Below are 56,027 nucleotides of genomic sequence, written 5' to 3'. Positions count from 1 at the left end.
CGCGCACGCGCGTCGGCCGCTCCGCCCTCAAGCGCCGGTCGGAGCGGCCGCGCCCGCGTTCCGGCCGTCCCCGTATCGGAGCCCCATGTTCCCGCCGCGCCCCGCGCCGCTCGTACCGACCGCCTTCGCGGTCGCGCTGACGCTCCTGCTGACCGGGTGTTCCCCGTCGGGCACCGACGGCCCCGGACCGGAACCCGCGATCGGGGCGGTCCCCGCATTGCTCGAAACCCGCTCCCTGGCCTTCCCGTTGGCCCCGTACGTACCGGACGCGCGTCAGCTCGGCATCCTCGACGAGGCACAGGACGTACTCGTCGACCAGTGCATGCGGCGCTACGGCTTCCGCTACCAGCTCCGGCGGAAGGCCCCCTCGGCGGACAAGCCCGGCGACAACCGGCGCTACGGACTCTCCGACGCTGCCGAGGCGGCCCGGCTCGGGTACGAGAACCCCCGGATGGCCGGCGCCTCGAAGCCGCCGCGGCAGTCCCTCGGCCCCAACGAGCAACTGGTCCTGCACGGACTGGAGGTGGACCCGTCCAAGCCCGTTCCGATGAACCAGGAGGAGGCGGAGAACTCCGACGCGGCGACCACGGTCGTCGGCGGGCAGAAGGTCCCGGCGGGCGGCTGCCTGCGCGAGAGCACCCTGAAGCTGTACGCACCGACCGCGGACACCGTGGACGGCATGGTCCCGCACTCCTTCGGCTTCGACGGGTTCACCCGCTCCCGCAAGGACAGCCGGGTCGTCAAGGTGATCGCGGCGTGGAGCGCGTGCATGGCCGAGCACGGATACACGGCCGACAACCCGATGGACCCGCCGCGCGGCATCGGCGACGCCGACCTGAGCGGACCGCAGGCGATCGCCACCGCCAAGCAGGACGTGGACTGCAAGGAGCGGACCAACCTGGTCGGCACCTGGTACGCGGTCGAGACCGCCTACCAGAAGCAGCTCATCGAGCGGAACGCCGAGACGCTCGACCGGGCGAAGAAGCAGCTCGACGAACGGATGCGGCTCGCCGCCTCGCTGATAGCGGCCGGCGCCTGAGGACGGCCGCGCCGCGGGCCCGACGGACGGCGGCGCAGGCGGTCGTCCGGCACCGGTGTCCCGGCGGACGACCGGCAGCCGCCGGAGCCGGGGCGGCGGTCGCCGGACCCCGGTCCGGCGGCTTCGACTAGGGTCGGCGGGACAGCGCACCCCGCACCATCGACGAACGACCACGAGGAGCAGCCGTGAGCCGGCCGGCATCCACCGCCCTTCAGCAGGAGATCGCCCGGGAACTCCAGGTCTCGCAGACCTTCGACGCCGAGCAGGAGATCGAGCGCCGGACGGCCTTCCTGGCCGAGCGGCTGACCTCCACCGGTCTGCGCTCCCTGGTGCTCGGAATCAGCGGCGGTGTGGACTCCACCACCGCCGGACGGCTCTGCCAGCTCGCCGTGGAGCGGGCCCGCGCGGCCGGCCACGACGCGACGTTCTACGCCATGCGGCTGCCCTATGGGGTCCAGGCCGACGAGAAGGACGCCCAGCTCGCCCTCGGGTTCATCGGGGCCGACCGGGTGCTGACGGTGGACGTCAAGCCCGCGAGCGACGCCGCCCTGGAGGCCTCCCTGGCCGGCGGCACCGCCTTCCGGGACGCCGGGCACCAGGACTTCGTCCAGGGCAACATCAAGGCCCGCCAGCGGATGATCGCCCAGTACGCGGTGGCCGGCGCGCACGACGGCCTGGTCGTCGGCACCGATCACGCCGCCGAGGCCGTCTCCGGCTTCTTCACGAAGTTCGGCGACGGCGCGGCCGACCTGGTCCCGCTCACCGGACTGACCAAGCGCCGGGTGCGCGCCGTCGCCGACGCGCTGGGCGCACCCGCGGAGCTGGTGTGGAAGGTCCCCACGGCGGACCTGGAGACCCTCGCCCCGGGCAAGGCCGACGAGGACGCCCTCGGCGTCACGTACGACGACATCGACGACTTCCTGGAGGGCAAGCCGATCGCCGAGCAGGCCTTCGACACGATCGTCCGCCGCTACCGCCTCACCGAGCACAAGCGTCAGCTGCCGATCGCCCCGTGACGGCCGCGGCGCGGTGACGGGAGCGGGGCGGGCCCTGCCCGGCCCCGTTCCCGGTAGGTGCGGGCAACGCCGGTGCGGCCCGCGTCGTTGCCCGCGGGTCCGCGTCCGGGCTCGGGCGCTTCACGGGCTCGGTCTCCCGCGTCGGGCTCCGCTGCCACCGGGTCCGCCGTCCCGCGCCGGATCCCGAGCCCGCGCGCCGGACCCGGCCGGGGCGAGGCGCGGGGAGGCGGTGGAAAACGGGTGCGCGCGGCGCCCGCCGACCGCGTAGCCTCTGCCCCTGTTGATCCAGGGGAGGGTACATCCATGCAGGTCGGAACCAGACGCGGCTTCCTGGCCGCCGCCGCGGCCATCACCGTCGCGTCGGCCGTCAGCGCGTGCGGCGAACCGCGGGCCGACGAAGGCCCGCTCGCCGTGGCGCCGGGCGGCGGGCGGCCGCCATCGGCTCCGGAGTCACTGGCCGCCGACGGCACCACCATCGTGCTGGGCGACCCGGGCGCCTCCCTCGTCGTGCGGCTGTACGAGGACCCGAGCTGCCCGGCCTGTGCGGAGTTCGAGACGGAGGGCTCCGGGCCCTACCTCAAGCGCGCGGTCCGCAACGGCGGGCTGCAGCTCCGGATCACTCTGGGTTCCTTCCTCGGACCCGGGTCGAAGCTCGCCGTGAACGCGCTGCGTGCCGCCCTGGACCAGGGCAGGTTCGACGCGTACCACCACCGGCTCTACCGCTACCACGACAAGGTGCGCGGGCCCGGCGGCATCACGCAGGAGGGACTGCTCACCCTGGCCGGGATGGTCGACGGCCTGCGCGGTCCGGCCTTCGAAACGGCGGTACGGGACACGGCGCACCGGCGGTTCGTCGAGGCCTCCGCCGCCGCGCTCGAAGCCTCCCCCGTGCGGGGCACCCCGGCCATGGAGATCAACGGGGTGCTGATCCCGACCGGGTCCGACCTCTACTCCGATCCCGACCGCCTGGCCCGGCGGCTGAAGCGGGAGGCCGGGACCGCGGCCTGATCGGGCGGGTCCGCCGCGCTGCCCGCCCCGCCTCGTGCGCCCGGCGCGGTCAGGCCTCGGGCCCGGGGTCCGCCGGCGCGGCCTGCGCACGCTTGGTGACCACCGCGGCGGCCGCCAGCGCGCTGCCGGTGAAGGCCAGCGCGAGCATCCAGGACCGGTCGAAGACGTGGCCGGTGGCGTGGTCGAGGGAGTACCGGCCCGCGCCGGCGAGGCCGATGGCGGCCGCGGTGAACCCGAGGAAGGCGGGGTACTCGAACCCGCCGCCCTGGGCGAAGAACCCGGCGGGGGCGTGCACGGCCACCGCTCCCGCCATGGCTCCCGCCGCCGCGGCGCCGGCGGCCGGGGTGGCCAGGCCGAGCACCAGCAGCGCCCCGCCGCCGGCCTCCCCGAGACCCGCGGCGACGGCGCTGTGCCGCCCGGGGGTGAAGCCCATGTGCTCCATCGCGGCCGCGGTCTTCTCCAGGCCGCCGCCGCCGAACCACCCGAACAGCTTCTGGGTACCGTGCGCCACCAGGACGGCCCCGGTCCCGGCCCGCAGCGCCAGCAGCGCGAGGTCACGTCGGTTGATGCAGCTCATCGGAGTCTCCCTGGGTTGGCCGGACACGAAGCGACTCCCCCATCCGTATCCACTGCGGGCGCCCCGGACCCCGAACCCGCCCCGGATCCGCCGAACGGAGCCCCCGGGCGTGACCGTGCCGGGGGGCGGCGCGGCGGCACGGCGCGCCCCGGGGCGGTCCCACGCGCAGGCGCGCCGCCGGGCGCCGATATCCGCGAGTGCCGTCCGAGCGGGCGCCGCGTCAGCGGGCGTCGAGCACGCGCGTGAGCACCGGGACGCCGCTCGCGTTGGGCGCCGCGCCGAGATAGATCCTGAGCTTGCCGCGTCCCACGCGTCCTCGCGGTGCCCACGATCAGGGGCGTCACCCGGCGCAGACGGTGTGCGCCGCCAGGCTCGGCTAACGACGTGGCCGTGCCCTTCCCCTCGCTCACCGCACCGCCCCGCACCAGACCGGTCCCGTCCGGACCCCGGGCCGTGCGACTCCGGGGCCCGCTGGCTCCGTGCGTCCGGAACCGGGGGTGAACCGCCTGAGCCGCCGCCCGGCGCTACCGTCCGGAGATCACGGTGTTGCCGGTGACCGTGCCGTCCGTACCGGACACGGTGACGGCGTGCCGGACGCCGTCGGGACCGAGGACCACCGCCGCCCATGCGCTGCCGCCGCCCTCCTGGCCGACCACCCGCAGGCTCTCCACCTTGCCTCCGTCCACCGCTCCCGCCGCCTTCCCGGCCGCATCCGCGATCCCCAGCGACGGCAGCGGCGCCGGTGCCCCCTTCGGCCGCTCCGGTCGCGGGCCGCCGTCGCCGGACCCGTCGCGCGGCGCCGGTACCCCCGGCTGCGTCCGCTCGCCCCGCTCGACCGCGCGGCGCTCGCCCGCGCCCGGGCCGCCGCGCCGGTCGCCGCCCTCGTAGGAGACCCGGAACTCGCGCGCGCCGACGGGACGCCAGTCGGAGTGCCGGTCGGCCACGCCCACCGCCGCGACCGCGACGCCGGCGACGAGCACCGCGGCCGCCCCGAGCGCCGCCCAGCGGGCGCCCCTGCGCCGGGGCACCAGGCGGGCCGGCCCCTTCCGGCCCGGGAAGCCGGTTCCGGGAGCATGCTCGGGGGCGGGCACCGGCGCGGGTACGGGCGCCGGCTCGGGCGTCGGCTCGGGGCCGCGTTCGGGCTGCTGCGACGGCGGGACGGACTCAGACATACCTGTGACTCCTCAGGACACCCGGGCACCGCGCCCGGTTCGTGCAGAGCGTGCGGAGCGCACCCTGAAGCTCACCTGAAGCCGCCTGAAGACCCCTTCAGCAAGCGCGCGGCCGGGCCTGAGACCCTGTTCGGCATGCGCGTACTGGTGGTGGAGGACGAACGGCGGCTGGCCGTGGCACTGCAGCGGGGCCTCCAGTCGGAGGGCTTCACCGTCGACGTGGCGTTCGACGGACCGCAGGGGCTGTGGATGGCGACCGAGCACGTCTACGATCTGATCGTCCTCGACATCATGCTGCCCGGCCTCAACGGCTACCGGGTCTGTGCCCGCCTGCGCGCGGCGGGCAACGAGGCGGGGATCCTGATGCTCACGGCGAAGGACGGCGAATACGACGAGGCGGAGGCCCTGGACACGGGCGCCGACGACTTCCTCTCCAAGCCGTTCTCGTACCTCGTCCTGGTCGCCCGCCTCCGTGCCCTCGGCCGCCGCACGGGACGACGGAGCCCGCAGGTCCTGGAGTTCGGCGACCTCACGCTCGACCCGGCCCGGCACGTCTGCTCCCGCGCCGGTACGGAGATCAGGCTGACCGCGCGGGAGTTCGCCGTCCTGGAGTACCTCGCCAGGCGGCCCGGCGAGGTGGTGCCCAAGCGGGAGATCCTGGAGCAGGTGTGGGACAGCGCCTTCGACGGCGACCCCAACGTCGTGGAGGTCCACGTCAGCGCGGTACGCCGCAAGATAGACGCCCCGTTCGGCCGGTGCGCCCTGGAGACCGTGCGCGGAGCCGGATACCGGCTGGCGGCCGACGGTGGCTGACCCCGCGGCCGGCCCCGCTCCCCGCACCCCGCGCCCGGGGCTCCGTCTCCTCGGCCTTCGCGTCCCGGGGCTCCGCGCGCGGCGCTGCGTACCGCGGTGGCTGCCGCGGCAGCGCTGGTGGCCGGCCACCGTCCGGGCCCGGGCCACCATCGGTGCCACCGCCGTGGTCGCCGCGGCGCTGGCCCTGGCCTCGTCCGCCCTGGTCGGGCTGCTCGAACGGGACCTGCTGCGCAACGCGGAGAACGACGCACGGCGCCAGGCCGAGTCGGTGGCCGGGCTCGCGGCCGTCGGCAACCTGGGGAGGGTCCGTGCCCTCGCGCCCGGCGCCGACTTCTTCCAGGTGGTGTCCGCCGACGGCCGCGTCCTGATGTCCAGCCCCAACATGCTCGGGGCTCCCCCGCTCGCCACCGCCGGAACGGCCCGCCCGGGCACCCGGCTGCGCACCAGGAACGTCTTCCCGCTCGCGGACGGGCACCGACAGCGCGTGGCCCAGGTCGTCGTCGACACGCCCGACGGCATCGTCATGGTCTACGCGGGGGCCTCGCTGCGCGACGTCGACGCCGCCGACGACACGACCACTGCCGCGCTGGCGCTCGGTCTGCCGCTGCTCCTCGCCACCGTGGCCCTCGTCACCTGGCGGGTCACCGGCCGGGCGCTGCGTCCGGTCGAGGAGATCCGCGCGGAGGTCGCCGCGATCTCGGACCGGGACCTGAGCCGGCGGGTTCCGGTGCCGGACACCCGCGACGAAGTGGCCCGCCTGGCCGAGACGATGAACGCCACGCTGGACCGGCTGGAGGCGTCCGGGGTCCGGCAACGGCGGTTCATCGCCGACGCGTCCCACGAGCTGCGCAGCCCCGTCACCGTGCTGCGGACCCAGCTGGAGGTGGCCCTCGCCGTCCGGGACCCGGAGCTGTGGCCCGAGCTGATCGGCGGCGCGCTGCAGGACGTCGAGCGGCTCCAGCACCTCGCGGCCGATCTCCTGCTCCTGGCCCGGATCGACGCCGCCCAGCCCGTACCGGCCGTTCCCCTGGATCTGACCGCCCTGGTCCGGGACACCGTGGCGGCCCGTGCCGGCGACCGGGTCGGGGTCCGTACGGACCTCGCTCCCGGGGTCCGGGTGGCCGGCCACGAACCGTGGCTGACCCGGATCGTCACCAACCTGCTGGACAACGCGCAGCGGTTCGCCGAGGGCCGGGTGGACGTCGTCCTGCGCACGGCCGGCGGGCCGGGGGGACCGGCCGCCGTCCTGGAGGTCGTCGACGACGGGCCGGGCATTCCCGCCGTCGAACGGGAGCGGATCTTCGAGCGGTTCACCCGCCTCGACGACGCGCGGAGCCGTGACGAGGGCGGGGCCGGCCTGGGGCTAGCGATCGTGCGTGACCTGGCGGCCCACCACGGCGGCTCCGTGACCGCCGAACCGGCGCCCCGGGGCGCCCGGCTCGTCGTCCGCCTCCCGGCGCACGACCACCCCCCGGTACGCGGCCGGACCGCGCCGGCCGACGTCCGCGATGACCCGACCCCCTGACCCGACCCCCTGACCCGGCGCCCTGATCCGGCAGCGCGACCCGGCAGCGGCCCGCGGGACGGCGTCCCGGGACGGCCGGGCCGGCCCGTCGCTCCGGACCGGCCCGGCTCCTCGTCGAGCGCGGCCACCCGGTATGCACAAGCGGGGCGCTGACGCACCACCACGAGCCCGTCCGCGCGGCGGGCTTGCGGCCGGAATTACCCGGAATCCATGTTCGAAAAAGCTTCTCACGTTCGAATGAAACACACCGGACCACTGGTTTCTCCGCCTTTGCCGAAGCGTACGGGGCGACCTCGAATCATCTGCGTGTCGACAATGGCCCGTATTCGTTCCTCCGGTCCGATGAACTCCAACGAAAGTCCGGAAAACGCGAGTTGGACGCCGTTATGCTCGCCCACCGGTCATAGGAATCCCCTCTTTCGATGGTTCGAGGAACTTGATGGCGCAAGAAAACTTCCGACGCAAAGCCGCCCGCTCGGAGAGCGGGATAAGCCGGCTGCTGCCCACGATCGCGGCCGTGGCCGTCGTCTCCCTCGCCGGAGCCCTCATCACCTCCTCGGGCCCCTCGCGGACCGCCTGGGTCGCCATCGGGACCGCCTGCACCGTCGTGGCCCTCTGCGAGGCAGTGCGTCGCGGCCGGGCGATGGAGGCGCAGCGCGACCAGGTCGCCGCCCTCCACCACGCGCTGTCCCGGCAGGAGGCCGAGACGGTGCACCTGTCCGACGTCGTCCTGCGGGAGGCCATCGAGCGGCTGCGCAAGGGCGAGTTCCCCGAAGAGGTGCTGAACTCCCTCGGCGGGCGGGGCGGGTACGGCAACCGCTGGGGCAACGACCCGGCCCTCACGCCGCAGTTCAGAGCGGCTCTGCAAAGCGTGCTCGCCCGGGTCGTCGACGCGGTCGACGCCGAGGAGAACCTGCGCGACTCGGCGCAGCGGGCCTTCGTGAACATCGCCCGCCGGGTGCAGGCGATCGTCCACCAGCAGGCCCAGGAGATGCGGGAGATGGAGGACCGGCACGGCCGCAATCCGGACGTGTTCGGCGACCTGCTGCGCCTGGACCACGGCACCGCCCTCGTCGGGCGGCTCGCCGACTCCATCTCGGTACTGGGCGGGGCGCGCCCGGGCCGCCAGTGGAGCAGGGCGGTGACCCTGTACAGCGTCCTGCGCGGGGCGATGTCGAGGATCATCGACTACCAGCGGGTGGAGCTCCACTCGGTCTCCGAAGTCGCCGTCGTGGGGCCGGTGGTGGAGCCGCTGATCCACGCGCTCGCCGAGCTGCTGGACAACGCCACCCGCTACTCCCCGCCGCACACCCGCGTCCACCTGACGGCCGTCGAGGTCCAGTCCGGCATCGCCGTGGAGATCGAGGACGGCGGGGTGAACATGAGCGAGGAGGCCCGCAAGCGGGCCGAGCAGATGCTCGCCCAGGCCCAGACCGGCATCGACCTCAACGACCTGGGCGAGACGCCCCGGCTCGGCCTCGCGGTGGTCGGCCGGCTGGCGCAGGCGTACGGCTTCCAGGTCGCTCTGCGCTCCTCCGCGTACGGCGGGGTCCGGGCGGTGCTCATCGTGCCGCAGGACCTGATCACCAGCGCCTCGGCCGCGACCGGTCTGGCCCACGGCATCGGCGCCTCCTCCGGTCCGAGGGCCGCCGCCCCCGCCCCGCGGGAGCACCCCGCCGACCATTCCGCGGTACGCGCGCCGGCCGCCGGGCCGGTGGGGCCGGCCAGGTACCGGCCCGCCGTCGAGGAAGACACCGTGCAGGTGGGCGAGCGCACCGCGGGCGGTCTGCCGCAGCGGCGCCGCAAGGACCGTGCCAGCACTCCGGACGCCCCGTACGCCGCGGCACCGCGGACCGCGCCTGACGCGGCCCCCGGCATGTGGCTGGAGGCCTTCCACAGCGGTTTGTCCGGCCTGCCCGGCCAGGGCGGCGAGGACCCGTCGGGCACAGCGACCAAAGGGACGTAAGCAGTGATGACACAGCGAAGCAGCATGGACTGGATGCTCAAGGACCTGGCCGCCGGAGTGCCGCAGACGCGGCACGTGATCGTGCTGTCCGCCGACGGCCTGTGCGTGGCGCAGTTCGGGGCCGAGACGGACACGGCCGACCGGCTGGCGGCGGCCTGCGCGGGCCTGCAGAGCCTGGCCGGGGCCGTGGCCGCGGAACTGCCCCATTCCAAGGGCCGGATGCGCCTGGTCGTCATCGAGATGGACGGCGGGTTCTTCTACCTCATGGCCGCGGGCGACGGGTCCTACCTGGCCGTCCTGGCCGACGAGGGCGTGGACGCCGGCCTGATGGGGGCGCAGATGCGGGCCCTCGTGAGCCGGATTGGAGAGCACCTCAGCAGCCCGCCCCGACATGACGGGCAGCTCGCGTGAGGCAGCCGCCGCCCGGCTGGGAGGAAGCCAGCCCGGAACGGCTCTACGTCATCACCGGCGGCCGCAGCGGGCCGACCAGCGCGACCCGCATCGACCTCGTCACCCTGGTCGTGGCGAAGGCCGCGGCCAGGCCCGGGATGCAGCCGGAGCACGCCGCGATCCTGCGGATGTGCCACGCGCCGCTGTCGGTGGCCGAGATCTCCGCGTACGCCGGTCTTCCCGTGAGCGCGGTCACCGTGCTGGTCAGCGACCTGCTGACCGAGAAGCGGGTGTTCGTGCGTCCGCCGGTGCCCGCCGCCCAACTTCCCGACCTTGCTCTGATCGAGGCAGTGATCGATGGACTACAGAAGCTCTGACGCGCCCGCCGGGCCCCGGAGCGAGGACATACTCCCGCAGTCGGCGGCCGCCGCCGTCAAGGTCGTCGTCGTGGGCGGCTTCGGCGTCGGCAAGACGACCATGGTCGGTGCGGTCAGCGAGATCAAGCCGCTGACGACCGAGGAGACCATGACGAAGGCGGGCGTCGGCGTCGACGACACGAGCGGTGTGGCACGCAAGACCACGACGACGGTGGCCATGGACTTCGGCCGCATCAGCATCAACGACGAGCTGGTGCTCTACCTCTTCGGCACGCCCGGCCAGGAGCGGTTCTGGTTCCTGTGGCGCGGCCTCTTCGAGGGCGCCCTCGGCGCGGTCGTGCTCCTCGACACCCGCAGGCTCGAAATCAGCTTCGACGTCATCGGCCGCCTGGAGGAGCGGGGCGTGCCCTTCGTCGTGGCCGTCAACTCCTTCCCCGACGCGCCCGAGCACCCGGTCGAAGAGCTGCGCCAGGCCCTCGACCTCCCCGCCGCGGTCCCGATCCTCGCCTGCGACGCCAGGCGGCGCGACTCGTCCCGCGACGTCCTGCTGACCCTCATGCGCTACCTGCACTCCCAGGCAGCAACCCCGGAGGCAATGTGAGCACCAACCCGATCCCGCCGCCCCAGTGCCCGGCCCACGCCCCGGCGGCCGCGGGCGGCCTGCACCGGCTGCACGGGCCGGAGGCGGAAGCCGACCCGATGGGCCTGTACGAGAAGCTGCGGGCCGAGCACGGCCCTGTGGCCCCGGTCCTGGTCAGCGGGGACCTCCCGGCCTGGCTGGTCCTCGGCCACCGCGAGAACCTGGACGTGGCCCGCACCCCGTCGCGGTTCGCCCGCGACCCGCGGGTGTGGCGCGACCTGAAGGAGGGCCGGGTCCCCGCCGACACCCCGCTGGGTCCCATGGTCACCTGGGTGCCGGTGTGCAACTTCACCGACGGTCCGGTCCACGAGAGGCTCCGCGGGGCCGTCGTGGAATCGCTGCAGCGGTTCGACAAGCGCGGCATCCGCCGCTACGTGACCCGCTTCGCCAACCAGCTCGTCGACCGGATCGCCGCCGACGGGCAGGCCGACCTGGTCTCCGCCTTCTCCGACCAGCTCCCGATGCTGGTGATGACGCAGCTCGTCGGAGCGCCCGACGAGCACGGGCCCCGCCTCGTCAACGCGGCGCGCGACATGCTGCAGGGAACCGAGACGGCCCTGGAGAGCGACCGGTACGTGACGGCCACCCTGGAACAGCTGGTGGGCGAACGGAAGACCAAGCCCGCCCGCGACCTCGCCTCGTGGCTGTTGGAGCACCCCGCGAACCTGAGCGACACCGAGGTGCTCATGCACCTGAGGGTGGTGCTGATCGCGGCGTACGAAACCACCGCCAACCTGATCGCCAACACCCTGCGGACCGTGCTGACCGACCGGCGGTTCCGCGCCAGCCTCTCCGGCGGCCACCTGACCCTGCCCGACGCGCTCGAACAGGTCCTGTGGGACGAGCCGCCGATCAACACCATCATCGGGCGCTGGGCCACCGGGGACACCCTCCTCGGCGGACAGCAGGTCAAGGCGGGGGACATGGTCCTGCTGGGACTGGCCGCGGGCAACACCGACCCGCAGATCCGCCCCGACCCCGACGCGTCCGTCCACGGCAACCGCTCGCACCTCGCCTTCAGCAGCGGGCCGCACGAGTGCCCCGGGCAGGACATCGGCCGCGCCATCGCGGACACCGGCATCGAGGTGCTGCTCGACCGCCTGCCCGATCTCCAGCTCGCCGTCGCCGCGGACGACCTTCGCTGGCGGGGCACCCTGATGTCCCGTCACCTGCTGTCGCTGCCGGTACGGTTCGCGCCCCGCCCCGTCCAGGACACGGCCGACTCCCCGTACCCGTATCCGGAGCAGCCCTCCGGCCATCCCGCGCACGTCCCGGTCCCGCCGCGGCCCGTGACCGGGCCGGCCCACGTGCCGGCCCAGCACCGGCGCAGGTCCAGCTGGTGGCGGCGCCTCATCGGCTTGGGCTGACCGGCGCCCCCGGCCGGCGCCGTCCCGGAGACCGAGGGCCCCTGCCATGACCGGCCGGGGCCCTCGGCGTTCCTCAGGCGTTCCTTAGGCGTTCTCCTGGTCCCACCACCGGGCGAGCGCCGGCAGGGGCGGCGGACCCGTACCGGCGTGGCTGGGCAGGTCGGCGTACCGGATCGTGAATCGCGCCCCCGGGAGGGGGAGTTCGTGCCGGTTGCGCGGGCTGGCATACCGGGGTGCCCGGCTCTGCCAGGCGATGCAGCCCGCCACGTAGTGGCCCAGCGCCTCCAGGTGACGGGCGAGCGGCTCGTCGGCCCCGTCCGCGAGCCGGGCCCGCAACCTGAGGAACAGGCCCAGCACCCGGTCGCGCAGGGCCACGGCGAGCGGAACCGCCTCGGCCGGCGAGCAGCGTTCCCCGTGGGCGATGACGTTGACCAGATTCACCTCCCACGGCTCCAGGTGGTCGTCCTTGTCGTACGAGAACAGGTCGTTGTCGGCGCTGACGACGAAGCCGGCCGCGTCGGTCAGTGCCTGCAGGGCCGGCGCGTAGAGCGTGTCCGCAGGCAGCCGGACCCGGCCCGCGACGTCGGACCAGGTCAGGGAGAAGCGGGTGCCGTTCGCGAGCCCTCCCATGGCGGCGAAGTCGTTCAGCGCGGGCATCGTCCCGCGCTCGGCCTGCGCCGCCTGCCACGCGGCGCCGAGCAGCCAGTCCCGCGTGCCCTCGACGAACCTGCGGAGTTCGAACGGGCTCAGCATGGCGTGGGTGCGCCGCACCAGGTCCGCCAGCGCGCGGGTCACGGGCCCGTCCGGCAGGACCCCCGCGCCGGGGTTCTCCAGGGTCCGCAGGAGCCGCACGCCGTGGTCGGCGACGGCGGCCGTCCGCACCTCGTCGGCCCCCGAGTCCTGCCAGTCGTCGACGGCGTTGGCCCAGTAGTTCCACTCGGTGAAGAGCAGGACCGCCTCGGTGTCGCCCCGGGGAACGATGCGGCAGGAGAAGTCGGCGCTGTGCGTGGCCAGCCCCCAGGCGCGCTCGACCGGGTCGGGGTAGAGGCCGAACGCGTCGAGCCAAGCGACCGCACGGGCCTCCACCTCCTTGGCCTCGGGGTGGACCAGGTCCCTTTCCAAGGGGCAGTAGAACGGCGGTAGTTCGGCGCCGATGCGGGACGGGCGTACCGGTTCCCCGCTCTCCACGGCTCAGCCCCCGATCCGGAAGCGCAGCAGCCGCGTCTCCATCGCGTGGTCGCGCCAGATCCGGAAGAGCTTGCTGTGCACGATCGTCGACTCCCCCAGCCGCTCGGCCGTCCAGGTCGACGGAGGGGCGCCGGCGCGCAGGCGGTCGAGTTCGGCGGTGTTCCACGCCATGGACTGCACCCAGAACTCCGCCACCCGGTCGGTGACGTCCTCGTCCTGCTCCAGTTCGAAGCCGGCCGCCCGGGCGGCGGCCAGGTACTCCGCGCGCGTCCCCAGGCGCGTCCGGTAGTAGCCGTCGATGAACGCACGCGTCTCGGGACGCACCACGAAGTGCTCCTGGATCCCGAACCATCCGCCGGGCCGGAGCGCCCGGGCGACGACCTCGAAGAGCCGGGCGCGGTCGGTGTAGCCGCTGCTCTCGTTCGCGTAGGCGGCGTCGTACGCGTGCGTCTCGTCCAGGTCGTGCACGTCTCTCAGCACGGGCGTGACGCGGTCGCCGACCCCCGCCTGGGCCGCGAAGCGCGAGATGATCGGCACGTGCTCGGCCGCGATGGTGAGCCCGGTGACGGACGCGCCGTGTTCCTGGGCCCAGTAGAGGGAGGAGCCGCCGAGGCCGCAGCCGACGTCCAGGACCCGGCGGGGAGGCTTCTCGTACGCGCCCCAGGAGCGGGCGGCGTGCTCGACTATCGCCTCCTGTGAGTCGACCATGCGCTGCTTGAGTTCGCCCTGGGCCACGGTGGTGTAGGGATGGGCCCCGGCCGCGAACAGTCCCACGTGGAAGTGCACGCGCGGACCCGGGCCGTACTTGTGGAGGATGTCCTTGGTCTTGCGGCTGTAGTAGAGCCGCACCTTGTCGTCGTCGCTCACGGACTGACCGCCGCCTAAGGACGATACGAATGGTGAAACGCTCATGTGGTGTCCGCCCCTTCGTGGCGTAGGGCTGCCAGGGCGTGCTGCGCCGCCGCTTTCCCCGCGCGCCGTCCCGGCACTCTGTTGAAGCACGGATCATCGTGGCACTTCTCCTGCTTCGCGTCAGCCCACCCGGACAGCACAAGTCTCTGGAGTCCGCGAAGAAACCGTTCTCTTGATGCTCCGGCGTGCGCCGGCGCGGACCGCAGGCGCACGCGCGTCCCGATGTCCGGGTCGCTGCCGGTCAGCCGCCCGGGGTCCGGCGCGCCAGTGGGGTGCCGCAGCGGCTGCAGAAGCGCGCGTCGGCCTCGATCGCGTGGTGGTGGCACTGCCCGCAGACGAGGTGCAGGGCGCACGGCACGGCGTCGTCGGGGCGGGGAGGGCGGCCGATGCCCATCCCGGCCCGGCGCCGGTGGGCGGTGAGGAAGACCAGCCCGTCCGGACCGGCCGCCAGCCCGCGCTCTGCGCCGCGCGGCAGGACGGCGACGGACCCGGGGCGCAGCTCGCGCCCGGTACCGGCCAGGGTGAGGCGGCCGGCGCCCGCGACGGCGACGAGCAGGACGTCGAGGTGGGCCTCCGTGTGGGGGGCGACTTCGGCGCCGGGGGGCAGCCGGACCACGTTGGCGTCGAGCTGGCGGTCGCCGTCCCGCAGCCGCCACAGCGCGCCGCCCTGCTCGGCGGCGGCGTGCGCGACGAGCTCCCCGAGGTCGACCCCTCCGGTGTCCGGTGTGGTGGGCATCCGTATCCCTTCAGTCCCCCGCGAGCGTCCCGGCGCCTGCATGATCTCCCATCGGGCGGGTGTCCGGGGCGACTGTCGCGGATCAGCACGGCGCCGGACGGCGCGTGCCGCCCTTTCGCGGCACGGTGCCGGCCGGGTGGTGACGAAACGGTCACGTGCCGCCACGTCCCCGGGCGCGGAATCGTTGTTCCGGCATGCAGGAGACGATGTTCGCGGCGCGGGCGACCACCGGGGGCCCGCGACCGCTTGGGGCGGCATGGACCGAGTCCGACTCTCCGATCTACGACCGGCTGGAGCGGGAATGGGTGCTGGCGGGCCGGACGGTGCCCCGCCCGCCGGCCCCGGCCGGATGGGAACGGGTCGAGCGGCGGGACCGCTCCGGACGGTCCTGACCGGTCCGCCGGCACCCGGCGGATCCGCCTCACCCGGGTCCGCCTCATCCGGTCCTCCCCTCCCCCTCCTCCTCTCCTGGGCGCCATCGCCCCGGGCCCCGTTGCCCGTGCTCAGCCGCTGCTCGACGGGGAGGAGCGGACCGCACCGGCCACACGGGTGGCCGCCGCGTAGGCGTGGCCGGCGCTGACGAGGGCGCTGAGCGCCGCGATCGCCCACACGAACCATCCCGCGTCCGCGACGGCGGCGCGGTAGGCGGTGGCGGCCAGCAGCAGGGACGAGGCGACGAGGCAGGCGACGGAGACGGCCGGGGGCACCGCGCCGAGGACCTCGGTCTTCGAGGCACGGTCGAACGACGTGCAGGCCCACGCGAGGACGACGACGGTGGTGACGTACGCCGCCGCCTCGGCCCCCGCCGGTGACGCGGGCGCACGGGCCGCGGTGGCCACCACGGCCGCGGTCTGGAGCTGGGTGACGCCCACGACCGCGTACACGATCCGGCCGGCGACCGGCGGGTTCGGCAGGCTCGTGCCGAACCACGAGGCGAGCGTCCAGAACGCGCCGGTGAAGACCACGACGTTCAGCAGGCCGGACCAGGTCACCGCGGACAGCGACGTCAGTTCGCCCGCCGCGGCGGCCAGCGCGCCCACAGCGGCCGCGGCGTACCCCCAGCGGACCGGGCCGGAGCCGCGGTCCGGGAAGCGCACGCCGTGGACGGTGAACAGCAGACCGCCGGCGCCCGCGCCGAGGGCGGGGAGCCAGCCGGGCAGGCCGGCGTCACCGGGAGCCGTCCGGAGGGCGGCGCCGAGCAGGCAGGACACCGCGAACAGCACGGCTCCCAGGGTCTGTGCGCCGCGTACGACGAACACCGGATAGTGCACCGGGAGCGGATCCGCGATCCTCCGGGCGGCCCAGGGGTCGTCCGTCCCGCCCCGGTCGAAGGCCGCGGACGCGGCCTTCCGCAGGGCCGCGACCCGCTCCTGCGCCGGCGGGAGCGCGTCCGTTCCGGGCGCCGCCCAGACCCTCACCAGGTAGGCCGACGTGGCGAAGACGACCAGGGCGGCCGTCAGGGCCGCCGCGGGGACGCCCGACAGGCCGACCGGCACGGTCGACGCCGCCTCCACGCGGTCCTGGAGCGGCCAGAGGGCTGCGGCGACGCCCAGCATCGGCACCGTACCGGCGCCGACCACGAGCCCGCTGCGCAGCGGCTCCCGCAGCCGGCCGGCGGCCCCGGCGGTGGCCGCCCCGGCGTAGACCAGGCCCGCGCCGACGAACCCGGCGGTCTCGACGGTGTTCCAGGCGTCCGCCTTCGCGTGTGCGGTCCCGAAGGCGACGATCTCCTCGTACGTGCCGTTGCGGGGGCCGGTGCCGGGGCACGCGTCGCCCGGGCGCATCACCTTCCCGTCGCACACCGGCGGTCCGGCGTACGTGGCGGTGGCCGCGTCGTGGGCCGCCGTCAGCGCCCAGGCGAGGACCAGCCATCCGATCACGAGGAGCACGGCGCCGATGGTCCGGCCCTGGGCATCCGTTACGGAGTCGGTCACCGCCGGGCCCCCCTGTTCCGCGCGGTGCGGCCTCCCCGGTCACCGGGGGACGTGCACGCCGCTACCGCGTCCGCTGCGAGCCACATCCTGGCACCGGGCCTCCTCCCCGCCGGGGCGGGGAGGAGGGGCGTCACCTGAACGAGCGAGCCGTGGAGCGGCTCTGACGAGGGGGATGGCGCGGTCGGCGGGCCGGGCCCGGCCCGTCCGAGCGGTTGCGGGATGCCCCCGCAGGTGCCGGTCGCATAGGGCGCCCACGGAGGCGCGGGTGAGCTGCTGGGACCGGGGGGAACAAGGAGCCCGCTCCGGGGAACGGAGACCCGGAGCGGGCGGGTGCACCCACCCCGTCAACGACCCGGAGCAGAATCGGTTCCGCAGAATCGGCCGCCGGTTGCCGGAATACGTCGCACCCGGACCCGGGTTGAGGCCCACATGGCAGACACCACGAATACCACGCACACGACGGACACGACGGAGTCGGCGAGCGGCCCGGGCACCGCGGACGCGCCCTTCGACCCGCACGAGCTGCTCGCGGGCAGCCGGCTCGGGGTCCTCGCAACCCTCAAGTCCGACGGCCGCCCCCAGCTCTCCCCCGTCCTGCCGTCGTACGACCGGGCCGCCGGGGTCATCCGGGTGTCGACGACGGAGGGGACCGCCAAGACCGCCAACCTGCGCCGCGACCCGCGCGCCGCGCTGGAGGTGACCGGCCCGGACGGCTGGACGTGGGCCACCGCCGAGGGCACGGTGACGCTCGTCGGGCCGGGCACCGACCCGCACGGCCCCGAGGTCCAGGCGCTGGTGGACTACTACCGGCTGGCCGCCGGCGAACACCCGGACTGGGACGAGTACCGCTCCGTCATGGTCTCGGACCGCAGGGTGCTGGTGACGATCGCCGTCGACAACGTGTACGGCGCATCACTCCGCTGACCGCCGCCCGGCCCGCCCCCGTAGCGGGACGGCGGGCCCCGCACGTGCGGCCGTACGACCGGGTCTCCACGACAGGTGAAACCCACTGGTTCGAGGGGCGGTTGGTACGAGGCAGCGAAAGCTGCACGTCGACCGGCACGGCGACCACGGGCGGCGCCGAGAACTGCACCACCGCGTACAGCCTCGCCCGCAGTCTTCCGGGGCACCCCCGCCGTTCCGGCGGGCGGCATCACCGTGGGCACGCGGGCCGTCTGCAGGTGACGAACCGCGGGCTCCCCGCCCCGGGCCGGTGGCTCCGCCGTTCGAGGGACCGTGCGGTGTGCCGGACGGCCCTACGGTGAACGGCGGCGCAGGGTCGTCCCCAAGGCCGCGTTCGGTGCGCGCCGGTGAGTCGTGAGGTTGGGGAGACGCAGATGCGCATGTTCAGAAGGATCGCTGTGGCGGGTACGGCGGCCGCCGCCTCCGCCGTCCTCTTCGCCGGGGGCGCGCTGGCGGCCGTACCGTACGCCGACGGCCTGGTCGTCAGCTCGGCCGGTGTCAAGGTCCGCGCCGGCGCCACGACCAACGCCCGTGTGGTCGGCTCCCTGCGCCCGTGGGAGAAGGTCAGGCTGTCCTGCCAGGTCCAGGCGAAGTGGGTCGAGGGCAACAACGTCTGGTACCGGCTGCACGGCCAGCCGAGCGGCTGGGTGTCGGCCCGGTACGTGCACAACTACACCGTCGTTCCGTGGTGCTGACGCACCATCCGTGACGGGGGGTGGCCGCGCGGCGGCGGGGGCTCCTCGCCGACCGCGCCGGCCGCGGGTCGTGCCCGGCGCCGTCGGCGCTGCGGGGTGCACGTCCGCCGTCCGGACCCGCCGGGCTGCGGCGGATCGCGCCGGGGTCCGTCGGATGCGCCGGTGGGAGGCGCCGTTCAGATCGAGCACCCCTCCCGACGCCCATCGCGCCCCCGGCGACACCAGCCGCGGCACCGCCGCCGCGACCTCCTCCGCCGAGGCGACCCGGCCGAAGGGGCTCTGCGCCCGGATCGCCGCGCCGTCGGTTCCGCTCAGCCGGGCCACCCCCTCGGTGTCGAAGAATCCGGGGGCCACGGACGCGACGCCGGTGCCGTACGGGGCGAGCGCGACGGCCGGCGACCGGCCGAGCGCGTGGGCCGCCTTCGTCGCCCCGTACGCGGCGTGGTCCGGACGCCCGCCCCGCCGAAGCCGGGCTGGGCCGCCGTGGACAGGGTGGAGATCAGCGCGAGCGGTCCGCCGGCACGGTCACCCGCCGGGTACGTCCAGCGCGGCCGCTGGGGCGCGCGATCCGGGCAGCGGCCCGGGGCGAGGAGGAGCACGATCACCGAGGCGGCCGCGCGCAGTCCCGCAGTCGTCGGGCGGCGGCCAGGGTGTCGGTCATGACGCCGCCGCGCACCATGCCGACCGGTGAAGCCGGGCGACAGCTGGGTGCCGGAGATGCCCAGCGCCCGCTCGCGCAGGGGGCCTTCGAGGGCCCGGCCGGTCAGGTGGTGCCGGATGAGCCGAGGGCCGTGACGGCCGCGATCATGCGGTCCCAGAAGCGGTCGGCGTCGAGGGTGACGGCGACCTGCGCGTTCACGGGGCGGTCCAGGTACCGGTGCAGGTCCACGACGGTGGCGCCGCGGGTGTAGCGCCCGTGCAGTTCCACGGTGACGTTCGCGTCCACGCAGCCGACGATCGACCGGTCGATGACCCGGGCCACCGCGACGGGGTCGTGCAGCGGCGGGTGGGGCATGCCCCAGAGGCGGTTGTAGGCGGAGGCGAAGTAGGCGAGGAGTCCGGCGCAGGTGTCGCCCAGTTCGGTGCCGAGGGCTTCGAAGCGGGCCAGGATCTCGGGCGTGGCCAGCGCCTGGTGGGTGACGTTGAGCCCGCACATGGTGACGGGGACCCCGCTGCGGAAGACGATGTCCGCGGCCTCCGGGTCGGTGTGGATGTTGAACTCGGCCGCCGGCGTGCGATTGCCGCGTTCGGTGGAGCCGCCCATCAGGACGATCTCGCGGATGCGGGCGGCGCTCTCGGGGTAGCGGGTGAGCAGCAGGGCAATGTTGGTCAGCGGAGCGGTGGGGACCAGGGTGACCGGCTCCGGGTGGTCCGTCAGGATCCGGTGGATGAGGTCCACGGCGTGTTCCGGGACCACGTCGACGGTGGGGTCCGGGAACCGTGGCCCGTCCAGGCCGGAGGCTCCGTGTACGTCGGCAGCGACCGCCAGCGGCTGGACCAGCGGCCGGTCACAGCCGGCCGCGACGGGGACGTCCGTGATCCCGGCGACGGTGCAGACCCGGCGGGCGTTGAGCGTGGTCTTCTCCAGCGTCTGGTTGCCGGCGACCGTGGTGACGGCCAGCAGGTCGACCGCGGGATCGGCGGCGGCCAGCATGATCGCGAGGGCGTCGTCGTGCCCGGGGTCGCAGTCGATGATCAACGGAACGGGCACGGGCGCTCCTCCTCGTCGGGGCCACGCCGGTACGGACACCTCCGGGCGGGCGTCCGCGGTGGACCCCCGGGCCCTTCGCCGGCCGGGCCGCCCGCCGTCGGTCGCGGGCACGGCACGACGATACGTCGGGGCGGTCCCGGCACGGTCCGGATCCGGCCGGGTCGCGCGGACGGCGGGCCCGACCGACCGAACGGCCGCGGTCCGCGGTCCGCGGTCCGCGGTCACGGTTCCCGGCGGTGGGCTCACGGCGGCGGGCTCACGGGTCACGGGTCACGGCTCACGGCTCACGGCTCACGGCGGCCTACCGGTTTCCCGGCCGTCCGAACCCCCGCCGTCCGTGTCGCTCGACCGGACCGCGGCCCCACAGCCACCCGTCGACACGCCGCGTCCGGGCGGGAGGTGGGGGTAGCCCCACCCCCGGGCCGGGGGTCTGGATCATGGTGGGGACCGGCGCCGGCCACGAGGCTGGGGGCATGAGACAACGCCCTTCCGTGCTTTCCACCCTGCTGCTCCTCGCGCTCGGGGCGGTACTCGCCGCAGCGCCCCCGGCCCCGGCGGTGTCGCCGGTGTCCGCCCTGGAACGGGGCGCCCACCCCTTGCGCACCACCGAACCCACCGGCGGCTTGGACGACCTGCGCCCCGTGGGCCGGATGGTGGGGGATGCCCGGGTGGTGGGCCTGGGCGAGGCCACCCACAGTTCGCACGAGTTCTTCACGATGAAGCACCGCGTCTTCCGCTACCTGGTCGAGGAGAAGGGATTCCGCACCTTCGCCCTGGAAGGCAGCTGGAGCACCGGACTGCGGCTCAACGACTACGTACTGCACGGCAAGGGCGATGTCCGGCAGATCATGCGCGAGGAGTTCCAGAACACGTACGTCTGGTGGAACAGCGAGGAATACCTCGGCCTCCTGCGGTGGATGCGCGCGTACAACGTCCAGCACCCCCGGGATCCCGTGCAGTTCATGGGCGACGACTTCGCCTACGCCGGACCGGAGCTCTACGACCGGGCGACCGACTACGTCGCCCGGACCCGTCCCGAGCTCCTGCCGGAGCTGGCCGGGCTGTACGACGGCCTGCGGCCGACGACCTCCGCCGACGCCTACATGAGCGCGTACCTGACGAAGCCGCCGGCCGAACGGCAGGAGAGGGCGAACCGGACCGGGCGCGCGCTGGCCCTGCTCGGTCGGCTGCACCCGGGTACCGGGTCCGTGGCCGACGGGGAGGCATACGCCTGGGCCGTGCAGCACGCCACCGCCATCGATCAGACGGCCAGGGGCTACGCCTTCGACTTCGCCGACCCCGCGCAGGTCGCGGCCTGCATGCGCTACCGGGACTCGGTCATGGCCCAGAACGTCGACTGGTGGCAGAGGAACACCGGGGACAAGGTGCTGCTGTCGGCGCACAACGCGCACCTGGCCCTGGAGACCCGCGACCCGGCGCAGTACCCGAAGGTGCAGGGCAGCTTCCTGCGCGACGCGCTCGGCACGGGCTACGTGAGCATCGGCACGACCTTCGACCGGGGCGCGTTCAACGCGACCGGCGACGACGGGAAGGTGCGCCGCCACACCGTGGGTCCGGCGCGACCCGGCGGCAACGAGTACGTCCTGGACCGGGTCGGCCACCGCGACTACGTCCTGGACCTGCGCGGCGCCCCGCCCGCCGCCCGTACGTGGCTCGCCACGGCCCGTACCACCCGGAGCATCGGCACCGCCTACACCGGGCCCGCGGGAGCCGAGTACCCGGTGGCGCTCGCGTCCGCGCACGACATCGTCATCCACCTGCACCGGATCACCGCCGCCCGGCTGCTGCCGGGCGGCCCGGCTCCCGCCGCGCGGTAGCCGGGTCGAGCCGGAGCGGGTTCAGTTCACCGCACCGGTCACCGGATCATCGTCGACCCGAGCTCGCCGGGCGTCTTCGGCACCCAGGGCGCGACCGCCGTGGCGTCCGCGGGGTCCGGCTCGGCCATGCTCACCCGCCAGACGGCCTTGTGGTCGACGCTCTGGGGCAGGACGTAGATCTCCTTGATCTGCCCGGTGCCGTGCAGGTAGAGCACGACGGTCTGCCGGTACGAACCCTCGTCGTAGAACTCCGCGGTGACCTTGCCCCGGGCGCCCTTGCCGAACGCGGCGATCCAGTTCTCGGCCGTCGTGCGGACGGCGTCCTCGTCCTGTGTGTCGTCCCCCAGCGCAGCCAGCTCACCCGGCCGCCCGTCGGCGATGCGCCACACCACCTGCTGGGTGATCCCCAGCGTTCCCGTGGACGGGAACCCGACCACGGCCAGCGGTGGATGACTGCCGTAGTCCCCGGCGTACGCGACGTCGTCGGCGTCGTACTCCGCCGAGCAGCCGGTGAGCAGGCCGAGCGCCAGGACGGCGGCCGACGCGATGCGGACGCTGCGGCCGGCGACGGCCCGTACCGCAGCCCTGTGGTTGTGCACGTGTCACCCTTGCGCTGACGAGAGCGCGCCTCCGGGACACGGACTGCGTTCCGGGCGGTCTCGATACGAAAGCAGCAAGGTAACGCGGACGCTCACGGCCCCCGATGGCGGGGCCGCCGGCGGCTCCCCGCCGGCCGGCGCCTCCGGCGTCAGGTCCCTGTGCGCGCGGCGGCGGCGGCGGAGGCGCAGTGTGCCGGCGGAGGCGGCCACCGCGAAGACCAGAGCCGCCGCGAGGGTCAGGAGCCACACCGGGGCGCCGCCCCACACCGTGAGCAGCTCGTCGTGGTGGATCACCCGCCGGTACGGGGTGTCCGCGGGCGCGGCGCGCAGTTCGTGGTCGGCGTCGATGCGGGACGGGTCCGGGAACCGCTGGTCGATCGCCGTCAGGAACACCGTCCCGGAACCCGCCAGTTCTGCGAGCGGGCCGTCCTTCGGCGAGACGGGGCCCGCGAACGTCACCTCCGGGGCGGAGCCGCCGATGCGGGAGGCGGGTTCCATGCGGTGCTCGGCCAGCACGTAGAGGCCCAGGGACTGCGGGGTCCGGGCGAGGCGGGAGAGCCGCATCGGGTAGACCAGCCGCGGACTCTCGAAGCGGATCTTCAGGGGGTCGAGGTCGCCGCGCAGCACCGCGTCCGGCCGGCGCGGGGCGAGCCGCACCGCGACGTACTCCCACTGCTGGTCCACGTACGGCTGGACCTCGGCGGCGAGCCGGTCGGAGAGCGTGAAGCCGTTGCCCTCCAGCCAGTTCTGCAGGGCGCGGGGGTCGGTGGCCGTGAGGCGGGCGACGTCGAAGTCGCCGAGCTGCTCGCGGCCGACGACGCCGACCCCCGTCCCGTCGCTGCCCGGCGGCGCGGCTCCCGCGCTGTCGCCGCGGCCCGGGGAGAAGGGCCAGTCGGAGTCCCGCGGCCAGAAGTAGCCGCGGGCCCGGCGCTCGGGCCGGGTGAGCGAGGCGAGTTCGCCGAACAGGGCCTCGTCGCCCAGTTCCACCGTCGCCCGCCCCGGCACCGGCATGATCCAGGCTGCCCGGCGCGCGTCGCCGTCGACGGTGAAGCGCATCACGATCTGTTCCGTACGGCCGTCCCAGCGCACCACCGAGGTCTCCCGGTCGACCCCGATCCGGGACTGCCCGCCGGGAACCATCGCCCCGCAGCCGCAGGCGTACGCCGGGCTGATCAGGGAGCCCAGCTGGGTCGCGAGCAGGGCGAACAGCAGCGCCAGGATCCTTCGTTTCGTCCACACGGGGTCTCAGACGACCGCCCGCGCGTTCCGGTTCCGGACACCCGCGCGGGTCGCGGCACGTACGCGACTCAGACCCGGGCCGACGCCTCCAGGCACCGGCGCAGCAGTTCCGGGGTGACCTCCTCCAGCGAGGCGGCGAAGGTCCGCGCCGCCGACGCCGGTACCGCCAGGAGCGACGGCACCACCAGGACCCCGCATCCGGCGGCCTCCGCTGAGGCGGCGCCGTCGGGCGAGTCCTCCACCGCCACGCACCGCCCGGGCGCGAAGCCCAGCCGGGCGGCGGCGGTGAGGTAGGGGTCCGGGTGCGGCTTGGTGCGCGCGGTGTCGTCGGCGGACACGGTGAACGCGAAGGGGACATCAGCCAGGGAGCCGCCCACCACCGAGTCCACGACCACCCGCGGCGAGGCGCTGACCAGCGCGAACGGCATGCCTTCGGCTTCCAGCGCGGCCAGCAGCCGCCGGGCTCCGGGACGTACGGGCGCCCCGGCGTCGACCCGGCGGAAGAAGTCCCGGGTGAGCGCGGCGGCGACCTCGGCCGCGTCACCCGCGCCCGCGACCCGTACCAGGTGGGCGGCGGTGTCCCCCACCGCCCGGCCGACCACCTCCGGCGCGTCCGCGTCGCTCAGCGCGTACCCGAGCTCGCGGGCGGTCTCCTCGGTCGTGTGCCACCACAGCACCTCGGTGTCGACGAGCGTGCCGTCCATGTCGAACAGGACCGCTCCGAGGGCGCTCACGCGGGCCCCGCCACCACGAGCACCGGCCGCGCGGCCAGGCCCATGGCGGCGCGGGTGCCGGGTGCCAGGTCTCCGGCGTCCCGCGAGGGCAGGTCCGCCTTGACCCGGACCCCACCGGGGAGTTCGAGGTGGAGCCGGGTGACGGAGCCGAAGAAGGAGGCGGAGACGACGGTGGCGTCGCCGTCGGGGTCGGCGCTCGCCGTCACGTTCTCGGGGCGCACGAGGACCTCGACCTCCGTGGTGGCCGGCACCGGGCCGTCCACGGGCAGCCGTACGCCCGCCACCTCCACGAGGCCGGAGCCCGCGAGCCGTCCGGGCAGCCGGTTCATGGTGCCGACGAACTCGGCCACGAACGGCGTCGAGGGGCGCTGGTACAGCTCGGCCGGGGCCGCGCACTGTTCCAGCTTCCCCGCGTTCAGGACCGCGACCCGGTCGGCCATCGACAGCGCCTCCTCCTGGTCGTGGGTGACGAACACGGTGGTGATGCCCAGGGACAGCTGGAGCCTGCGGATCTCCTCGCGCAGGTTCGCACGTACCTTCGCGTCCAGCGCGGAGAGCGGTTCGTCGAGCAGGAGCACGCGCGGGCGCAGGGCCAGGGCGCGGGCCAGTGCGACGCGCTGCTGCTGACCGCCGGACATCTGGTGTGGGTAGCGGTCGCCGTGCTCCGGCAGGCCCACCAGGTCGAGGAGTTCGGCGGCGCGCTCGCGGCGCTGTGCCGCGCCGACCTTGCGGACGCGCAGGCCGAAGGCGACGTTGTCGCGGGCGCTCAGGTTCGGGAAGAGGCTGTACGACTGGAAGACCATCCCGGCGTCGCGGCGGTTGGCCGGGACGCGGGTGATGTCCCGCCCGTCGACCAGGACTTCGCCGGAGTCCGGCTGCTCGAAGCCGGCGACCACGCGCAGGGCGGTGGTCTTCCCGCAGCCCGACGGGCCCAGCAGGGCGAGGAGTTCACCGGGCTCGACGGTGAGGTCGAGGCCGTCCAGCGCGACGGTGGAGCCGAACGCCCGGCGCAGGGCGCGGAATTCGACGCGCGCGCCCGCGGGCGCGGCGGAATCGGCGGGCTTCCCGGCCGCGGGGGCGGTGGTGGGCGTGGTGGACATGGGCTCAGGATTCCTTGCGGGAGGTGGTGGCGGGTGCGGCCGCGGCCGTGGACGGGGCGACGCCCGCCCGGGACAGGGCGAGCAGCAGCAGCCAGGTGATGAGGAGGCTGAGGACGGAAACGGCGACCGACATGCGGGCCTGCGCTCCGGAGATCGACACGATCCAGACGGCGAAGGGCTGGAAGCCGAGGAGGGAGGCGATGGTGAATTCGCCGAGGACCAGGGCGAGGGTCAGGAACGCGGCTCCGGCGAGCGCGGCCCGCAGGTTGGGCAGGAGGACGCGCAGGACGACGTACGGCCAGCTCGCGCCGCAGCTGCGGGCGGCCTCGACCAGGGTCGGCACGTCGACGGCGCGCAGGCCGGCGTCGAGCGAGCGGTACACGAACGGCAGGGCCAGCACGGTGTAGGCGAGGACCAGGACGACCGGGAAGCTCTCGTTCTGCACGGCCAGGAAGGTCTGGTAGAGCGGGGTCCGCGACAGGTGCTCGGGGCCCCAGCGCAGGACGGTGGTGATCCCGGTGACCAGGGCGATCGGCGGTACCACCAGCGGCAGCATGCACATCACCTCGACGACCGGCCGCAGCCTCGGGGAGCCGATGCGTACGGCCACCAGCGCGGGCACCGCGAGGAGCAGGGACAGGGCGATGGTGGCGGCGGCGAGTCCCAGGGAGAGCAGCAGGCTCTCGGTGAAGCCGTCGGCGGCGAGCAGTCCGGTGTACGCCTCGAAGGAGACGCCCTGGCCGGGCACGTGCACGGTGAAGACGAAGGAGGCGAGGAGCGGCAGGACGAAGTAGGCGCCCGCGAGGGCGAGTACGGCGCCGCGCCAGACGCGGGGCCGGCGCCGGGCCCGGAGCGCGGCGGGGCGGGGGGCCGGGGTCCCGGCGTCGGCCGCCGGGGTCGTCCGGGCGGCGGTCGGGGTCATCGCAGCCATCGGGCGCTCCGTCGCTGGAGGGGCAGGTAGACGGCCATGACCAGGCCGGCGATCAGGATCATGTCGAGGCCGAGGGCGAGCGCCACGTTCTCCTGGCCGGTCAGCACGTTGCCGGACAGCGCGTCCGCGATCTTCAGGGTCACCAGGGGTACGGATCCGCCGACGAGGGCCGCCGCGGTGGCGTGCGCGGCGAAGGCGGTGCCGAAGAGCAGCACGAAGCCGCCGAGCAGCGAGGGGGCGAGCACCGGCAGGCCCACGTGGCGCCAGAACTGTCCGGCCGTGGCGCCGCTGTTCTGGGCGGCCTCGCGCCATTGGGGGCGCAGTCCGTCCAGGGCGGGGGCGATCACCAGCACCATCAGGGGGGTGAGGAAGTACAGGTAGACCACGGTCAGTCCGGTGAAGGAGTACAGGTTCCAGCCGAGGCCGCCGAGGTCGGCGAGCCGGGTGACGACCCCGGAGATCCCGACCGTGGCGATGAAGGCGAAGGCGAGGGGGACGCCGCCGAAGTTGGCCAGGACGCCGGAGGCGGTGAGGGCCGCGCCGCGCAGTCCCGCCGAGCCCGAGGTGACCACGGCCTGGGCGATGACGACGCCGAGGACTCCGCCGATCAGCGCGGTGAGGGCGGAGAGCTGGACGCTGCCGACGAGCGAGCCGAGGTAGGGGCCCTGGAGGGAGCGGGCGAGGTGCTCGCCGGTCAGTGCGGTGGCGCCGGTCGACGGGTCGCTGCGGGTGACGGCGCCGAAGGCGATGGCGCCGAGCGGGATCCCGAAACACAGGCCGGTGAAGGCGAGGAGGGGGAGGACGGCGAGCCAGGTGCGCGGGCCGCGCCGCCGGCGGCGGCTGGCGCCGCCGGCGGTCCCCGTCGGGTGGGGGGTGGTGGAGGTGGCGGACATCAGGAGAGGGCCTTGTCCCACTTCTCGGCGAGGGCGGCCTTGGCCTTGTCGAGCTCCTCGGACGCGGGGAACGCCGGGGTTCCCTGGACCTGGGGGAGCTTGGCGACGGCGTCCTTGTCGGCGGTGCCGTCCTGGGTCATGGCGGGCAGCAGCACGGGGCGGGCGTAGCCCTTCAGCCACAGGTTCTGGCCCTCGGCGCTGTACAGGAACTCCATCCACAGGCGGGCGGCCGCCGGGTTCGGGGCCTCCTTGTTGATGGCCTGCGAGTAGAACTGGGCGAAGACCCCGTCGGTGGGAACGGCTACCTTCCAGTCGACGCCCTTGCCCTTGAACTGCTCGGCGTAGCCGGCGTTCAGGTAGTCCCAGTCGATGGAGATGGGCGTCTCGCCCTTCTCGACGGTGGCCGGCGTGGACTCGACGGGGATGAAGTTCCCGCTCTTCTTCAGCTGGCCGAAGAAGTCGATGCCGGGCTGGATGTCGGCGAAGGAGCCCTTGTTCGCGAGTGCGGCCGCGTACACGCCGCCGAAGGCGGAGCCGGACTTGGTGGGGTTGCCGTTGAGGGCGACCTTGCCCTTGTACTCGGGCTTGAGCAGGTCCGCGAAGGTCTGCGGGCAGGTGGGGACGCGTGCGGCGTCGCAGCCGATGGAGACGTAGCCGCCGTAGTCGTTGTACCAGCGGCCGTCGGCGTCCTTCTGACCGGCGGGGATCTTGTCCCAGGCGGCGACCTTGTACGGGGCGAAGAGGTTCTCGGCGGCCCCGCTGCGGGCGAAGGCGATGCCGAGGTCGAGTACGTCGGGAGCGCGCTTCTGGCCCTTGCGGGACTTGACGGCGGCGATCTCGTCGGAGCTGGAGGCGTCCGGGTTCTCGCTGTTGACCTTGATCTTGTACTTGGCCTCGAAGGCCTTGATGATCTCGCCGTAGTTCGCCCAGTCCGGGGGCAGCGCGATCACGTTCAGCTGGCCCTCCTTCCGGGCGGCGGCGGTGAGGGCCTCCACGGAGCCGAAGTCGGCCACGGAGGTCGCGGCGCCCGGCTGCTTCGCGTTCTTCGCGTCACCGGCGGCACCGGCGGGCTGCGGGTCGGGGGCGGCGCCGCACGCGCTGAGCGTGGTGAGGACGGCGGCACTGAGCAGTACGGCCGCACCGCGACGGGCGGAGGAACTGAGCACGGTCTCTCCCGGAGACGAATCCAAAAGGGGGCGTTCACTTGTCTGAACAAGTTGACTCCAGTTCGCCCGGGCCCGCTGTACGGACGGTGAACGGCGCCCGTCGCCGGGAGCACGGCTCGGGGAAGAGACGAGAATGGCCGGAAGCAGACGTGCCCGGAGCTGCTGGACTGATCATGGAGGGGCCGGGGTGCGGGTCCGCCACCCGACTCGCAGCACCCGGCACACACCGCGACGAGGGAGCGAACGGCATGGGCACGGTCCGGTACCTGGAGATCGCCGCAGCGCTGCGCGTGGCGATCGCCTCCGGCGAGCTCCCGGTGGGCGGACAGCTGCCCTCCGAGAGCGATCTGGCGGCCCGCTGGTCCGCCTCGCGCGGCACGGTCCGCCAGGCGGTCGCCACGCTCGCCGCGGAGGGCCTGATCGGCTCCCGGCAGGGGGCCCGCCGGATCGTCCTGCGGCACGAGCGCCGGCACAGCTTCGGCGAGTTGAACAGCTTCGCCCAGTGGGCCGAGGGGGTCGGGCACGAGGCCGGGAGCCGCTTCCTGTCCCGGGTCCGCCGGCCCGCCACGACCGAGGAGGCGGACCGGCTGCACCTGGCGCCGGGCACCGGGATCCTGGCCGTGCTGCGGCTGCGCCTGCTCGACGGCGAGCCGGTGATGGTGGAGCGGACCGCGTACGCCGACTGGGTCGCGGCGGCGGTCGAGGCGATGCCGGAGGACTGCCGGTCCGTCATGGACGCCTTGGCCGAGGGCTCCGGGGTGGTGGCCCACTACGGCGAGCACCTGATCGACGCCCTCGCGGCGGGCAGCGAGGACGCCCGCCTCCTGGGGATCCGGCGCGGCAGCCCGCTTTTGCGCCAACGGCACGTCTCGGCGACGGCTGCCGCCCGCCCGATCGAATGGTCCGACGACCGCTACAGGGCCGGCAGCGTGACGTTCAGTGTGAGCAACTCAGCGGTAGCAACCCCGCTGGAACGCCGCCCGGGAGGCCACTGACCCCCTGAGCTCTTTGTTCAACCGTGTCACCCGGCCTGGGCCCGGCCACGGTGTCGGTGCGCTGACGTATCCTTCCGGCCACCGCACACCGACTCGGAGGACCGAGACACTTGTCTGCCCTGCCTGCTTTCCCCCTGCCCTTTCACGCGTCCCGCTCCATAGCTTTCGCAACTCCCCGAACCTTGCGGGAACTTCAGATGATGCAGTGCAGCTCGCACATCCGGTCGAAGCCGGGGTGGTTCGACAAGATGAACGATGCCGGCATCGTCGGCAGGTGGACACAAGAAGCAGTCGCCCAAGGCCTCACCGCAGCACAGGTCCGCTACGTACTGGCCGAACTCGCCCATTACGCCGCGCTGCGCGACGGACGAACGGGCGTCGAGGTGTCCGCCGTCGACGGCGTGTGGCAGTCGGACTCGCTCGTCGACGACACGCTCAGGTCCCGGCTGCGCGACGCGGTCCGGGTGCTGGAACAGGTGCCGGCGGCAGAAAGGGACTGGCATCCCGGCTCCGACGGCCAGGTGTTGGATCTGGTCCATCCCTCGCTGTTCTGCCTGGTACGGGAGGCGAGCGGCGCACCCGAGGACACCTGGCAGAACCCGACGGACCGGTACTCGAAGTACGAGTTCTCAGAGAAGTTCCAGTGGCTGCCCACGGACGTCGATGTCAGTGACGACGGCGATGTCGCCTTCCGTTCCTACGTCAACAACGTCCACCCGCACACGCATCGAGAACTGGCCGCCGTCCTGCCGGACGTGTTCGCGCGCATACTCCCGCTGCTGGAGAACGTGCTCACCGATCTGCGCCATCCTCGACCCCTGCGGATCGAAGCCGACCCCTACGGGTGGTACGCATCGGAGCCGGAGCGTCCGGACGCAGCCGCGTACAGCGATGCCGCGGCCTACACGGAAGCCCGCCACGCATGGGACGAGGCCAGGGACGACTGGTGGGAGAACCGCCGTCCGGTCGTCCCGGACGCCCCGGCCTTCACCCCGCCCGAGCTGCCCGGCGCATCCGCCCGGGTCGACCTGCGCGGCCGCCGTCTCCAGGTCATCGTCAAGCTCGCCACCATTCACCTCACCCCGGACAAGCCCGAGTACTCCGGCGGTTCCTGGCATGTCGAGGGGATGCTGAACGAGCGGATCGTCTCGACCGGCATCTACTACTGGGACAGCGAGAACATCACCGAAAGCCGGCTGAGCTTCCGGGCCGCGCTCGATGATCCGGACTACGAACAGAGCGACGACAACGGCATGCGCGAGGTGTACGGCCTGGAGAACGAGGACGCGCTGAACCAGATGCTGGGATCGGCATCGACCCCCGCGGGCCGCTGCCTGGCGTTCCCGAACGTCCTGCAGCACCGCGTCGGCCCCTTCCGCCTCGAAGACCCCACCCGCCCGGGACACCGCAAGATCCTCGCGTTCTTCCTGGTCGACCCGTCGCAGCGGATCGTCTCGACGTCCGACGTGCCGCCGCAACAGCCGTGGTCCGCCACCTCGACCATGACGCTCGAACAGGCGGAGAACTATCGCGAACAGCTCATGCGGGAACGCAAGTTCTTCGTCGACGAACACAACGAGCAGCTCTACGAACGAGAATTCTCCCTCTGCGAGCACTGAGCCTCCCCTCCTCACGCCCTCGTCCCGTCCGAACACGAGGGCATCAGGCGGGACGTCCTGGCGGCCCCGGAGGACCAGCGGACCGGCAGCCGCCGGCCTCTGTCAGCCCCTGCACCTAGGCTGTCGGAAGGTTCGATCAAGGAGCAGGGCTGTGCGAATAGAGCGTCACCAGGTAAGCGCGGCCGTCATATCGGCGGCGCGCGAGGACTTCACGAACCGCATCGGCGGTGAGGTCCGGTCCATGTCACGGGGCGGCCGGATGGCCACCTACGAGTGGCAGGCGATCGCGGAGGAGTTCCTCGGCTACCTGGGTGCGCTCTCCGTCGAGACGCCCGACCTCGACACCCCGGAGGCCAGGGCCGCCCTCAAGGACGCCTCCGAAGCCGCGGCCGGCGCCGTCGCCTACGCCGCGTACCACCCGCACTGCAGCTTCCACGTCTTCCTGGAGTACGTGAACTTCGGCATGAGCTACGACCCGGGCGATGACGCACCCGAGGAGGGCATCACGACCGGGGAGTGGATCGACGCCCTGTGCCTGACGGTCCTGCGGGACAAGGCGGCGTTCCACGGCGAGGCCTTCCACTTCGCCCGGCAGAAGTTCGCCGCGCGGGCACAGGGCACCCCCGCCGGCGAACTCGCCACCGGGCTGGCGGCCCTGGTCCTCGACGACACGGGCGACGACGGGGAGTATCCGCCGAGCGCGCGGGCCAGGCTCGCCGCCGTCGACGCGGCCCTGGACCGTGTCCGCACCCGCGACACGGAGACCGGCCGGCCCCTGCTGGAGCGGCCGGACGGTGCGGCGCTCCACGCGGTGCGCGCGCTGGTCGCCGAGGACCGGAAGGCTTTCGAGGGAGCGCTCGCCGGCCTCCTGGCCGGGCACGCCGCCCAGCAGGGCCCCGCGGCCTCTGCGCGCACACTGCTCCCGCTCGTCCCCATCGCTCTCGCCGCGCTCGCGTACCGGACGCTGGGCTGGGCACCGGCCGTGAGCACCGACTACCTCCCGCACGCCCTGATCACGAACTTCGAGACCCGGGGCCCGCGGGTCGCGGGGTTCGGCCGGAACCGGAGGCCCGACGCGGTCGCCGCGCTCGCCGCGGGCCCGCTGGTGGTGGAACGGCCGGCCTGCGAGCGGGACGGGATCGCGCGGATCGAGGCCATGTACGAGAAAGACCTGCGCGAGGCGTTCACCCCGGTCGACGGGGAGCCCCTCCCGGTCTGGCGTCTCGGCGACGCCATGGGTGATCAGCGGCGCCTCTTCAAGTGGCGGGCGGGGAACCCGGGCGACGTCACGGACGCCCAGCTCGCCACCCTTCGCCTGGCCTCCGGCCTCGGGGCGGCCCTGTTCCGCATCGCGCTGGCGGAGCCCGGCACCGAGGTCGAGGTGACCATCGGCGGCCGCACGCTGCGCTACCGGGCCGAGCGGGGCCACGAGGCCGGTGCCGGGAACTGGCAGACGGCCACCGCCTTCGCCCTGATCAGCGGCGTACGCGAGGATCTCGTCCCGCTGGTCCTCACCGGCCCCGCGTTCGCCCGCCCGGACGGCTCCGCCTTCACCGCGTACCGCGAAGCCCTGCACGCGTACCTGAAGGGCGACGAGCCCGAAGCGGCTGCCCGGCGGGCGCTCCAGGAGGCCGAGAAGGCCGAGGACTGGGGTTTCGCCATGTCGCCGGCCGTGCTGCTGTCGCAGCTGGTGGAGGGAGACGAGGAAAGCTTCAACCTCGCCCTGGCCGACGCGCTCGAAGCCCATCGCGCCTACTACCAAGTCGCCGACCGCGCCGACGGTCCGGACGCCTCGCTCGACCTCGACGTCCTGGCCCTGGCCTGCCACGCCCGCCGCCGCGGCTGGGCGATCCGAGTCGATTCCCCCTACCTCCCGCAGGACCTGCTGCGGGCCGCCGAGCCCTACTAGAGGGTGTCACCGGACCCGCCCCTGCCGGCCGGCTCGGGCGCGGAACCGACCCCGTGGGACGCGGCGGCCGAGGTGCTGTCCCGGTTGTGCGGCGACATCGATCGCACCTCCGTGCTGCTGTGCCCGGAGGCCTGGATCGCGGCCGGGGCGGAGCGCTACCGCAGGCTCGCCGCCCGCGTCCGCGGACAGGACGCGGGGGGGGGAGCCCCGCTCAGCGGCGGCCGGCGGCCAGGATGACGAGGAACTGGCCGCCCCCTGACTCGATGTCGGCGGTGACCGGCATCCCCGGTACCAGGCGGGAGAACCGGTCCACCAGCCAGTCCGCCGCCTCCTGGGCGTCCTTCCTGGTCGGACAACGGCCCACCATCTCGCGGCCACCCTTGCGCCCCAGCCTGTCGGCAACGGCGATCAACGGCGCGGGTTCGACCACGTACAGGCGCTCCGGCCAGGCGATGACCACCTTGACCGCACCCTTGCGGCTGTTGCACCCGCGGTGCGCGAGCCGTTCGACGACCTTGGCCTTACGGTCGGCCGTCCGGCTGTCGACACTGGGCCCCCGCGGGTCGTTCACCGACTCGTCCGGGTCGACCGGCTCGTCACACACCCAGCATCGCCAACCATCGCGCTCGGCCACATCATCGAGAAGACTCATCCGAGCAAACTAGCCTGCCCGGCGGGCACCCGCGCACCAGGGCCGGGCCATGCCGGGCCGGCGGCAGGTCGACGTGGAAGGGCGACATGGAATTCCTGCGCGAGGAGGGGCACCGACTGCTGCTGAGTTCTGTCGGGCTCGTCACCCTGTCGGTGTGCGCGGCTCTCGCGGTGCGGACGTACAGCCGATGGCTTCTCATCCGCAGGACGTTCAAGGAAGGGCTGGTCACCGAGGGCAGAGTGCTGGATGCCTACGTCCTGTCCGGAGACCAGGGCCGAGCGGGCCCGCAGCACGCCATCGTGGGCTTCCGCGCGGTCGACGGGCACGAGTACCGACTCGACATCGACACCGGCCGGCGACGGCCCCTGGGTGCGCGGGTGCGACTGCGCTACCTCCCGTCGAGCCCGGAACGCGCAGTACTCGCCGAAGCGGGACCGGGCACCCTGCGCGCCGTGCTGACCCTCCTGCTCCTGGCGGTCGTCGGGCTGTTCGGGTTCCTGCTCACGGTGCTCGGACTGCTCTGACACGGTGCTGCCGGCAAGTGCGTCCGGGCATCCGGGCGTCCGCCGAAGTCGATCACCGCGCCGAGCCGGCCGCCCACGGTCGGCAGGTTGCCGGTCCGACCGTTCCCGGCTCCGGGGTGAGGAGGCCTGCGTATCCGTGGAAGGCGTTCGCACCGCCTCCTCGCGGGGGCGGGTGCATGTGCTGGGGCGGCTGCGCCGTCCCGGCCTGCGACACGATCATGTTCTTCGTGGCGAAGGGGAATTGCTATCGTCACGGGATTGCCGGCCCGACGGGCCGATCGGGGAATGCCGAGGGGACGCAGCATGGAGAATCCGCCGCAGCAGCCGGCGTCGCCGCCGTACGTGCCGCCGCCGTACGTGCCGCCGCCGTACGCGCCGCCGCCGGCCGCGAGCCCCTCCCGGGTCAAGATCTGGGCGGCCGGTGCCGCCGTGGTGAGTGCGATCGCGGGCGTCGCGACTGCCGTCGCCGCGTTTTCCAACGGGCCCTCCCAGCCGGCGGCCGTACCGCCGCCCACGTCGTCCGCCGTCGGCGGCCAGCCGTCCCAGAGCCCCGAGAACGTCCCCGCGACAGGCGCCGACGGGGCCGCGGCCGTGGCCGTCCGGTGGTCGGGCAAGGTGGTACTGGGGCTGGAGGGCCTTGACCTCTCGCAGGTACCGCCGAGCAAGGGCACCAGCCTCGGCGTCCGGCCCGCCGCCGGGCGCAACGGGTCCAGTTCGATGGAGGTCAAGGGCACCGTCGCCCTGTGGGAGAACACCGGGGACCCCACCCCGCAGGGGTGCAAGGACCTCCTCGCCAGCCAGTCGCGCAACGCGATCGTCGTGGCGGAGGGCGACAGCGTGTGCCTCGTCAACGAGGCGTCCCCGATCGCCCTTCTGAAAGTCACCGCGACCCGCTACAAGGAGGGCAGTTACGGGTTGATCGAGGGTCAGTTGACCGTCTGGAACCTCCGCGCCGCCCGGTAACCGTCAGGTGGTGGGACGGAGCGGGCGGACCGGGGCGGCTGCGCCCCGCCGGCCCCTTCAGGTGCGGTCCGTGGGGAACTCGGTCAGCAGAGGCAGGAGGTCCGCGTCGCGGGCCAGGAGGAGTCCTCCACCGACACGGCTCCCGAACCATCCCAAACGGCGCGTATCAGTACGCTGGGGGGCCGCTCTTCTGTCCGGTCGCGAAGGGAGCGATGAGTCTGTGCCGCCCGGACAGTCTCACCCCTGCTGTCACCCCACCTCAGGAGGAACACGTGGCCCAGCTGTTGAGAGTCCAGAACTTCAACGTCTCGAGCGACGGCATCGGAGCCGGCAACGACCAGACACTCGAAAGGCCGTTCGGTCACGTCGAGCCCGCGAGACTGTTCGCCTGGGCGGGGGCCACGGCGAGCTGGCCCATGCGCACCGCCCCCGGCGGGAGTCGTGGCCTGGACGACTACCTGACGCGGGACTACGCGCGCAACATCGGCGCCGAGATCATGGGCCGCAACAAGTTCGGACCCCAGCGCGGGCCCTGGCAGGACCACGAGTGGCAGGGCTGGTGGGGTGACGAGCCGCCGTTCCGCACCCCGGTGTTCGTCATGACCCACCACAAGCGTCCTTCGTTCACGCTCTCCGACACCACGTTCCACTTCGTCGACGACGACCCGGTCACCGTCCTCGAGCTGGCCCGGGAGGCGGCGCAGGGCAAGGACATCCGGCTCGGCGGCGGGGCCACCACCATCCGGCAGTTCCTCGACGCGGATCTCGTCGACACCCTGCACGTGGCCGTCTCGCCGGTGAAGTTCGGGTCCGGAGTACGGCTGTGGGAGTCTCCCGACGAGCTGCTCGACCGGTTCCACCTCGACGTGGTTCCCAGTCCGAGCGGGGTGACCCACCACCTGTTCTGGCGGAAGTGACCGCTCTTCGGAGCAGGCTTGCGCGGCCCTCCCTCCCGTGTCGCCCTTGTCCGCACCAGCCGCGGCCGGTGCGGCCGGTGCGGCCGGGTGACAGGGCATGGCCCGCCCGGCCGTGAGTACGGCCGGGACGGTTTCCGCTCCGCCCCCGGCCGTGGATGTTCGTGGTGCCGGCCTCGGGGCGACACCGCCGTGGGGCGGGACGGACGGAGCAGCACACCGGGTTCGGCGGTCAGCCGGTGCTCAACGGCCTTGCAGGGACTTGACGTTGTCGCCGAAGCTCCAGCCCTTCGAGCCGTCCCAGTTGATCGACCACGTCATGAGCCCCTTCAGCGAGCCGCCGAACGCGTTCCACGCCTGGCCGACGAGGGCCGGCGTCATGTGGCCGCCCCCCGCGCCGGGCTGGGCCGGGAGGCCGGGCACCTGCTTGTCGTAGGGCACCGTGATGGTGGTGCCCTGGATGGTCAGGCCGTTGTTCAGGCACGTGGTCTGCGCCGTGAAGCCCTGCACGGTCCCGGCCTGGTAGGAGTCGCCGGAGCAGCCGTACATGCTGCCGTTGTAGTACTGCATGTTCAGCCACCACAGCCGGCCGTTGTCTGCGTACTTCTTGATGATCGGCAGGTACGAGCCCCAGATCGACCCGTACGTGACGCTTCCGCCGGTGACGTACGCGGTCTCGGGGGCCATCGTCAGGCCGAAGCCCGCGGGCATCTGGGCCAGCACGCCGTCGATGATGCGCACCAGGTTGGCCTGGGAGGCGGACAGCGTGTTGATGTTGCCGCTTCCGGTCAGGCCGGTTTCGATGTCGATGTCGATGCCGTCGAAGTTGTACTTCTTGAGGATCGGGACGACGGTGGCCACGAAGCGGTCGGCGACCGTACGTGAACTCAGGTCGATGCCTGCGGTGGCGCCCCCGATGGACATCAGGATCGTCGCCCCGGCCGCCTTGGCCCGGCACATCTCGGCGGGGGTCGAGACCTTGACGGTCGCGTCCATGCCGTCCTCCCACAGGACGGTGCCGTCAGAAAGGATCACCGGGAAGGCGGCGTTGATGACGTTGTATCCGTGCGCGGCGATCCGGCTGTCCGTGATGGGGACCCAGCCCATGCCGGGATGGACGCCGTTCGCGGCACCGTCCCAGTTCTCCCAGTACCCCTGCAGCACCTTGCCCGCCGGCTTGGGCTTCGTGGGGCAGCTGTCCCCCGGCGGCGGAGTGGTGGGCGGGGTGCCGGTCGGGGTCGGCGTCGGGGTGGGGGTGGGGGTGGGGGTGGGGGTGCCGCCGCCGGGGCCGGCGAGGGACACGTCATCCGCATGGAACGCGGGCTGCCCGTACCAGCCGTGCAGGTGGACGGTCACCGAGGTGGTGCTCGGCCCCGTGGCGAAGCCCACGCTGAGCTGGCTGTACGACGGGCTGTTCGGCGTCCAGGTGGACGGGGCGCTCGTGAGGCCGGTGCCGGTGGCGCCCAGGTGGACGTAGCTCCCCTGGACGTAGGCGCTCAGCGTGTACTGGGAGTTGGGCTGCACGCTGACGGTCTGCGTGCACTGGGCCTTGTCCTGGGCGGTCGGCGTGGCCTTGAGCGCGGAGGTGCCCGTGCGCACCGGGCTGCCGACGGCCGCTCCGGAGCCGCCGGAGCAGGTCCAGCCGGAGAGCCCGTTCTCGAATCCGGCGTTGGCCACCAGGTTGGCGGTGGCGGCACCGGCCGTGACGGAGCCGGCCACGGCGAGGCCGGCGGCGATGACGGCAGCGGCGCTCAGCCCGGCGAGGGAACGGCTCAGGACGCTCGGCCCCCGGCCCGCATGGCGCGGCGACGAACGTGAAGTACGCGGCTTCCGAGGGAACATGGTGTGCTCGCTTCCCGCCGAGCGCCATGGACATGACCGGCGCGTGGGGGCGTGACGCCCGGCTCTGGGTGAGGTGCGGACAGGTGGGGCTGTGCCGGACCGGATCGTAGGAGCCGCCGGAAGCACGGTCAATAGGTCTGGACCAATAGGAACAAGGCGGGAGTTCGCCGGCGCCCGGTGCGTTTCCCGGCGGCAGAGTGGCCGGCGGTGCCGGATCTCCGCCCGGCGGCCCGGTGCGGCGGGCGACGGCGTACTGCCCGGCTACCGTTCGTTCGGTGTCGGGAAGCCACTGCGACGACCCGACGACCCGACCCTTCGACGACTTCAGGAGAACCCCGTGCTCACGGCCCAGGAATGGATCGACGCGCTCGGTCTGGAAGCCCATGTCGAGGGCGGGTACTTCCGCCGGACCTTCCAGGCGGACCACCGCCCCCCGATCCGGACGCCCGACGGCGACCGGTACACCCTGACCTCCATCCACTACCTGCTCACCCACTGGTCACCGGTCGGGCACTGGCACCTGAACCGGTCCGACATCCTGCACTTCCACCACCACGGCGAGCCGGTCACCTACCACCTCATCCACCCGGACGGCAGTCACTCCACCACCGTCCTCGGCCAGGAACCACGCCAGGGGCAGCACCTCATCGTCGCCGTGCCGGGAGGTGTCTGGAAGGCCTCCCACCTCACCGCCGGGGACCACGCCCTCATCAGCGAGGCCGTCGCGCCCGGCTTCGACTACGCCGACATGACCCTCGGCCGACCCGACGAGCTCATCGCCCGCCACCCCGCGCACGCCGAACTGATCCGGCGCTACTGCCGCGCCCCAACCGACCAGGCCCGGGGGCGGACGGGAGCCGGCCGGCGGGCCGGGCAGGGCCCCGGGCGGCATGACGGCGGGCCCGGGCCCGCCCTCACCTGATCCGATGATCGAAATCCGTCGCGCGGGGCCGCCGGACGGCGCGGCTCTCGGCGAGATCCACGCCGAGGCCTGGATGGCGGCCTACGCCTCCTCCTTCGCGTCGGGAAGGTGCCACCGGTAGGGGGACACGAGGGTGTTGACGCTGTCCGGCCCCCAGCTCCCGGGGGCGTACGGTTCCACCGGCGGCGGCGCGTCGAGCAGCGGGGTGGCCACCTCCCAGAGCCGTTCGACGCCGTCGGACCGGGTGAACAGGGACTGGTTGCCGTGCATGGCCTCCAGGAGGAGGTGCTCGTAGCCCTCCAGGAAGTTCTGCGCGGCGAACGAGGTGCGGTAGTCGAAGTCCATGGCGGCGCCGGCGAGCCGCATCGACGGGCCCGGTTCCTTGACCAGGAACCGGGCGGTGATGGAGCCCGGGTCGTCGAAGTCGATGACGAGTTCGTTGCTCCGGCCGTCCGCGGCGGCCCGCGCGTCCAGCGGGAACATCCGCAGGACCGGCTCGCGCAAGCCGAGCGTGACCACGTGGCGGCCCTCGGCCAGGGCCTTTCCCGTACGCAGGTGGAAGGGCACGCCCGACCAGCGCCAGTTGTCGATCTCGACGCGCAGCGCCGCGAACGTCTCGGTGTCCGACGCCGGGTCCACGCCCTGCTCGTCGCGGTAGCCGGTGTACTGGCCGCGGACGACGTGCGCGGGGTCCAGGGCGCGCAGGCTGTGGAAGACCTTGACCTGCTCGTCGCGCAGCGCGTCCGCCTCCAGGGTGACCGGCGGTTCCATGGCGAGGAATCCGAGCAGCTGGAACAGGTGGGTGACCACCATGTCGCGGAAGGTTCCGGTGCCTTCGAAGAAGCCGGCCCGGCCCTGGATGTCGATCTGCTCGGGCACGTCGATCTGTACGTGGCTGATGTGCTCGCGGTTCCAGAGCGGCTCGAAGAGGCCGTTGGCGAAGCGGAGCGCCAGGACGTTGTCGACGGCCTCCTTGCCGAGGAAGTGGTCGATCCGGAACACCCGCGACTCGTCGAAGACGGCGTGGATGGCGGCGTTGAGCGCGCGGGCGGACGCGAGGTCGGTGCCGAACGGCTTCTCCACGACGACCCGGCCGCCCTCGGCGAGCCCCGTCGCGCCGAGCAGGTCGATCATCGAGGTGAACGCGACCGGAGGCACGGCGAGGTGGAAGAGCCGGCGGGGCCTGCCCCCGAGGGCGGATTCGGCCTCGCGCACCGCCCCGACCAGGGGGTCCGCGGCTCCCGTGTCGGCGGCGCCGAAGGACAGGGCGGCCGCGAACGCCTCCCAGGCCGGACCCTCGGGCCGCGAACGCCCGAATTCCGCCACGGCTCGCTGCGCGTGGGCCCGGAACTGCTGATCGGTGAGTGCCTCCGCCGCCGGCGCCGTGCCCACGATGCGGTAGCGCCGCGGCATCAGCCCGGCGCGCGCCAGGTGGAACAGCCCGGGCACCAGCTTGCGGCGGGCGAGGTCGCCCGTGGCGCCGAACAGGACGATGACGTGGTCCGCAGGGGGTTCGGGAGACTGCGCCGGCTGAGCCATCAGCATCCTCACTCGTCACTCGTCCGCGGAGGAGCGCTGTACCGGCACGGCTCCGGGCACCGTGCCGTGTCCGCCGTCGCGGCGGTGGCCGTGCGTCCTCACGCCCCACTCTGCGCGCCCCCGGCCGATCCGGCACCCGGGGAGCGGCGCGGTGGTTCTGGGAGCACGGCGTGGCGGCAACGAGCGGCGATCAGATCGCGCAGGCCGTGGGCCCGTCGGCGCGTACGATCCGCCGGCATGTCCGGAGCGAGGAGGGTCGTGCCGAGCCGATCGCGATGCAAAGCGAACGTGAGCACGGCAACCCTCGCCATGCCGATTCCTCCGGCTGAGGCACACGCCGCGGCCGCCGCCTGCGACGGCGGGGTGTCGACCGGCCGGGTGGCTGTCAACGGCTGGCCGAAGGATTCGGGTACCCGCCCGTGCCGCCGGGGGCGCCTGGAGCGGCTGGTCCACCGCCGGCACGGCGCAGTGCCGGACCTGAGGTCGCCCGCGGCAGCGCCCCGGCGTGACCAGCCCCGTCTCGTAGGCCGGCACGACGGCATGGACGACCACTCCCGGCGGGGGCCGATCGCCGTGCGCGGAAGTCCGCTTCCGCCGGGCGCGGGTGCTACGCGAAGATCGCCGGAACGGGTCAGCGGCGCGGCCCACGCGGGTGAAAGTGCCGGTCCCGGCCGTTCCGTGCCGGGGGGCGGCCCGTTGGGGAGGCATGCGCACTCCGATAGACGCCCCGACAGACGCATCGGTCCTGCCCGCCGCCGCTCCGCACGAGTCCTTCGCGGAGCTCCCCGTCGAGGCCGGCCCCGACCCCCTCCCCCGCATACGGGCCACGCTCCGCGGTGACGTCCTCGCCGTCGGACTGGCCGGGGAGTTCGACCACTACACCTGCGTGCCCCTGCACCGCCTCCTCGCGGACGGCGCCGCCCGCGGCGCCCGCCGCCTCGTCCTGGACGCGGCCGGCGTGACCTTCTGCGACTCGGCCCTCCTGCTCGTGCTGGACCGGTGGGTCCGGACCGGCGGTCGTGTGGAGGTGGCCGCCGCCTCCCGGGCCGTCCGGATGCTGACGGAGGTGGCGGCGCGCCTGCCCCCGCCGCCCGACGGCGGTTTCAGCCCGTAGCCGCCTGCTCCGCACCCTGCCGCTCGACCATGCGGCCGTCGCGCAGCTCCACGACCCGGTCGGCGAGTTCGATCAGGACCGGGTCGTGGGTGGCGACGAGGACGGTGACGCCCTCGCTGCGCACGACCGCCCGCAGCAGCCCCATGATCTGCCGGCCGGTTTCGGAGTCGAGCTGGCCGGTCGGTTCGTCCGCGATGATCAGGTCGGGTTCGTTGGCCAGGGCGCGGGCCACCGCGACGCGCTGCTGCTGGCCGCCGGAGAGTTCGCCGGGCCGCTGTCCCGCGTGCTCGCTCAGCCCCACCAGGGCCAGCAGGGTCCTGGCCCGTTCCTCGCGCTGCGCGGCGGGCACCTTGCGCAGCCGCATCGGTACGCCGACGTTCTCGGCGGCGGTGAGCACCGGGATCAGGCCGAAGGACTGGAACACGAAGCCGATCCGGTCGCGGCGCAGTTCCAGCAGCCCGGCCTCGTCCAGGCCCGCCAGGTCCGTGCCGTCGAGGCAGACGGTGCCGCCGGACGGGGTGTCGAGGCCGCCGACCACGTTCAGCAGGGTGGTCTTGCCGGAACCGGACCGGCCCTTGAGCGCGGTGAGTTCGCCCCTGCGCACGTCGAACGACACACCCCGCAGCGCGTGCACGGCCTGCTCTCCGGTGCCGAAGCTGCGGTGCACGTCGACCACCCTCAGGATGGGTTCCGGCGTACTCTCCCGGTGCTGCGTCATGGCGTGCGCTCCCCCTCGAATCGGTCTTCCGGCGGCGTCCGCGGTGCCACCCGTTCGCATTTGCTCACCCGCCGCACAGATCGCGCAAGTCCCTTCCCCCGTGCGTTCGCATCTGGCAGCATCGTCCGCTATCCGGGACCAACGGTCCGGATGGGGGAGGAAACAGGCACATGCTCGGCTTCGTCACGCGCCGGCTGCGCGGGCGATGGCCGCTCGCCGCCGCCGTACTTCTCACCGTACTGATCACGACGACCGTGCTCACGGCGCTGTTCGCCTTCACCCGGGGCGTCGGCGAGGCGGGGTTGCGGCAGGCGCTCCAGGGCCCGGGCCACTCCCGCGCCACCGTCCTGGTCACCTCGGAGCACGCCGCGGCCTCCCGCGCGGCCGACGAGCAGGCCGTACGGGCCTTCTCCGACGAGCTGTTCGGCCGGCTGCCCGTCACCGTGGAGAGCCTGGCCCGCAGCCGTCCGTACGGGCTGCCCGGAGCGGTCTCCCCCGGCAGGCAGGCCGATCTGACCCTGCTCGCCTCCCTCGACCGGGCACGCGTACGCCTCCTCGCGGGCCAGTGGCCCGGCGCCGCCGCGGGACCCGAACCGCTCGCGGTCGCCGTCCCGCGGGCCGCGCTGGCCCGGCTCGGGCTGACCGAGGCCGCCCTGCCCGCCGAGCTCCGCCTGGACGACCGGTTCGGCGGCGCCCCGCTCACCGTCCGGGTCACCGGCGTGTACCTGGCCGCCGACCCCGGGGCCCCGTACTGGCGGCTCGATCCGATCGGCGGCCGCGGGCTCCAGGTCGGCGGGTTCACCACGTACGGGCCGCTGCTCGTGGACGACTCCGCCTTCACCTCCGGCGTCCTCGCGCAGAACGGCCGCGCGTCACTGCTGGACCCCGACTTCTCCGCCGTCGACGCCGCCGGGGCCGAGGCGCTCCGCGGCCGGGCAGCGGGGCTCGCGGACGGGGCGCCGGAGGGGACCGGGGTGAAGGGCCCCGCAGGACACCAGGTCACCTCCGAACTGCCCGCCGTGCTCGCCGAGCTGCGCTCCGGGCAGGCCGTCGCCCGCTCCTCGCTGCTGGTCGGCGCCCTCCAGCTGGTCGTACTGGCCGGGGCCGCGCTCCTCCTCGTCTCCCACCTCCTGACGGACCGGCAGGAGCCGGAGCGCGTCCTGCTGACCGCGCGCGGCGCCTCCCGCCTGCGGCTGGGCGCCCTCGGCGCGGCCGAGTCGCTGCTGCTCGCCCTGCCCGCCGCCCTCCTCGCCCCGCTCCTCACCCCTCCCCTGCTGGACCTGCTCACCCGCTTCGGCCCGCTGTCCGGGGTCCCGCTGGACACCTCCGGAACCTGGCTGTCGTGGCCGGTCGCGGCCGCCTGCGCCCTGGGGTGCGTCCTGCTGACCACGCTGCCCGGCGCGCTGCGGGGCGCGGGCGCCGCCGCCCTGCGCCGCAGCGGCCGCCGCCAGGCCCTCGTCGCCGGGGCGGCCCGGTCCGGCACCGACCTGGCGCTGGTGGCCCTCGCCGTCCTCGCGTACCGCCAGCTCGCCCGGTACGGCAGCGGGGAGGGCCCCGCGTCCGGTGCCGGCGGCGCCGACGGCCCCGCGGACGGGGCCGGCTTCGGCGTCGACCCGGTGCTGGTCGCCGCGCCGACGCTGGCCATGTGCGCCGGCACCCTGCTCGTACTGCGCCTGCTGCCGTTCGCCGCCCGGCTGGGCGGGCGCGTCGCCGCGCGCGGCAGCGGACTCGGACCCGCCCTGGTCGGCTGGCAGCTGGCTCGCCGGCCCAAGCGGTCCACCGGGCCGGTGCTGCTGCTCGTGCTCGCCGTCTCCAGCGGTGTCCTGGCTCTCGGCCAGCACACCGCCTGGTCCGCGTCCCAGCGCGACCAGGCCGACTTCGCCACCGCCGGGGGCCTGCGGATCTCCGGCAGCGAGCTGAACCCCGCGGGCCGCGGCGGCCGCTACGCCGTGCTGCCCGGCGGCGAGCGTATCGTCCCCGTGGTGCGCACGGTCCAGGACCTGCCGGGCGGGAAGCCCGCCCAGGTGCTCGCGCTGGACGCCGCGGCCGTGGCCGACCGGGTGCCGCTGCGCGCCGACCTGCGCGACGGACGCCCGATGAGCGGGCTGTTCGCGCCGCTGGCCACGGCCGGCCCGGCCGGCGGGAACGCCGTCGAGCTGCCCGGACGGCCGCGCCGCATCGACGTCGACGTGACGGTGCGGGTGCCGGAGGGCGCTTCCCGGGCGGGCCTCGGGCTGCTGCTGCGGGACCGGTTCGGGCTGACGTTCCGGTCGCCGATGCTCCGCCTGCCGGAGTCCGGGGACGGCACGGTCTCCGTGGACGTCGACGCGCTGGCCGGTGCGCCCCTCGGCGCTCCCGCCGCACCCCTGTCGGTCGCGGGGCTGGTCGTCTCGTACGGCGCGGAGTACTACGGCACCTACCGGTTCCCGCCCGAGGGCGGGGAGGCCCCCGGTGAGCTGGCCGTACGCCGCCTCGCCGTCGCCGACAGCCCCGGCGGGCCGTCCGTGACCGTACCGGTTCCGGCCGGGGCCCCCGGATGGACCCTGAAGACCCCGACGCTGAACGGCGGCGCCCCCGCCGCCGAGCTGCTGCCCGCGCCGGACGGCGCACCCGCGCTGCCGCGGCTGCGCTACCGAGGCGGCGGGGACACCGCCGGCGGCATCCAGCTCGGGCTGGTCCCGGGCGCGGCCCCCGCGCCCGAGGTGCCCGGCGTCGCCACCCGCCGCTACCTCGCCGCGGTCGGTGCCGGGGTCGGGGACCTGGTCCCGGTCCCGCTGGGCGGGGCCACCGTCCCGGTCCGGGTGACCTCGGCCGTCGGCTCGCTGCCGGTGGCCGGCGACACCGCGCTCGCCGTGGACCTGGCGACCGCCGGACGGCTGCTGGCGGCCGACGGCGGGCTGGAGCTGCCCCCGGCCGGCGAGTGGTGGCTGCCCGCCGCGTCACCGTCCGACCCCGCGCCCGGGCGGGCGGCGGCCGAACTGCGCGCGGGCGCCGGGTCGCAGCAGCTGGAACTGCGCGAGGAGGTCGCCGCCGTGCTGCTGGACGACCCGCTGAGCGCGGGGCCGCAGAGCGCGCTGGCCGCCCTCGCCGTGGCCTGCGCGGTGCTGGCGGCGATCGGCTTCGGAGCGGCCGCCGCTGCCGCCCGGCGGGAGCGGGCCGCGGAGTTCGCCGTGCTGCTGGCGCTCGGAACGCCCCGTCGGAGTCTGGCCCGTACGGCCGCCGCCGAAGGCGGTCTCCTGGTCGGCCTCGCCACCGGCGTCGGGCTGGGGCTGGGCGCCGCCGTGGTCCACCTGGTGGTGCCGCTGGTGGTGCTGACGCCGGCCGCGCACCGGCCCGTGCCGGAGGTCCTGGTGGACCTGCCGGGCATCTCGACCCTGCTGATGGCCGCCGCGATCGCCGCGGTGCCCCTGCTCTCGGCCGTCCTCGGCGGCCGGTACGACCGGGACGTGGCCGCCCGGCTGCGGCACGTGGAGGAGATGTGACCGGCCCGGCCCCCACCGCCGGCGAGCGACGACGGTCCCGGCCCGCACCCTGGGTGCGGACCCGGCTGCGCGCGGCTCCCCTGGCCGCGCTGCTCGCCGCCGCCCTGGCGTTCGTCGCCGTACTGCTGGCGGCCGCGCTCCCGCGGGCCGTGGACCGGGGCGCCGACCACGCCCTGCGCTCCTTCCTGCACGAGCGGGGGCCGGGCGAGACGAGCCTGACCGCCGTCGCCTCCGCGCGGTACGGACAGCTGACCCCGGCGGACATGGACTCCGTCCTGGCCGAACTGCGGGCGCGTACGGGCGACACCTTCCGGGTCGCCCCGAGCGGCCCGGTGCACGGTGTGCGCGCGTTGAAGGGCCGCTCCCTCGCCAATCCGGGCCTGGCCCGGCCGGAGGGCGTCGCCCCGCGCCTCAGCCTGCTGCACCTGCCCGGGATCGCGGCCCACACCGAGCTGGTGGCCGGCCGGTGGCCGGAGGGCGGGGCGCCCGGCGCGCCCGTCCCGGTCGCCCTGTCCCGCAAGGCCTCCGAGACCCTCAGGGCCCCGCTGGGCACCGTGCTGGAATCCGTGGCCGACCTCGGCACGAGCGACCGGGCCGAGGTCGTCGGCCTCTACGACGCCGACCCCGCCGACGTCTACTGGACCGATCTCCCCTGTCTGACCAGGGCCTGTGAGAACGTGACGGTGCCGCCGGAACCGAAGGTCTTCTGGGAGACCGCCGCCGTCGTCGGGGCGGACTCCATCGACCGGCTGGCGCCCTGGGGCCGCGGCGCCGACTTCTTCTGGCGGCTCCCGGTGGACACCTCGGTCCTGCGCGCCGACCGGATGCCCGGTGTCGAACGGGAGGTCGCCGCGTTCGTCGCCGGCCCCACCGCCTCCGGGCTGGCGCTCGCCGTCAAGCGGCCGGACCTGCGCATCACCTCCCGCCTGCCCGAGCTGTTCGCCCGGGCCCAGGCCCGGCAGCAGGCGGCCGCGCCGCTCGCCGCCATCGGCCCGGCCGGCGTCGCCGGGGTAGCGACCGTGGTGTTCTGCCTGGCCGCCGCGCTCGGCGGCGACCGGCGCGAGGCCGAGCTGCGGCTGCTGCTCGCACGCGGCGGTTCGCGCCGCTCCATCGTGCGCCGCCTGCTCGGGGAGGGGGCCGTCACCGTGCTGCCCGCCTCCGCGCTCGCCTGCTGGCTGGCCCTCGTCCTGCTGCCGTCCCCGCGGGCGACGGCCTCGCTGCTCGCCGCCTCGGCCGTCGCGCTCCTGGCCCTCCTGGCCTTTCCCGTACGGGCCTTCGTGCTGCTGTCCGCCCCGCGCGGGCGCAGCCCCCGGCGGCGGCTCGTCGCCGAGCTCCTCGTCGTGGCAGCCGCCGGCGCCGCCGTGTTCGAGGTGCGCCGGCGCGGGGTCGCCCCGGCCGGAGCCGGGCCGGACCCGCTGCTGATCGCGGCGCCGCTGCTGCTCGCGCTGACCGGCGGGCTGCTCCTGGCCCGCGTCCAGCCCGTCCTCGTGGGGGCGCTGGCCCGGGCCGCGGCCCGGCGGCCCGGCGTTGTCGGCTTCCTCGGGCTGGCCCGCGCGGCGCGGGGCACGGGCGGCCGCGCCCGGCCGTCGGTGCTGCCTCTGGTGGCGCTGCTGCTGGCCGTGACCACGGCCGGGTTCGGGGTGACGGTGCTGGGCTCGGTGGACTCCTCCCGGCTGGAGGCGGCCCGGCAGGCCGTCGGCGGGGACGGCCGGATCGTCGCGCGGGAGGGCGATCCGCTGCCGCCCGAGCTGGTCCGGGCCGCCGCCGCGCTGCCCGGAGTGCGTACCTCCGTCCCCGTGTGGACGAGCGACGACGCGTTCCTGTTCGGTGCCGGCCGGGGCGATCCGCACGTCACGGTGGTCGTCGCCGATCCGGTGGCGTACGCCGAACTGGCCCGGACCGCCGGGCGCGGCGGCTTCGACCCGGCCGTCCTCGCGGCGGGCGGGTCCGGTTCCCCCGTGCCCGCGCTGTTCAGCAGCGACCTCGGCGGCCCGGCCGCCGGTCAGGAGCCGCTGCGGCTGCGGATCGGCGGTGACGAACTCCGGGTCAGGGCGGCCGCCGTGGTGGACGGGACGCCCGCGCTGGACGCCTCCGCGACGGCCACGATCGTGCTGCCGGCCGGGCCGGCCGCCACGGTCGTACCGGGCTCCGCCCGTCCCAACCGGTGGTTCGCGACCGGCCTCACCGACGGGGCCCGGCTCGCGGAGCTGGTCACCGCCGCCGCACCGGGGGCGGCGGCGGAGCGGTACCGCACGGCGACGAGCTCCGGCATCGTGGCCGAGCTGGCCGCGGACCCGCTCCAGCGGTCGGCCGGGCGGCTGTTCTGGGCCTCGCTGGCGGGCGCGGCGGGCTTCGCCCTGCTGGCGGTCCTGCTGACGCTGGTCCGGGCCGCGCCCGAACGGGCGGCGCTGCTGGCCCGGTTGCGCACCATGGGGCTGCGGCCACGGCAGGGCGTGGCGCTGATCCTCGCCGAGGCCCTGCCGCAGGCTCTGGTCGCCGCGTTCGGCGGTGCGCTGGTGGCCCTGGCGGCGGTGGCGCTGCTCGGGCCGGCGGTGGACCTGTCCACGCTCGTCGGTTCGCCGGTACCGACCGGACTGCGGGCGGGCGTGTGGCCCGTACTGTCCCAGTCGCTGGGGCTGGCGGGCCTGGTGTCGGCGGTCGTACTGGCCGAGGCCGCGGTATCCGGCAGGCGACAGATCACCACCGAGTTGAGAGCGGGAGACCAGCGATGAGCAGCGAGGCGCCGACCTACCAGGAGCTGCGGCAGCAGGCGCTGGCCGCCGCCGCACCCCGCGGGCACACGGCCGGGACCGCGATCGTCTGCGACCGCCTGGTCCGCGTCTTCACCACGGCCGGGGTGGAGGTCCAGGCATTGCAGGGGCTCGAAATGAGCGTCGCACAAGGGGAGTTGATGGCACTGGTCGGCGCTTCGGGCAGCGGCAAGTCCACGCTGCTGAACATCCTCGCCGGGCTGGACGTCCCGACCGCGGGAACCGCCACCGTCGGCGGCTACGACCTGCTGGAGATGTCCGCCGGGGACCGGCTGCGCTACCGCCGCGAGGCCGTGGGCTTCGTCTGGCAGCAGACGGCGCGCAACCTGCTCCCCTTCCTGACCGCCGCGCAGAACATCACGCTCCCGATGCAGTTGCGAGGCGGCCGGCGCGGTGCGGCCCGGCGTCACGCGGCCCGCACCGGCGAGCTCCTGGAGGCCCTCGACATCGCCGACCTCGCCGACCGCCGTCCCGCCGCGCTCTCCGGCGGCCAGCAGCAGCGGGTGGCGATCGCCGTGGCCATGGCCAACGATCCCGCCGTGCTCCTCGCCGACGAGCCCACCGGGGAGCTCGACTCCGAGACCGGAGCGGCGGTCTTCGAGGCCCTGCGGACCGTGAACCGCGAACTCGGCGCGACCGTGGTCATCGTCACCCACGACCCCCTCGTGGCCGGGGAGGTCCGGCGTACGGTCGCCATGCGCGACGGCCGCACCAGCACCGAGGTGCTCCGCCGCACCGTCACCGACGAGCACGGCGCCGAGTCCGTGAGCGAACGCGAGTACGTGATGCTCGACCGCAGCGGCCGCGTCCAGCTCCCGCACAAGTTCCTGGAGGCCCTCGGCATGGAACACCGCGTCGCGGTCGACCTCGCCGCCGACCACATCGCACTCCGCCCGGACAGCCACGGAGCCGCCGGCGGCTGAACCGGGCACCGCCGGACCACCCCGCCGCGGCGCTGCCCCGGCTCGGCCCCGAGTGATTCCGTCACCTACCCGGCCCGGGGGTCGTTAGGGCCTGGGGGTTGGCTCGGGGGCGAAGGGATGACGGAATGCGGCAGTTTCCTCTGGAGATGCACCACGTGGCACCCGGTCGGGTGGTCGAGTGGCGGTTGCGGTCCACGGCGGCGGAAGCCGGCGGCCAGGGCGACGGGGCGGGCAGGAGGGCGTCCTTCAACCAGGACAAGCACTTCACCGTCGCCGAGGAGAGCCGGGCCGCCGACGATCCCGTCGCCTCGTGGCTCGCGGTCACCTTCGAGGTGACCGGAGCGCTGGACCAGCCGGCCCTGGCCCGTGCACTGCTCTGCTTCGTCCAGCGCCACGAGGTGCTGCGGTGCGCGTTCCGGCGGCTGGCCGGGGAGCTCGCCTGCGAGCCCTTCGCGCCGGAGGAACTCGCCCTGGACGCGGAGCACGTGGGGACGTTCGACACCTCGGACCGGCTGCGCGGCTTCCTCGTCGAGCGGTTCACCCGGAGCATCGACACCCTGTCGTGGCCGCTGTTCGTCATGGGCGCTGTGCTCCGCGACGACTCGGCCACGGTCTACCTCGCGTTCGACCACATCGTGTGCGACGGCATGTCGATGCCGGTGGTCGTCCAGGAGGTGATGACCGGGTACGAGGCCCTGTGCCGCGGCGAGCAGATCGCGGCGGAGCCCGCGCCGAGCTACCTGGACTTCGCGGAGGAGCAGCGCCGCCGCTACCTGTCCATCGACGTCCGTGACGAACGCCTGGACTACTGGAAGTCCTTCATGGGCCCGGAGGAGGAGTTCTTCCCGCGCTTCCCCCTCGACCTCGGCGTGGAGCCGGGGCGGATGTACCCGATCGTCAACGAGGCGTCCCTGCTGCTCGATCCCGGTGAGGCGGAGGTCTTCGAGAAGACCTGCGTGGCGGTCGGCGGCAAGCCGTTCATGGGGGTGCTGGCCTCGGTCGCGGTGTGTCTGCGCGAGGCGGGCGGCCCCGGGGTCTACCGGGGCCTGATGCCGGTCAGCGAGCGCGGGCGCGCCACGTGGGCGGACTCGGTGGGCTGGTTCGTGAACACCATGCCGATCGAGTTCGACGCCTCGCCCGGCCGGGACTTCGGCCAGGTGATGGCGGGAGTCCGGGCCGGGTTCGGCGAGATGATCGCGCACATCGACGTGCCGTTCGTCCGGGCGTGGGAGCTGCTGGCGCCCGAGGAGTTCGCGGCCCGGTCCTGGCCGTACCCGGTGAACTTCTTCTCGTACATCGACATGCGCAAGTGCCGCGGCGCCGAGCGGCACGACGAGTGGCGGCCCGCCACCCACGTGTGGTCGGCGCGCGCCAACGGAGCGTGCTCCTGGTTCCAGCGGGACGCGGAAGGGCTGCACATGAACTCCCTCTACGTGGACACCGCGGCGGCCCGGCGCACCATGGGCGACTTCCAGGAGGCGCTGCGCCTGACGGTCCAGGAGGTCACCCGTTCCGGCGGCTTCGGCCGGCCCATCGCCCTGACCGCGCCGCGCCGGCCGGTGCGGACCCCGCTCGACGTGGCCGCGTTCGCCCGCCGCGGCTGACCGGGGGCCGGCAGCTGCGGGCCGCAGGGCCGTACGCGGCCCGCGAGGGGGTGCCCGCCCCCGGCCCGGTCAGAGGCGGGCGGCGCGCTGGAGGAGCAGGGCGCGTTCCTGACCGTTGTGCGTCAGCGCGGCGGCCCGCTCGAACTCCGCACGGGCCTCCGCCGGGCGGCCGAGGCGCTCCAGCAGGTCGCCCCGTACGCTCGGCAGCAGGTGGTAGGCGCGCAGCGCGGGTTCCGACGCCAGGGCGTCGACCAGCGGCAGCGCCGCCCCGGGGCCCCGGGCCATCGAGACGGCGACGGCGCGGTTGAGCTCCACCACCGGCGAGGGGACGAGCAGGACGAGCCGCCCGTACAGGGTGGCGATCGCCGTCCAGTCGGTGTCCTCGTAGCGGACGGCCGCCGCGTGGCAGCCGGCGATGGCGGCCTGGACGGAGTACGGGCCGGTTCCCGCGTGCCGCATCGCCTCGACGCCCCGGTGGATGAGCAGCCGGTTCCACTTGGACCGGTTCTGGTCGGCGAGCAGCACCGGCTCGCCGCCGGGGCCGGTGCGGGCGGCGATGCGGGAGGCCTGGAACTCCAGCAGCGCGGCGAGTCCGTGCACCTCGGGTTCGGCGGGCATGAGGGCGGCCAGGACGCGGGCGAGGCGCAGGGCGTCCTCGCACAGGGCGGGGCGGACGAGGTCGTCGCCCGCGGTCGCCGAGTACCCCTCGTTGAAGACGAGGTAGATGACCTCCAGCACGGAGGCGAGCCGCTCGTCGCGGTCGGTCCCGTACGGAACCTCGAAGGGGACGCCCGCCTTGGCCAGCGTCCGCTTCGCCCGGACGATGCGCTGGGCGACGGTGGCCTCGGAGGTCAGGAAGGCGCGGGCGATCTCCTGGGTGGTGAGTCCGCCCATCAGGCGCAGGGTGAGGGCGATCTGGGCCTCGGTCGCGAGGACCGGGTGGCAGGAGGTGAAGACCAGCCGCAGGAGGTCGTCGTCGATGTCGTCCGGGTCGGCCGGCTCGGCGGGCGGCGGTACGTCCTCCAGGGTCCGGCCGACCTCCGCGAGCTTGCGCGCGTACGTCTCCCTGCGGCGGACGAGGTCGATCGCGCGGTGCTTGGCGGTGGCCGTGAGCCAGGCGCCGGGCCGGTCGGGGACGCCGGTGGCGGGCCACTGCTCCAGGGCGGCGACGACGGCGTCCTGGGCGAGCTCCTCGGCGATGCCGACGTCCCGCACGATCCGGGCGACGGCCGCGATGATCCGCGCGGACTCGATCCTGAACACCGTTTCGACCGCTTGGGCCGTACTCACTGCCGTCACGGCCACTCATCAGAGCAGCCGTGACGCGGCAGGGCAAACGCGACGCGGGGGCGCCGCCGGTCACATCTCCTGGATCTCGCGCACCTCGGCGCTGAGGTTCCAGTGGGCCGGGTGGATCTCCAGGAACCGCTTGGTCCACTCGATGGCCTCGGCCTTGTCCTTGCACTGGCTCAGGGAGTAGCCGCCCACGACCTCCTTGGTCTCGGTGAAGGGGCCGTCGGTGTAGCTGATCTTCCCGCCGGACCAGCTGACCCGGGTGGCCTCGGAGGTGGGGAGCAGCCCGGCGGTGTCGAGCATGACCCCGGCCTTGGTGATCTCCTCCAGGAGGGCGCCCATGCGCTGCTCGAAGTCGGCGGGGAAGCCCTCGGTGGGCTGGTTCTGCTCGTCGATGCGGATCATCGTCAGGAAGCGCGGCATGGTGACTCCTCGGTCGGGAGGGCGGGGGCGTTCCCCGCCTCTCACCTCTGCGTCGAACGGGAAGTGCCCGGATCGACAGCTCCCGGGAAATTCTTCGAAGAATCTCCGGGGACGGCCACCGGACCGACCGCGCGGCCCTCCCCCACGAGACCTACCCGCGAGTAGGATCGGCGGGCCCAAGCCGTACCGGAGAGGAAACCCGATGCCGCGCACCCCCTCCTCCCCCCTGCTCCTCGCCGGACTGCTGGCCGGGTCCGCGCTCGCCCACGCGGCCCTGCCCGGGCCGTTCGACGCGATGGTCCCCCGCTCGCTGCCGGGCCGCCCGCGGCAGTGGACGTACGCGAGCGGCGTGGCGGAGCTCGCCCTCGCCGCCGGCGTCGCGCATCCGCGGACCCGGCGCACGGCGGCGCTGGCCGCGGCGGTGTTCTTCGTCGCGGTGCTCCCGGCGAACGTGAAGCTGGCCGCCGACGCGCGTCGGGCCTCGCCCGCCGTCCGGGCCGCGACGATCGCCCGGTTGCCGCTCCAGGTACCGCTGGTGCTGTGGGCGCGCAGCGTGAGCCGCAACGCGGCGGGCCGCTGACGCAGCCGGGCGTACGGGCGTCCTGTGCTGCGGCCGGGCGTCCGGTACTGCATCCGGGCGTCCGGTGCTGCATCCGGTCACGGCGGTGCGCCGGAAGAGCAGCACGAGCCCCCGGTCGCTCGTCGGCGGACCGGGGGCTCGCCCCTTCGGTGGCTCCGGTCGGCTCCGGGGCCTCCCGGCCCGCTGACGGCTCCCGCCAGGTCCGCCGGGGCCACCGCCGGTCAGCGGCTGTCGCCCGTCCAGTCCCAGTGACCCGGGTCGGCGGCGCGGCGCCGGTAGTGGGCGCGGCCGCCGGCGCCGTAGCGCCCTATCTCCGTGGGGAGGCGGGCCTCCTCGGCGAGTTGCGGGGCGCTCCACCCGGTGACGTCGAGCAGGAGCCCGTCCAGGGGGCCGCCCACGAGTTCGCCGTAGAAGTGCCCGGGGCGGGGGCCGGGGTCGGGGTCGTCGTGGTCGGCGCCGTAGACCCGGCGCCGGAGCATCCTGTCGTCCATGGATCCAGCTTCACAGCCACCACTGACAACGGCGCCGCCACTGACAACGGCGCCGCCGCGGACCTCCGCGCCGACCGGCGATGATGGGGGCGCCCGCCGACGACCGGCGGGCGCACGAGCGAGGAGCGCCGCGCATGGCACGTCGGGTACACCAGCCCCTGGAGGACGAGGAGTTCGACTTCATCCTCTCCATGACGCCGGGGCCCGTCCTCGCCTACTTCTGCGGGACCTGGCCCAAAGCCGTCGAGGCCTGCCGGGCGATGGACGCGCTCGTGGCCGAACTGACGCAGGAGCAGGAGTACGGGACCCGGTTCACGGCCGTCCGCACCGACATCACCCGCTGCCCCGGCCCGACCGCGCGCTACGGGGTGACCGGCGCCCCGACCGCCGTGCTCCTCAGGGACGGCGAGGCGGTCGCGAGCCAGGCCGGGCCGATGACGCGCGAGGAGTTCCGGGCGTTCCTGGACGCCCACCTCTGAGGGTCCGGCCCCGCCGGCGCACGCGCCCGGGAGCCGTCTCCGGGGCCGCCACCGGCGTGTGACGGAGCGGGTCCGCAGCCTCCGACTGGGCCCTGTGGGCGAACTCGGGTGATCTGGCCGGAAGTGGCATAGGGGGGATAGGTGCCTCAGGCATGTAATGGAGTCCGGCAAGACGGAACCATCGCATCCGAGGTGCTGCATGTCAGAGACCGTCGCGTTCCCCCAGGACCGGACCTGCCCCTACCACCCGCCGGCCGCGTACGAGCCGCTGCGGAACGGCCGCCCGCTCTCCCGGGTCACCCTCTTCGACGGACGCTCCGTATGGGTCGTCACCGGGCACGCCGAGGCGCGGGCCCTGCTCTCGGACGCGAGGCTGTCCGCCGACCGCGAGAACGCCGCCTTCCCCACCCCCTCCAAGCGGTTCAAGGGCCTGAAGGTCCGCCGCGCCGCCCTGCTCGGGGTCGACGACCCCGAGCACAACACCCAGCGCCGGATGCTGATCCCCGGTTTCACGCTGAAGCGGACCGCGGCCCTTCGCCCCCGCATCCGCGCGACCGCGGACCGGCTGATCGACGAGATGGTGGCCGCGGGTCCGCGGGCGGAACTCGTGAGCGCCTTCGCCCTGCCGGTTCCCTCGATGGTGATCTGCGCCCTGCTCGGGGTCCCGTACGGGGACCACGAGTTCTTCGAGGGACAGTCGCGCCGGCTGCTGCGCGGCCCGGAGGCCGCCGACGTGGAGGACGCCCGGCGACAGCTCGACGCGTACCTCGTCGAGCTCGTGGAGCGCAAACGCCGGGAGCCGGGCGACGGGCTGCTCGACGAGCTGATCGCCCGGCGGCTGGAGACCGGTGAGGTCGACGTCGAGGAACTGGTCTCGCTCGCCGTGATCCTGCTGGTCGCGGGGCACGAGACCACCGCCAACATGATCTCCCTCGGCACGTTCACCCTGCTGCGGCACCCCGAGCAGCTGGCCGAACTGCGCGCCGAGCCGGAGCTGATGCCGGCCGCCGTCGAGGAGCTGATGCGGTTCCTGTCGATCGCGGACGGGATGCTGCGGGTGGCCACCGAGGACATCGGGATCGGCGGCGTGACGGTCCGCGCCGACGACGGCGTGGTCTTCTCCACCTCGGTCATCAACCGCGACGGGAAGGTCTTCGCGGAACCCGACCACCTGGACTGGCACCGCCCCAACGGCCACCACGTGGCGTTCGGCTTCGGCATCCACCAGTGCCTGGGCCAGAACCTGGCGCGCGCGGAGATGGAGATCGCGCTGGCCGCGCTCTTCGAACGGCTCCCCGGCCTGTGCCTGGCGGCCGAGCCGGACCGCATCCCCTTCAAGCCCGGCGACACGATCCAGGGCATGGTCGAACTTCCCGTGGCGTGGTGAGGGGCGTGCCGGACCGGGTGGCAATCACCATCGACACCGGCGCCTGCATCGGCGCCGGCCAGTGCGCGCTGACCGCGCCGGGCGTCTTCGCCCAGGACGACGACGGGATCAGTGAGCTCCTCCCGGGCCGCGAGGACGGCGCCGGCAGCGCGCTGGTGCGCGAGGCCGCCCGAGCCTGCCCCGTCTCGGCCATTTCCGTACGGGAGGCCTGACGCGGCCGGATGCCGGGGCGGCGGGGTACGGCACCGGCCGTGGTGCGGGGCGGGGCCGGCCCCCCCCCCGGGGCGTATAAAAAAAAGAAGCGGCCGACCCTAGGGGGGGGGTTGTTATAGGGGGTGGGGGGATGAGTAAAAA

52 protein-coding genes and 1 pseudogene are annotated in these 56,027 nt (G+C 74.2%); 31 read left to right on the top strand and 22 right to left on the bottom strand.

The features are described 5' to 3' along the window. The first annotated feature begins 85 nt into the window (after positions 1–85). From ACFWW8_RS16795 to ACFWW8_RS16785, 3 genes are all read left to right on the top strand, one after another. On the top strand, positions 86–1,039 hold the full coding sequence (locus tag ACFWW8_RS16795) for a hypothetical protein (protein WP_386529320.1): 954 nt from the start codon (positions 86–88) through the stop codon (positions 1,037–1,039). Positions 1,040–1,224: 185 nt separating this feature from the next. Beyond that, positions 1,225–2,055: an ammonia-dependent NAD(+) synthetase gene (gene nadE, locus ACFWW8_RS16790; RefSeq protein ID WP_386529317.1), complete on the top strand. Its 831-nt coding sequence runs from the start codon at positions 1,225–1,227 to the stop codon at positions 2,053–2,055. A 303-nt stretch (positions 2,056–2,358) separates the two neighbouring features. Beyond that, positions 2,359–3,063, top strand: coding sequence for a DsbA family protein (locus tag ACFWW8_RS16785; RefSeq protein ID WP_386529314.1), 705 nt, complete (start codon positions 2,359–2,361; stop codon positions 3,061–3,063). A gap of 49 nt (positions 3,064–3,112) precedes the next feature. Here the strand turns inward: ACFWW8_RS16785 and ACFWW8_RS16780 are convergent, their stop codons facing one another. Together ACFWW8_RS16780 and ACFWW8_RS16775 are read right to left on the bottom strand one after the other, a co-directional pair. Continuing rightward, complete coding sequence (locus ACFWW8_RS16780) at positions 3,113–3,640, bottom strand: DoxX family membrane protein (protein WP_386529311.1); 528 nt, start codon at positions 3,638–3,640, stop codon at positions 3,113–3,115. A 524-nt stretch (positions 3,641–4,164) separates the two neighbouring features. Then, positions 4,165–4,812, bottom strand: a complete 648-nt coding sequence (locus ACFWW8_RS16775; RefSeq protein WP_386529308.1) for a hypothetical protein — start codon at positions 4,810–4,812, stop codon at positions 4,165–4,167. A 135-nt stretch (positions 4,813–4,947) separates the two neighbouring features. Between ACFWW8_RS16775 and ACFWW8_RS16770 the strand changes: the two genes are divergently transcribed. The 7 genes from ACFWW8_RS16770 (at position 4,948) to ACFWW8_RS16740 (ending at position 11,890) form a co-directional block, all read left to right on the top strand. Then, positions 4,948–5,625: a response regulator transcription factor gene (locus tag ACFWW8_RS16770; protein ID WP_386529305.1), complete on the top strand. Its 678-nt coding sequence runs from the start codon at positions 4,948–4,950 to the stop codon at positions 5,623–5,625. Between the two features lie 100 nt (positions 5,626–5,725). Continuing rightward, positions 5,726–7,150 carry a sensor histidine kinase gene (locus ACFWW8_RS16765; protein WP_386529548.1) on the top strand — a complete coding sequence of 475 codons (1,425 nt, stop codon included), beginning with the start codon at positions 5,726–5,728 and terminating at the stop codon, positions 7,148–7,150. A gap of 439 nt (positions 7,151–7,589) precedes the next feature. After that, complete coding sequence (locus ACFWW8_RS16760) at positions 7,590–9,116, top strand: sensor histidine kinase (protein ID WP_386529302.1); 1,527 nt, start codon at positions 7,590–7,592, stop codon at positions 9,114–9,116. A 6-nt stretch (positions 9,117–9,122) separates the two neighbouring features. Then, positions 9,123–9,527 carry a roadblock/LC7 domain-containing protein gene (locus tag ACFWW8_RS16755; RefSeq protein WP_383919524.1) on the top strand — a complete coding sequence of 135 codons (405 nt, stop codon included), beginning with the start codon at positions 9,123–9,125 and terminating at the stop codon, positions 9,525–9,527. After that, positions 9,524–9,883: a DUF742 domain-containing protein gene (locus tag ACFWW8_RS16750; protein WP_386529299.1), complete on the top strand. Its 360-nt coding sequence runs from the start codon at positions 9,524–9,526 to the stop codon at positions 9,881–9,883. The genes ACFWW8_RS16755 and ACFWW8_RS16750 overlap by 4 nt, the downstream gene beginning before the upstream one ends. Next, positions 9,864–10,484 carry an ATP/GTP-binding protein gene (locus ACFWW8_RS16745; protein ID WP_386529296.1) on the top strand — a complete coding sequence of 207 codons (621 nt, stop codon included), beginning with the start codon at positions 9,864–9,866 and terminating at the stop codon, positions 10,482–10,484. Before ACFWW8_RS16750 ends, ACFWW8_RS16745 begins: the two co-directional genes overlap by 20 nt. Continuing rightward, complete coding sequence (locus tag ACFWW8_RS16740; protein WP_386529292.1) at positions 10,481–11,890, top strand: cytochrome P450; 1,410 nt, start codon at positions 10,481–10,483, stop codon at positions 11,888–11,890. The genes ACFWW8_RS16745 and ACFWW8_RS16740 overlap by 4 nt, the downstream gene beginning before the upstream one ends. 84 nt (positions 11,891–11,974) lie before the next feature. Here ACFWW8_RS16740 and ACFWW8_RS16735 read toward each other — a convergent pair whose 3' ends face one another. The 4 genes from ACFWW8_RS16735 to ACFWW8_RS16720 form a co-directional block, all read right to left on the bottom strand. Next, complete coding sequence (locus ACFWW8_RS16735; RefSeq protein ID WP_386529289.1) at positions 11,975–13,078, bottom strand: hypothetical protein; 1,104 nt, start codon at positions 13,076–13,078, stop codon at positions 11,975–11,977. Positions 13,079–13,081: 3 nt separating this feature from the next. Continuing rightward, a complete protein-coding gene (locus ACFWW8_RS16730; protein ID WP_386529286.1) occupies positions 13,082–13,945 on the bottom strand; it encodes an SAM-dependent methyltransferase in 864 nt (287 codons plus the stop codon). 286 nt (positions 13,946–14,231) lie between these two features. After that, positions 14,232–14,726, bottom strand: a complete 495-nt coding sequence (locus ACFWW8_RS16725; RefSeq protein ID WP_386529284.1) for a hypothetical protein — start codon at positions 14,724–14,726, stop codon at positions 14,232–14,234. 503 nt (positions 14,727–15,229) lie between these two features. Beyond that, positions 15,230–16,660, bottom strand: a complete 1,431-nt coding sequence (locus tag ACFWW8_RS16720) for a hypothetical protein (protein WP_386529281.1) — start codon at positions 16,658–16,660, stop codon at positions 15,230–15,232. A 429-nt stretch (positions 16,661–17,089) separates the two neighbouring features. On the opposite strand from ACFWW8_RS16720, the gene ACFWW8_RS16715 reads away from it, so the two are divergent. Beyond that, a complete protein-coding gene (locus ACFWW8_RS16715; protein ID WP_386529278.1) occupies positions 17,090–17,584 on the top strand; it encodes a PPOX class F420-dependent oxidoreductase in 495 nt (164 codons plus the stop codon). A gap of 413 nt (positions 17,585–17,997) precedes the next feature. Beyond that, a complete protein-coding gene (locus ACFWW8_RS16710; protein ID WP_386529275.1) occupies positions 17,998–18,318 on the top strand; it encodes an SH3 domain-containing protein in 321 nt (106 codons plus the stop codon). 153 nt (positions 18,319–18,471) lie between these two features. Here the strand turns inward: ACFWW8_RS16710 and ACFWW8_RS16705 are convergent. Next, positions 18,472–18,774 (bottom strand): annotated as a pseudogene (locus ACFWW8_RS16705) (SDR family oxidoreductase); the annotation flags it as partial. 307 nt (positions 18,775–19,081) lie between these two features. Next, on the bottom strand, positions 19,082–20,029 hold the full coding sequence (locus tag ACFWW8_RS16700) for a nucleoside hydrolase (RefSeq protein ID WP_386529272.1): 948 nt from the start codon (positions 20,027–20,029) through the stop codon (positions 19,082–19,084). A 473-nt stretch (positions 20,030–20,502) separates the two neighbouring features. Here ACFWW8_RS16700 and ACFWW8_RS16695 point away from each other — a divergent pair, with 473 nt between their 5' ends. Continuing rightward, positions 20,503–21,867 (top strand): erythromycin esterase family protein, encoded by a 1,365-nt coding sequence (locus ACFWW8_RS16695; RefSeq protein WP_386529269.1) that lies wholly within the window; start codon positions 20,503–20,505, stop codon positions 21,865–21,867. A 38-nt stretch (positions 21,868–21,905) separates the two neighbouring features. Here ACFWW8_RS16695 and ACFWW8_RS16690 read toward each other — a convergent pair whose 3' ends face one another. From ACFWW8_RS16690 to ACFWW8_RS16660, 7 genes are all read right to left on the bottom strand, one after another. Further along, complete coding sequence (locus ACFWW8_RS16690) at positions 21,906–22,466, bottom strand: hypothetical protein (protein ID WP_386529266.1); 561 nt, start codon at positions 22,464–22,466, stop codon at positions 21,906–21,908. Between the two features lie 3 nt (positions 22,467–22,469). Beyond that, positions 22,470–23,705, bottom strand: coding sequence for a DUF2330 domain-containing protein (locus tag ACFWW8_RS16685; RefSeq protein ID WP_386529263.1), 1,236 nt, complete (start codon positions 23,703–23,705; stop codon positions 22,470–22,472). A 68-nt stretch (positions 23,706–23,773) separates the two neighbouring features. Beyond that, positions 23,774–24,439 carry an HAD family hydrolase gene (locus tag ACFWW8_RS16680; protein ID WP_386529260.1) on the bottom strand — a complete coding sequence of 222 codons (666 nt, stop codon included), beginning with the start codon at positions 24,437–24,439 and terminating at the stop codon, positions 23,774–23,776. Beyond that, positions 24,436–25,539, bottom strand: coding sequence for an ABC transporter ATP-binding protein (locus ACFWW8_RS16675; RefSeq protein WP_386529257.1), 1,104 nt, complete (start codon positions 25,537–25,539; stop codon positions 24,436–24,438). The genes ACFWW8_RS16680 and ACFWW8_RS16675 overlap by 4 nt, the downstream gene beginning before the upstream one ends. Positions 25,540–25,543: 4 nt before the next feature. Next, positions 25,544–26,461: an ABC transporter permease gene (locus tag ACFWW8_RS16670; RefSeq protein WP_386529543.1), complete on the bottom strand. Its 918-nt coding sequence runs from the start codon at positions 26,459–26,461 to the stop codon at positions 25,544–25,546. Beyond that, positions 26,458–27,363, bottom strand: a complete 906-nt coding sequence (locus ACFWW8_RS16665; protein WP_386529254.1) for an ABC transporter permease — start codon at positions 27,361–27,363, stop codon at positions 26,458–26,460. Before ACFWW8_RS16665 ends, ACFWW8_RS16670 begins: the two co-directional genes overlap by 4 nt. After that, positions 27,363–28,529 (bottom strand): ABC transporter substrate-binding protein, encoded by a 1,167-nt coding sequence (locus tag ACFWW8_RS16660; RefSeq protein ID WP_386529251.1) that lies wholly within the window; start codon positions 28,527–28,529, stop codon positions 27,363–27,365. The genes ACFWW8_RS16665 and ACFWW8_RS16660 overlap by 1 nt, the downstream gene beginning before the upstream one ends. Before the next feature lie 248 nt (positions 28,530–28,777). Between ACFWW8_RS16660 and ACFWW8_RS16655 the strand changes: the two genes are divergently transcribed. From ACFWW8_RS16655 to ACFWW8_RS16640, 4 genes are all read left to right on the top strand, one after another. Beyond that, a complete protein-coding gene (locus ACFWW8_RS16655) occupies positions 28,778–29,524 on the top strand; it encodes a GntR family transcriptional regulator (RefSeq protein WP_386529248.1) in 747 nt (248 codons plus the stop codon). Positions 29,525–29,634: 110 nt separating this feature from the next. Further along, positions 29,635–31,143 carry a DUF4246 domain-containing protein gene (locus ACFWW8_RS16650; RefSeq protein ID WP_386529245.1) on the top strand — a complete coding sequence of 503 codons (1,509 nt, stop codon included), beginning with the start codon at positions 29,635–29,637 and terminating at the stop codon, positions 31,141–31,143. 151 nt (positions 31,144–31,294) lie between these two features. After that, a complete protein-coding gene (locus ACFWW8_RS16645; protein WP_386529242.1) occupies positions 31,295–33,052 on the top strand; it encodes an Imm49 family immunity protein in 1,758 nt (585 codons plus the stop codon). A gap of 3 nt (positions 33,053–33,055) precedes the next feature. Further along, on the top strand, positions 33,056–33,289 hold the full coding sequence (locus ACFWW8_RS16640) for a hypothetical protein (RefSeq protein ID WP_386529239.1): 234 nt from the start codon (positions 33,056–33,058) through the stop codon (positions 33,287–33,289). On the opposite strand, the gene ACFWW8_RS16635 is transcribed toward ACFWW8_RS16640, so the two are convergent. Beyond that, complete coding sequence (locus ACFWW8_RS16635) at positions 33,264–33,704, bottom strand: hypothetical protein (protein WP_386529236.1); 441 nt, start codon at positions 33,702–33,704, stop codon at positions 33,264–33,266. The two genes, ACFWW8_RS16640 and ACFWW8_RS16635, sit on opposite strands and share 26 nt — an antisense overlap. Positions 33,705–33,790: 86 nt before the next feature. Between ACFWW8_RS16635 and ACFWW8_RS16630 the strand changes: the two genes are divergently transcribed. From ACFWW8_RS16630 to ACFWW8_RS16620, 3 genes are all read left to right on the top strand, one after another. Next, positions 33,791–34,228 (top strand): DUF3592 domain-containing protein, encoded by a 438-nt coding sequence (locus ACFWW8_RS16630; RefSeq protein ID WP_386529233.1) that lies wholly within the window; start codon positions 33,791–33,793, stop codon positions 34,226–34,228. Between the two features lie 303 nt (positions 34,229–34,531). Continuing rightward, positions 34,532–35,191, top strand: coding sequence for a hypothetical protein (locus tag ACFWW8_RS16625; protein ID WP_386529230.1), 660 nt, complete (start codon positions 34,532–34,534; stop codon positions 35,189–35,191). A gap of 272 nt (positions 35,192–35,463) precedes the next feature. Then, positions 35,464–36,108 carry a dihydrofolate reductase family protein gene (locus ACFWW8_RS16620; protein WP_386529227.1) on the top strand — a complete coding sequence of 215 codons (645 nt, stop codon included), beginning with the start codon at positions 35,464–35,466 and terminating at the stop codon, positions 36,106–36,108. Between the two features lie 240 nt (positions 36,109–36,348). Here the strand turns inward: ACFWW8_RS16620 and ACFWW8_RS16615 are convergent, their stop codons facing one another. Continuing rightward, positions 36,349–37,947 (bottom strand): carbohydrate binding domain-containing protein, encoded by a 1,599-nt coding sequence (locus ACFWW8_RS16615; RefSeq protein ID WP_386529223.1) that lies wholly within the window; start codon positions 37,945–37,947, stop codon positions 36,349–36,351. Positions 37,948–38,284: 337 nt separating this feature from the next. Here ACFWW8_RS16615 and ACFWW8_RS16610 point away from each other — a divergent pair, with 337 nt between their 5' ends. Next, positions 38,285–38,869, top strand: a complete 585-nt coding sequence (locus tag ACFWW8_RS16610) for a cupin domain-containing protein (protein WP_386529220.1) — start codon at positions 38,285–38,287, stop codon at positions 38,867–38,869. 81 nt (positions 38,870–38,950) lie between these two features. Here ACFWW8_RS16610 and zwf read toward each other — a convergent pair whose 3' ends face one another. Continuing rightward, a complete protein-coding gene (gene zwf, locus ACFWW8_RS16605; RefSeq protein ID WP_386529217.1) occupies positions 38,951–40,408 on the bottom strand; it encodes a glucose-6-phosphate dehydrogenase in 1,458 nt (485 codons plus the stop codon). 170 nt (positions 40,409–40,578) lie between these two features. Between zwf and ACFWW8_RS16600 the strand changes: the two genes are divergently transcribed. Both ACFWW8_RS16600 and ACFWW8_RS16595 read left to right on the top strand, forming a co-directional pair. After that, positions 40,579–40,737, top strand: coding sequence for a hypothetical protein (locus ACFWW8_RS16600; RefSeq protein WP_386529214.1), 159 nt, complete (start codon positions 40,579–40,581; stop codon positions 40,735–40,737). Between the two features lie 377 nt (positions 40,738–41,114). Next, positions 41,115–41,522: an STAS domain-containing protein gene (locus ACFWW8_RS16595; RefSeq protein ID WP_386529211.1), complete on the top strand. Its 408-nt coding sequence runs from the start codon at positions 41,115–41,117 to the stop codon at positions 41,520–41,522. Here the strand turns inward: ACFWW8_RS16595 and ACFWW8_RS16590 are convergent. After that, entirely contained in the window at positions 41,512–42,240 is a 729-nt protein-coding gene (locus ACFWW8_RS16590; protein WP_386529208.1) for an ABC transporter ATP-binding protein, read from the bottom strand. The two genes, ACFWW8_RS16595 and ACFWW8_RS16590, sit on opposite strands and share 11 nt — an antisense overlap. Positions 42,241–42,410: 170 nt before the next feature. Here ACFWW8_RS16590 and ACFWW8_RS16585 point away from each other — a divergent pair, with 170 nt between their 5' ends. From ACFWW8_RS16585 to ACFWW8_RS16570, 4 genes are all read left to right on the top strand, one after another. Continuing rightward, positions 42,411–45,722, top strand: a complete 3,312-nt coding sequence (locus tag ACFWW8_RS16585; RefSeq protein WP_386529205.1) for an FtsX-like permease family protein — start codon at positions 42,411–42,413, stop codon at positions 45,720–45,722. Then, the gene (locus ACFWW8_RS16580; RefSeq protein WP_386529202.1) at positions 45,719–48,454 is read left to right on the top strand and encodes a hypothetical protein; all 2,736 of its coding nucleotides are present in this window, start codon (positions 45,719–45,721) and stop codon (positions 48,452–48,454) included. The genes ACFWW8_RS16585 and ACFWW8_RS16580 overlap by 4 nt, the downstream gene beginning before the upstream one ends. Further along, positions 48,451–49,416, top strand: coding sequence for an ABC transporter ATP-binding protein (locus ACFWW8_RS16575; RefSeq protein WP_386529199.1), 966 nt, complete (start codon positions 48,451–48,453; stop codon positions 49,414–49,416). The genes ACFWW8_RS16580 and ACFWW8_RS16575 overlap by 4 nt, the downstream gene beginning before the upstream one ends. A 125-nt stretch (positions 49,417–49,541) precedes the next feature. Beyond that, positions 49,542–51,020 carry a condensation domain-containing protein gene (locus ACFWW8_RS16570; protein WP_386529196.1) on the top strand — a complete coding sequence of 493 codons (1,479 nt, stop codon included), beginning with the start codon at positions 49,542–49,544 and terminating at the stop codon, positions 51,018–51,020. Between the two features lie 69 nt (positions 51,021–51,089). Here the strand turns inward: ACFWW8_RS16570 and ACFWW8_RS16565 are convergent, their stop codons facing one another. Beyond that, on the bottom strand, positions 51,090–52,310 hold the full coding sequence (locus ACFWW8_RS16565; protein ID WP_386529540.1) for an RNA polymerase sigma factor: 1,221 nt from the start codon (positions 52,308–52,310) through the stop codon (positions 51,090–51,092). 69 nt (positions 52,311–52,379) lie between these two features. Continuing rightward, positions 52,380–52,736 carry a YciI family protein gene (locus ACFWW8_RS16560; RefSeq protein WP_386529193.1) on the bottom strand — a complete coding sequence of 119 codons (357 nt, stop codon included), beginning with the start codon at positions 52,734–52,736 and terminating at the stop codon, positions 52,380–52,382. A gap of 202 nt (positions 52,737–52,938) precedes the next feature. Here ACFWW8_RS16560 and ACFWW8_RS16555 point away from each other — a divergent pair, with 202 nt between their 5' ends. Continuing rightward, positions 52,939–53,316 (top strand): hypothetical protein, encoded by a 378-nt coding sequence (locus ACFWW8_RS16555; protein ID WP_386529190.1) that lies wholly within the window; start codon positions 52,939–52,941, stop codon positions 53,314–53,316. Between the two features lie 221 nt (positions 53,317–53,537). Here the strand turns inward: ACFWW8_RS16555 and ACFWW8_RS16550 are convergent, their stop codons facing one another. Further along, entirely contained in the window at positions 53,538–53,807 is a 270-nt protein-coding gene (locus ACFWW8_RS16550; RefSeq protein WP_386529187.1) for a hypothetical protein, read from the bottom strand. Between the two features lie 134 nt (positions 53,808–53,941). On the opposite strand from ACFWW8_RS16550, the gene ACFWW8_RS16545 reads away from it, so the two are divergent. The 3 genes from ACFWW8_RS16545 to ACFWW8_RS16535 all read left to right on the top strand — a co-directional run bounded on the left by ACFWW8_RS16545 (position 53,942) and on the right by ACFWW8_RS16535 (position 55,885). Beyond that, the gene (locus ACFWW8_RS16545; protein WP_386529184.1) at positions 53,942–54,286 is read left to right on the top strand and encodes a thioredoxin family protein; all 345 of its coding nucleotides are present in this window, start codon (positions 53,942–53,944) and stop codon (positions 54,284–54,286) included. Between the two features lie 199 nt (positions 54,287–54,485). Then, positions 54,486–55,673: a cytochrome P450 gene (locus tag ACFWW8_RS16540; protein ID WP_386529181.1), complete on the top strand. Its 1,188-nt coding sequence runs from the start codon at positions 54,486–54,488 to the stop codon at positions 55,671–55,673. Between the two features lie 17 nt (positions 55,674–55,690). Then, positions 55,691–55,885 (top strand): ferredoxin, encoded by a 195-nt coding sequence (locus ACFWW8_RS16535; protein WP_386529178.1) that lies wholly within the window; start codon positions 55,691–55,693, stop codon positions 55,883–55,885. Positions 55,886–56,027 lie beyond the last annotated feature (142 nt).

This window comes from Streptomyces sp. NPDC058701 (assembly GCF_042715295.1).
In the GTDB taxonomy this organism is placed as follows: domain Bacteria; phylum Actinomycetota; class Actinomycetes; order Streptomycetales; family Streptomycetaceae; genus Streptomyces.
Note: the sequence above shows the minus strand (reverse complement) of the source record. Positions and strands in the feature narration are given on the sequence as shown.

Bases quoted from the DNA above. Each gene is read 5' to 3' on its own strand.
- ACFWW8_RS16630 (WP_386529233.1), top strand. From the start codon at position 33,791: ATGGAATTCCTGCGCGAGGAGGGGCACCGACTGCTGCTGAGTTCTGTC.
- ACFWW8_RS16615 (WP_386529223.1), bottom strand. From the start codon at position 37,947: ATGTTCCCTCGGAAGCCGCGTACTTCACGTTCGTCGCCGCGCCATGCG.
- ACFWW8_RS16560 (WP_386529193.1), bottom strand. From the start codon at position 52,736: ATGCCGCGCTTCCTGACGATGATCCGCATCGACGAGCAGAACCAGCCC.
- ACFWW8_RS16555 (WP_386529190.1), top strand. From the start codon at position 52,939: ATGCCGCGCACCCCCTCCTCCCCCCTGCTCCTCGCCGGACTGCTGGCC.
- ACFWW8_RS16570 (WP_386529196.1), top strand. From the start codon at position 49,542: ATGCGGCAGTTTCCTCTGGAGATGCACCACGTGGCACCCGGTCGGGTG.
- ACFWW8_RS16655 (WP_386529248.1), top strand. From the start codon at position 28,778: ATGGGCACGGTCCGGTACCTGGAGATCGCCGCAGCGCTGCGCGTGGCG.
- ACFWW8_RS16665 (WP_386529254.1), bottom strand. From the start codon at position 27,363: ATGTCCGCCACCTCCACCACCCCCCACCCGACGGGGACCGCCGGCGGC.
- ACFWW8_RS16780 (WP_386529311.1), bottom strand. From the start codon at position 3,640: ATGAGCTGCATCAACCGACGTGACCTCGCGCTGCTGGCGCTGCGGGCC.
- ACFWW8_RS16670 (WP_386529543.1), bottom strand. From the start codon at position 26,461: ATGACCCCGACCGCCGCCCGGACGACCCCGGCGGCCGACGCCGGGACC.
- ACFWW8_RS16590 (WP_386529208.1), bottom strand. From the start codon at position 42,240: ATGACGCAGCACCGGGAGAGTACGCCGGAACCCATCCTGAGGGTGGTC.
- ACFWW8_RS16725 (WP_386529284.1), bottom strand. From the start codon at position 14,726: ATGCCCACCACACCGGACACCGGAGGGGTCGACCTCGGGGAGCTCGTC.
- ACFWW8_RS16745 (WP_386529296.1), top strand. From the start codon at position 9,864: ATGGACTACAGAAGCTCTGACGCGCCCGCCGGGCCCCGGAGCGAGGAC.
- ACFWW8_RS16595 (WP_386529211.1), top strand. From the start codon at position 41,115: ATGCGCACTCCGATAGACGCCCCGACAGACGCATCGGTCCTGCCCGCC.
- ACFWW8_RS16785 (WP_386529314.1), top strand. From the start codon at position 2,359: ATGCAGGTCGGAACCAGACGCGGCTTCCTGGCCGCCGCCGCGGCCATC.
- ACFWW8_RS16540 (WP_386529181.1), top strand. From the start codon at position 54,486: ATGTCAGAGACCGTCGCGTTCCCCCAGGACCGGACCTGCCCCTACCAC.
- ACFWW8_RS16775 (WP_386529308.1), bottom strand. From the start codon at position 4,812: ATGTCTGAGTCCGTCCCGCCGTCGCAGCAGCCCGAACGCGGCCCCGAG.
- ACFWW8_RS16585 (WP_386529205.1), top strand. From the start codon at position 42,411: ATGCTCGGCTTCGTCACGCGCCGGCTGCGCGGGCGATGGCCGCTCGCC.
- ACFWW8_RS16755 (WP_383919524.1), top strand. From the start codon at position 9,123: ATGACACAGCGAAGCAGCATGGACTGGATGCTCAAGGACCTGGCCGCC.
- ACFWW8_RS16710 (WP_386529275.1), top strand. From the start codon at position 17,998: ATGCGCATGTTCAGAAGGATCGCTGTGGCGGGTACGGCGGCCGCCGCC.
- ACFWW8_RS16695 (WP_386529269.1), top strand. From the start codon at position 20,503: ATGAGACAACGCCCTTCCGTGCTTTCCACCCTGCTGCTCCTCGCGCTC.
- ACFWW8_RS16770 (WP_386529305.1), top strand. From the start codon at position 4,948: ATGCGCGTACTGGTGGTGGAGGACGAACGGCGGCTGGCCGTGGCACTG.
- zwf (WP_386529217.1), bottom strand. From the start codon at position 40,408: ATGGCTCAGCCGGCGCAGTCTCCCGAACCCCCTGCGGACCACGTCATC.
- ACFWW8_RS16715 (WP_386529278.1), top strand. From the start codon at position 17,090: ATGGCAGACACCACGAATACCACGCACACGACGGACACGACGGAGTCG.
- ACFWW8_RS16545 (WP_386529184.1), top strand. From the start codon at position 53,942: ATGGCACGTCGGGTACACCAGCCCCTGGAGGACGAGGAGTTCGACTTC.
- ACFWW8_RS16575 (WP_386529199.1), top strand. From the start codon at position 48,451: ATGAGCAGCGAGGCGCCGACCTACCAGGAGCTGCGGCAGCAGGCGCTG.
- ACFWW8_RS16675 (WP_386529257.1), bottom strand. From the start codon at position 25,539: ATGTCCACCACGCCCACCACCGCCCCCGCGGCCGGGAAGCCCGCCGAT.
- ACFWW8_RS16635 (WP_386529236.1), bottom strand. From the start codon at position 33,704: ATGAGTCTTCTCGATGATGTGGCCGAGCGCGATGGTTGGCGATGCTGG.
- ACFWW8_RS16625 (WP_386529230.1), top strand. From the start codon at position 34,532: ATGGAGAATCCGCCGCAGCAGCCGGCGTCGCCGCCGTACGTGCCGCCG.
- ACFWW8_RS16795 (WP_386529320.1), top strand. From the start codon at position 86: ATGTTCCCGCCGCGCCCCGCGCCGCTCGTACCGACCGCCTTCGCGGTC.
- ACFWW8_RS16760 (WP_386529302.1), top strand. From the start codon at position 7,590: ATGGCGCAAGAAAACTTCCGACGCAAAGCCGCCCGCTCGGAGAGCGGG.
- ACFWW8_RS16550 (WP_386529187.1), bottom strand. From the start codon at position 53,807: ATGGACGACAGGATGCTCCGGCGCCGGGTCTACGGCGCCGACCACGAC.